The organism is Candidatus Methylobacter favarea (genome assembly GCF_902806695.1).
Lineage (GTDB): Bacteria > Pseudomonadota > Gammaproteobacteria > Methylococcales > Methylomonadaceae > Methylobacter_B > Methylobacter_B favarea.
In genome coordinates this window covers 1-56,957 of the sequence record NZ_CADCXN010000113.1, presented here as the reverse complement: position 1 = coordinate 56,957, position 56,957 = coordinate 1, and the positions used below count along the sequence as shown (strand labels likewise).

Here is a 56,957-nt window from a genome sequence, read left to right as displayed (position 1 = left end):
ACCGGGTTGAGGATAACCAGGATATTTTTGCCGAGAGCGAATATCTTAAAATTCAAGCGCCTCGTTTATGAGAAAAATAAAGCTATCTGAAGAGTTTGACTCGCAGCTTATGAACCGAAGCTAATGATCCGGCTCGCAGAAAGCCTGCCCACCCTGAGCCTATTGAGAATCTGTTCAATATCTTCTCAGCAATAACGCCAAGACAGCCAAATTGACAAATTGTAAGCAGGTGTCAAGCAAGCGTTCGGTATTTTTCCAGCCCGGCAAAGGATCGCTCGACTACCCCCATTGCGCAAGCACCCCCAAGGTATGAAGCTCATGGCGTTTGGGGACTTGTACGGCGGCACCTGGCCAATGCTGGACGGCCTCAGCAAAAGGCTGCCCTGTATAGCCGCCATCGCCTAACAGCGAAGCAACCGCCGATAAGCTTGTCAAGTTTTGGGCAATGGCCTCCAGCGCCCCCCGGTGATCGCTGATATTGGCCGTGGTGACGGCTATCGCAGGCGGCAAAGCTGGGCTATCAACAAAGATATGACGCTTGAGGCCCGCTACCTTTTTGCCGGCTTCATAAGCTTTATCTCTGGCGCCATCCGTGTTTGTGACGCGTTGAGCATCAACGATGCAAAAGCTCGTCTTGGCGCTGCGTCCCGGTTTGAGTCAGGCTGCGCCAGTTCGGAACATCGCTCGGCAGCATGCGCCGTACCGGTCGACAGTCCGGGAACGCGTTTTCTTGCCGGCACTTTCCAGCAATGTCCTGAGCTGTTCAAATTGTTCTCGAGTGATGTCGCTAGGATACATTTTTCTCATACCCCTGTTATCAAACATATTTAGAAGATATTGAACAGGCTCTTACGAGCCCATGCTGGCGCCGCCGCAAAAGCCTCGCGCAACCGTCCGCATCACAGCGGTTCGGCCCGACCGCGACGCCTTGGAAGTTCAATTTCCTCGCGTTCATAGCTGCCGGGCGGAACTGCTGGAGGAACGGCTCACCGCCGAATTCAATAGCGATTCCATTCTGGAGATCACACTCGACCTGATCGGCCCTTCCACACTCAAAATGCCGGCATAATCGGCCAATCTTTCGATCTAAATCTGGAGCATACGGGTGACCTGCGCTCATCAATCCGGTTGTTTTATCATACCCGGCTCTTGCTTTACATCAAGTGGCGTGACCCCGGCGACGAAGCCAAATTGCATCTGTTCGGACAACTCAAACGCTCGCTCAACAGCGACACATCAAGACCATTGACAAGTCGAAGTCGGGGCGCATCGCCGTGAAGGTCATCAACCATCTGGTTGATGAGGTGAAGGAGGCGTTCCGAGTGAAGTGATGGGCAATAGAAATATCAAGATCGACATGATTTTTTCAGCATTGTAAATAACCTTTTAATTCAGGAGATCACTTTGCAAAGTATCAATCATGCAGTTATCCACAAACTCGCTAAAGAAAAATAGGGTAGAGCGACTGTTGTAGAACATGGCGCCGATCTTACAATCACTGATCCTGTACAAGAACGGATCCTTGATATTCAAGACCTTTACTCAAGTCGAGCAGGTAAATGGTTATGGCCGATTTGATTACGCCGGCTACAGGAGATTATGGGCTAAGAACCCACGTTGCTGATCAGGCCACTATTAGTGGGCTTATCGTGGCAATCATCAACAATATAGACAGTAATGCTATAGGCGATGTATTGCTTGAGGTGATTATACAGTTCTCGTTGACTTTAAAAATCTTCGGGTTGTCGGCAGTGTCATTTGATTCGGTCTTTACCAAACTGACCAGGGAAACGCTGTAACAGGACATTACGCTCCGGACTGTTTAAATTGTTCGGTTTATTTAACGCCAGCCTATACCCGCTCCTCGATAAACCACAGTGGGGGACCAGCAAATTGAGTTTGACTTGACCGCGCTTCCAGTTAGTGCCGTTCAGAGATAGATAAAACGGTGAAACCAGTGGGGTCATGACAAAGTAGGCAAGGCCCATGTAGTCCACCACTGTTCGCTAAAAAATCGCTGTCTCCGATGATGACGCTTCGGATCAGTGCTTGCTCTGGGAAACTTGAGGCTGACGGCGCCTGGTTAACCCTTACGTCCGGCAAGGCGATCAACATGCCCCAACACATGCCCTTCTGACCTTGTTCCATTGAAAATGCTGGTTTAAGATAGCTGTCAGTTCATTGGTTTGTTGTTTACTGCTTTTCATGTTCATAAAACAAAATGCAATATTTAATGACCTTTTAACCCACTCTATCAGCTTTCTATGTTTTTTCTCATCTACAACGTTGATGCAATTAAAATTTATCTTTACAGCACTGAACGGAAAGGTTTAAGTATGGCCTGAAAAGGTTCGTTACGCATAAATTGAGCCGTGTCTCGCGTTTTTGAGCTTGGCTTTCGAAATAAGACGGAGGGTTTCAAGGCAGAAATTAATCCTCCTGTCTAGCGGGCTAATTCAATAACTTTGTTGGTAGAGGGTATCATGGCTAAATGGTTGAAAATATTGCCGATTCTGCATTTGCTTAGCGGTTGCGCCGCTGCGCTACCGGCCCTGCCCGGCTTAGCCGGCCTGCTCCCAGCGGCGGGAGGAACGCAGATATTAACTACAACGGTGGTGCATTTATCGCGGCAAAATTACAAAATAGTAAAAGCCAATGCCATCGGCAGCAGTATGGGTTTTAGTTTCCTGGGACTTATTCCTTTCAAGTCCCCTCAGTATGAAGAGGCCCTTAGCAAACTTTACCAACACGCACCTGTTGCCGGCGGCAAGGCCCAGGCTATCATCAACGTAGTGCATGAACATACCTCTACCTATTTCATTTTATTCGCCCTGCCCAAGATCACTGTGCGAGCAGATATTATTGAATTTACTGACGTTGCGGCGCCGCTAAGGAGCCAGGGTAGCGAAAGCGTTCCCTGAAAGCGACCCCTGGCAAGAGCAAAATTTACAGCCAGCCCCTGGTGTGCATGTAGGCAGTATTAGCGACTCAGGACTGGGATATGGCTACACTAAAGCGGACCCACTCTTTAAAATACCCTCCAAAAAGGTGAATCCAAATGAAACCAGAAAAACCTGATATTTATACAGCCGAATTCAGAGCCCCAGCGGTCAAGCTGGCGAATGAAGCGGATAAACCCCTCACTCAGGCGGCCAAAGACCTCGGCATTAACGTCACTCCCCTGCACACCTGGACCGGCAAATACAGCCGCTCTAAGGAGAACGATAAAACGGTACGAACCGATGAGCCTCTTTACGGTGAACTCAAGCGCATCAACAAAGAATCCTCCCGCCTGACCGAGGAGCGCGATTGATTAATAAAGGCGGCAGCGACCTTCGACAGGGAACCCGGTGAAAATCGCCTGGATCAAATCACAGGCAACAGAATAGGGGTGGACTTGATGGGTCGCTTCCTGCAAAGCGAGTTCAATAAAAACGGAACTGGTCGCCTCAAGATGGCCTTATCAGGCCGAGACCGGACGCTCAGCCGCTGGCGACCAGGACGTCTGATGGGAGAAGCCGGGTTAGCCTGTAAAACCCAGCGCCAATTCAAAGCCGCGATGAACTCCAGGCATAATCAGCCGCTTGCGCCTGACTCTCTGGATCGTCCGTTTAACGTCGATCGACCCCATCAGGTCCAGGCCGACGCTATCACCCCTATTCCTGCCCCAGAAGGCTGGCTGTATTCAGCCGTAGTGATTGATCTTTATTCCCGGCCCAGGGTGGGCGAGTCAATGGCCGAGCCTAGGCGGGCTAAACGGGTGAACGACGCCTTATTGATGGCCATTTGCAAGCGAAAGCCGGAAAAGGGACTGAGGCGGCCTACCGAGCGGGGCAGTCAACAGGCGCCGGAAAGTCATCGGGCCCTGTTAACCAACATGGCATCCGGCAGAGCATGAGCCGTAAGAGCAATTGTTGGGATAACCCCGTTTCAGAAAGCTTCTTCCCTAGCTTGAAAACCGAACTGATGCCTCATCAAATCCGAGCGGAGGGTAAACAAGCGGTGTTTGAATATATCGAAGTGTTCTGCAACCGCGAGCGACTGCATTCCTCCAACGGTTATCTATCGCCCGTTGACTATGAATTGCCGCAAGCAGCTCTTAACCAGGTGTCCGGTAATAGGTTGATACATCAAAAAGCTGATCAAGTTTGCAACACGTATCCCCGTGTTTATATATCTGACTGATTATCGGGAAAGAAGCCTTAGAGATGTCATAACCCAATTTGAACCCGGTTTATTCAAAAAAGTAACAGGCTTAACCGTAAAAGATTTTGAATTATTGGTAAGTCTTGGTGTTTTTAATAGTGCATTGATGAACGATGCTGTGTACAAGTTTAAGCGATACGAGGATGCAAGCCTTGAATACATTGGCATCAACAAACATGAGGGAGAGAGAGTTGGTTTGTATGATACGGTTTTAAGTTCGGATGACTACCAAGGCAGTTTTGAAAATATATCAATTTCAAACTGAACCGCTACCGCCGTTACCTTTTTCGCACCAATTTTGATGAACCCGCTATTTCTCATCGCCCGCCGGTTCGCCGCAACCGTCAAGCAAATTATTCCGCTCGGCAATGGCCTGATCAATGATACCTACCTGGTTACTACAGCCTCTTCGCCATTCGTTCTGCAGCGCATAAACCGCAGAGTTTTTCCAGAGCCCGAACACATCATGGCCAACCTGATAAGGCTTAATCAACATATTGAGCAAAAAATCAGCGGCTCGGTCAGGTTAAAAGTCCCTGAAATTTTACTGACTACCGCTAAAAACCCCTATTTTCAGGATGAAAAAGGCGATTACTGGCGAGCGCTGAGTTTTATCGCCGATACCGAAAGCCTTGAGACCCTAGCCCATATCAGCCAGGCAGAACAGGCAGGATTTGCACTGGGGCATTTTCATCGCCTGGTCAGTGATCTCAATCCCAACGCCTTATACGATACCTTACCCGGCTTTCATATTACGCCTGACTACTTAAACCATTATCACGGCGTTTTAAACCAACGCCAAACACAATCAGGATCAACTGAAAACCGCTATTGCGCTGATTTTATCGCCAGCTTCCAGTCTATGGCGGATGATCTGGAACATGCCAAACGTCAAGGTTTACTGCCAGTGCGCATCATTCATGGCGATCCCAAATTGAATAATTTTCTTTTTGATAAACACAGCAAACATATCGTCAGCCTTATTGACCTCGATACCGTCAATCCCGGATTAGTGCATTACGATATCGCGGATTGCCTGCGCTCCTGTTGCCATAAGCCGGAGACTGATGAATTTGATCTGGATATTGGCGCGGCTATATTAAAGAGCTATTTGAGCGAGGCCGGTGCGTTCTTTTCAGATTATGATTACCGGTATTTGTACCCTGCCATACGGCTGATTCCGTTTGAATTAGGCCTCAGGTTTTATACGGATTATCTGCAAGGCAATCGCTATTTTAAAGTGACCGGGCCAGAGCAAAACTTACAGCGAGCCGCCGGGCAATTCCGCTTGTGCGAGAGCATAATGCGCCAGGAGCCGGCAATTAACAGGCTGTTGCAGCGCCTGCACAGCCAGCCGATAAAATGACTACTGCACATATCGCCGAGTTATCCGGTCGCCGCCGGGGCGCAGACTGCAGCAATCGCCCAGAAAGCATGCAGGAGATGCGTTTAATTTACCGGGCTTTATGGAGATCAAGCTTTGCCGCGCGCCAGCTTTTCGAAACGCAGCCAGAGAACTTAGTCCGTCAATGCGTAGCCTGCCGTGATGACAAAAGTGAGCGCGATAAGTATTTCATCAGGCCATTTGGAAAAGCCGGCCAGGGCCGTGCAGATCGCTGCAAGCAGCAAAGTCGATAACTGCAGTATGCGTAAATGCCGGCCGTAAAAAGCCAGAACCTGATCGTTTTCGGCAGGGTTCAGGCGGGCGTTCACTTCGGCGTTGACATATCCCAAGCAGCCGATAACACAGATCGCCGCCAGGCTCCAATACCAGCCGCGGGCTCCGTGCGCTACAAAATAGGCCGAGAAGCACTGACCGGCGCCAAGCGCAAACGGTATCATGCCGTCGATTAATTTGGGCACATAAATGAGAGCCACAAATCCTCTGATAAACCCATTTCACACCAGAATAATAATCACCAGCGTGTTTGCGGCGAGCAGCCACTGGTAAATACCGAAGTGTCTGCCTTCCTCAAAACATACCAGGACAAGGAAGCCGAAGCAGGTTGCCTGAATAACGCTGATGACGGTATAGAAAGTCGTATGATGCGCATCCAGCAATTCAGCGAATATTCTTTTCCGGGCGATTTCATAGGCTTCGCCCGCGTCCAAATCTTGGAAATGATTTTCCATGGCGCCGTTTATCGTCAGTAGTGAAATTGATTAATCGGTGCGGAGCACGCAAAGCTGCGGGAAAATGGCGGGCGGGTAAAACTTAAGCCGTCATGCCGTTCTTGAGAACATTAGCGCAGGGTTGATATTATTTACAACACGGTTTTGATTCTGTCAATTGGCAATTCCGCATGAAGAATGCCTGACGGCTTTGCCGGAGCCGCATCATATATTGAAATGCTCTCAATTTTTAAACAATCACTTCGGTACGGTATCGATAAACCTGAATACTGTCAGACCAGTAATCAGGCGCCAGCCCCGCTTTTTGTTTTAAATGCCGCAAGAATTGTTCGGCTTCCGGCAGGGATTCCCATACTGAAGGCAAAAAAGTTCCGCGCCGGTGGCCATCCTCCAGAATCAGGCCGTCTATGCCAGGCTGTAACTGGTGTAATAAATCCTGTTCGGAAGTAAAAATGACCGGTTCGGCAGGCGTCAGAATGGACAGATGGATTTTCAAGTGGTCGAGCTCATTCTCCTTCAATTGCGGAAAGCGAGGATCCTGGAAAGCCGCAGAATAGGCATTTTCTGCAATATCTTCAATTAGCGGCCGCACCGCGTCCAGCGTGCCAATGCAGCCGCGCAGTTGATCGTGGAGTAACAAGGTAACAAAGGTAGCGCGCTTTATGGTTAATTGCGGAGGAAAATCGGCTAAATCAACCTTTAACGGTTTGCCTTTTTGCAAACCATGCTGAATGGAGCTTTTCGCCAAGTCGAGCAGTTTTTTTTGATGATCTTTACTCAATGACATAAGCGCCGTAACCCACAACTCTGCTTTTATCACCTGCGGTGTCGCCCGAATTGCGCAGGTCGATATTTTTAATGGTAAGTGATTTTTCCCGCGCCAACTTTAATAAGCCGCTGACCGGAACCTTGCCGCAAGCGGAATCAAACGCCAGCTGTTCATATTGCAGTTGTTCTATGGCGGCGCTGGTTGATTTATCAAGTTGTTGAGCGGCTCTGTAATCATGATAATGGCTTAGGTCAGAACTGATCACAATCAGCGTTTCCTCTCCGCCCCACAGCATATCAATAACCTGGCTGACCTGTTCCGGTGATGCATCGCCAGCGACCAGAGGAATAATTTTAAAATCATCCAGCATTTCCTGCAAAAAAGGCAGATGGACTTCGAGGCTGTGTTCTTGCGTATGGGCCTGTTCGATATAGTCTACGAAAGGCAAGTGCTCAAGCCCTTGCAGAGCTTTCTGGTCCACCAGGACGCTGCCCAAAGGAGTAGCAAATGTTTGCGCTCTGCTCAGGGCCAGGCCTTTAAAAGCTACGCGATGGGAGGGGCCGATAATGACTACGCGGTTTATCATATCGTGGGCTTTTTTTAACCGGGCATAGGCAGTTGCGGCGATCGGGCCGGAATAAACATAGCCGGCATGGGGCGCAATGATGGCTTTGGGAACTTTTCCAGTAGTTTCAGCATCATTAAGTAGCTGATCTAACATTTGGTGAAGTTGCTGCGGATTGGCAGGGTAGAATGTTCCTGCTACAGCAGGCTGTCTATTCATGAGATTGCCCTCCTATTTCTATAGTAATAATTCAATCTGTAAAAACCTTGAAAGTCAGGTTATTTCTGATAGAGCGGCTAATAACCGCCTGCTTTTGTTAGGCCCAAATTTTATTAACTACAGACAAAGTGATTTAAGAACGGTTCAAGGAGAATATTAATGAGTGTTTTTGTTTCCCATGACACAGTTAAAACGCAGTATTGGCATGCGCTGGAAGACGGCCGTGTTCAATGTGACATGTGTCCGAGATTTTGCAAACTGCATCCGGAGCAGCGCGGCTTGTGCTTCGTCAGGCAAAATCTGGACAATCAAATTGTCATGACCAGTTATGGTCGATCAAGCGGTTTTGCTATTGATCCTATCGAGAAAAAGCCGCTAAATCATTTTTTGCCAGGCACGCCGGTATTATCCTTCGGAACGGCAGGCTGTAATCTTGCCTGCAAGTTTTGCCAGAATTGGGATATCAGCAAGTCGCGCGAAATGGATACGCTGATGAGCAAGGCCTCACCGGACGTTATAGCTCAGGCAGCGCTGGAATATGGTTGCGACAGTGTGGCTTTTACCTACAATGATCCGGTGGTGTTTCATGAATATGCAATAGATACCGCCCAGGCTTGCAGAAGTCTCGGTATAAAATCGGTAGCGGTTTCTGCCGGCTATGTGTGCGCAGAGCCAAGAGCCGAATTTTATCAATGGATGGATGCCGCGAATATTGATTTAAAAGCCTTTACCGAGCGTTTTTACCATGCGATTACCGGCGCGCATCTGCAAGCCGTATTGGATACCCTTAAATATATCAAGCATGAGACTTCTGTCTGGCTGGAACTGACAACATTAGTTATTCCGGGCGAGAATGATTCGGAAGCAGAGCTGGAGGCCATGACGCAATGGGTAGTTGAAAATCTGGGGCCGGATGTGCCGATGCATTTCACTGCCTTTCATCCTGACTGGAAGATGCGGGATAAACCGCATACGCCTGTTAATTCCCTGCTGCAGGCGCGAGAAATTGCCCTGAAAAATGGCGTGCATTATCCCTATGTGGGCAATGTCCATGATAAGTTCGCAAACAGCACCTATTGCCATGATTGCGGAAATTTACTGATAGGCCGCGACTGGTATCAGTTGGGGGAATGGAATCTGGATAAGTCAGGCTTGTGCAGTTTTTGCGGGGCAGGCTGCGCAGGCGTTTTTAATGCCAGGGCCGGCAGCTGGGGCGCTAGACGAAGAGCTGTTGCTGTGGGTTAGATGCCCTCCGGCAAAAACACAACGAAAAACGAGCCGTAAGTAAAAGCCTTGCCGCCCGTTTGCCTCTATCTGTGTTTATGCCCTTATCTTTGAGGGATAGAAGGAATTGCCAAGGCATTTTTTATAAAATGGCCACGATGTAACATGGAGATACTTCCTGATCGGCGTTTTAATGACAGAGACGCAAAGCGCGATAGAAAACAGACACCAAACCGCCGCATATTCGTTAGGGTCGGTCGTCGTAAGATCAGAAATAAAGGGGCCTATGAGGTAATGGAAAGTTACAAAACGCCATGAGCCGTAAATAAAAGGCATATAAAACGCAACCAGAATATAGGTGAATGCGTGCAAGCCCCAGTCAAACCCAAACAGCCAGCCGACCGGGTCGGACATCAAGCCATTCAAAGGCATTTGCCAGGCAATATGCCAGGAGCCCGACGTAGAACAGACATGAGGCCCGCAAAATCCCTCTATCCCAACGCGGCAGGTTCCAGCCCAGGCGAAAGGATACATTTTCACCAGCATCGCAACCGAACCGATCGCGCAAACCGTATAAACCGTCGTTCGTATTTTCAGTTTGACGCTTTCCGGAATAAAGTACATCGCGACCATATTGACAAAGAATGGCTGAAACGCCACATGCAAATAGCCAAAAAGCGTAAGCACCTGATTAATCGGGTTATCACATAAATCTATATAGACATAGGTCGCTGCCTGTAACAGTTCCATTAAGGCAAAATAGGTTAACGGTATCCAGAGTTCCCTGGACTCTCCTTTAAGTGCCACATACGCTGCGGTACTCAGACCTGCGGCGGCTAAAACCGCGGACGCCTCCCCACTCCAACACATAAAACCGACCCTTCTTTTTATATTTATATAAATACCCTTATTCCACAGCCTCCTCGCCGGTTTTTAGTGCTGAAACAACGGTAAGGGTTTTAGCTAGGTAATACCCAGACTATTATACTTAATTTGGGGCTGGCTTATGGGATTTTGGACAACAAGTCGTGGCTTCGTTTTAAAAACCATCGGCCTGAATCCCGGCTAGCACAACGAACGGTCAATGAAATTCAGATATTTTATTAGACTAAGCATTAAAACGGCTGGCAAAGCACATGCTCCGCCTGTTATGCCCTGGAGTCCGTTCCTCTGGGATGTGCAAATAAGAGCTTAACAAAAGGCCGGTATTCCTGTCGAGGCATGGGAATTTATATTAAATAGTGCTTTTATCCGGGTGTTCCATTAGACTGTGAAATAATTCAGGGATAAACCCCTGCCTGCACTTAATGAGCTCTGGGAAATGCCTGATATCTTTTGTGTTTAATCTTTAATAGGTGAATTTTCTAATGAGACAGCTTACTCCCGAAGGCCAGCAGATAATAAATCAGTTGGCACAGAAATATAATTTTAGCCCGGATGCCGTCTTCAGTCTGCTGCAGTCGGTTATTAACGGCAACGGCTCTATGGCGCAGTTTAACCATCCGGAATTCGGCGGCTCGGGCCAATGGATGCGGGGCGGTATGATTATGTTGGGCGATATGTTCAATAATAATTTAAAAAACAGTGTCGGGGGGCTTTGCCAGGAGCTCTCCAACCTGATCGCCAATCAGCCGGATTTAATTCAAACTGGCAACTTTCAGTCACAGAATCAAGGCTCTCAGCAACAAGGCAACTATAGCGGTAATCAGCAGCAGCAAAATGGCTCAGGAGCAAACGGGCCGGTCAGTTTGTTTGTTCCGCCGCCGGCGGGCAGTTCCGGCAACTGGTGGCCCGCAGGTCTGCAATTTCCTACCAGCACCGGCGCCCAGAACAATGTCCGCTATGCTTATTTCGCCAATATACAGCGCCTCGCAATAGAGGCGAATGGCCATGTAACGCTCTATGATACGCTCGATCATCAGATTGGCGGCTTCTCTCAGCAGCAATCGGGCGGCAGCTCCATTACTTTTACCAGCCAATACGGTGTGGTTGATGTCAATAATCTGCCGGTTATTTCTATCGACAATGTGCCTGTACAATCCTCTTCCCAGCCAGACCAGACTTTCTATAGCGCGAATAATGCTGTTAATACGCAGTCATCAAGTCAGGAAGCCGATATTTTCGCGGCTATCGAGAAACTGGCCGGCCTGAAAGATAAAGGCATATTGACGGAAAATGAATACAATGCAAAAAAATCGGAACTGTTGGGCCGCTTATAATTCAGTGGATTGACACAGCAAAAACCTGATTAAGGCACTAGGCATTATAGGCCGCCCGATCTATATAAATATCGCCTGGATTTTGCGCAGTTACAGCGGCAACCGGTAAGTCCTGTCCCAGACGCCAATTTTTAACGGCTTCCTGTTTGCTTGCGCCGGTAATCAGGAAAATAAGCCGATCAGTGCTGCTTAAGGCTTTTGCGCTGAGGGAAACTCTTTCGGGCGGCGGCTTGGGGGCATTATAAACCGCATGCACCAGTTCTTGTTCCGGATGCTTGTGGCCGGGGAACAAACTGGCCGTATGGCCATCTTCTCCGATGCCTAGCAAAACCAGATGAAACGGCAGCGCACCGGCAATAGTTTGTTGATAGCTTTTAGCCGCTTGTTCAGGGCCCAGTTCAGCAGGCATGGTAAATATCTGTGATGCCGGAATCGCTACTTTTTCCAGAAAAGACTGAGCGGCCATCACGCTGTTTCTGTCTTTATGATCTACAGGTAAACAGCGTTCATCACCGAAATAAATATACCATCGCTGCCAGTCTGCATTGGTTTGCGCCAATAAATGGTAAACTTTTTCCGGGGTGCTGCCGCCAGCCAGGACTAGTTTGAATTTGCCCTGTTCTGCAATAGCATGCCGGGCTATCTCCAGGATATGCTGGCAGGCTGGCTGTGCAACCTGTTCGGCCGTTTCCAGGACATGCCAGCGATGGTTATTCTGCATTTACTTGCCCTCCGGAATTAATGAGCTGCGCCAGGACTGCGCTTCCTTATCGAACAGACGGCGGCTGTCTTCCGGCCCCCAGGAGCCGGCCGGGTAAGTGGCGATATAGTCGCGCTCAATCGCCCAGGTTTGCAGAATGGGTTCGACAACGCGCCACGCGTGCTCGACTTCATCAAAGCGCAGAAATAATGACCGGTCGCCTTTTAACACATCCAGCAATAAATCCTCATAGGCATCAATCGTTTTCTCATCACTGTTTCGGAAACTGGCATCAAGACTGCTGACCCGGGTGTTCATTTCCAGACCCGGTTCTTTTACCGTCATTTCAATGCGAATGCACTCTTCCGGCTGTATGCCCAGCAGCACCCAATTAGGATTCATGCATTGAACCTGGGTGTCACGAAAAAATTGCAGCGGCGGATGGCGAAAACAAATTGAAATCGTTGACTGGGCCTTGGCCATGCGCTTGCCGGTCCGCAGATAAAAAGGCACGCCGCGCCAGCGCCAGTTGTCAATATAGAGTTTCATGGCCGCATAGGTTTCAGTCACGCTGGTAGCGGGTATATGTTCTTCCTGCAGATAACTTTTGACTTTTTCGCCGTTAATAGTGCCTTTGCCATATTGAGCGCGGAAGGCGTGCCCATGCACGGCTTCTTTGGGAATGGGGCGAATTGATTTTAATACCTTGACTTTTTCATCGCGCAAGGATTCTGCTTCCATGGACACCGGCGGCTCCATTGCCATCAGCGTCAATAGCTGCAACAGATGACTTTGCAGCATGTCGCGCAGGGCGCCGGCACTATCGTAATATTCCCCGCGGCTTTCTATACCGATTGTTTCAGAATGAGTAAACTGGATATGATCTATATAGTTGCGGTTCCATAACGGCTCCAGCATTACATTGGCAAAACGGAAGACCAGCACATTCTGCACCATGCCTTTACCCAGATAGTGATCGATTCGGTAAATTTGCTGTTCCGTCAAATATTGGCTGATGCGTTTTTGTAGAGCCTGCGCACTGTCCAGGTCATAGCCAAACGGCTTTTCAATAATTACCCGCCGCCAGCCGTATTCCTCGTCAAACAAGCTGTTTTTGCTTAAAAATTCCATGACTGGGCCAAAATCGGACGGACTGATGGACAGATAAAAAGCAATGTTTTTGGGGAAGTTTTTATTCCGGTTAAGCAAACCGGCCAGATCCGTATAGCACTGTTCCTGCTCTATATCGCCCTGATGATAATACAGCCGCTCGCTGAAACGCTGTAAAACGTTTTCATCAAGATCGCCCTTTGCCTGAATCATATCCCTGGCTTCCTCCACCCATTTCTGCTGATCCCAGGGCCTGCGGCCTATGGCCAAAATGCGCGTTCCCTCCGGTAACTGCCTGGCCACATCGAGATGATACAGTGCCGGCATTAATTTAATTCTGGAAAGATTGCCGGTGGCGCCAAATATAACGTAAGTGCAAGGCTCAGCGTTCATGAAATAGACTCGTAAAAAAATTCATCGCACAGACCCCGAAGTTTATGAATAAATTGATAACCTTCGCGGTGAACAATAATAAGGGATAAAACAATAAGTGGTAAAAATACGGCGGTAAAGCTATGGCTTATACAGTATAGGTAGATGATGCCGTCTTGCCGCCATGACCTGTCCAGTCGGTATGGAAAAACCGGCCTCTGGGCTGATCGGTCCGCTCATAGGTATGGGCGCCAAAATAGTCTCTTTGCGCCTGCAAAAGGTTGGCAGGCAGTCTTTCTGTCCGATAGCCGTCGTAGTAAGCCAATGCCGAAGCAAATGCCGGCGTCGGGATAGCCAGTTCTATGGCTAGAATGACGGCTTTGCGCCAGCCTTTGTCAGACCGGGCCACGGCATTCATAAAAAATTCCGCCAGCAGAAGATTTTCCAAATCAGGGCTGGCGTCATAAGCCTGCTTGATATCATTTAAAAATCCGCTGCGAATAATGCAGCCGCCGCGCCACAACAGTGCAATTTCACCATAGTTGAGCGCCAGGCCGTATTCTTTGGAAGCTTCGCGCATTAATCTGAACCCCTGAGCATAAGAAATTATCTTGGATGCATACACGGCATTACGAATGGCTTCGATTATGATTTGCTTGTCGCCGTTAAAAATCTGGCTGTGTTTAGGCAACAATTGCGCGGCCTTGACCCGTTCTTCTTTTTGTGCGGACAAGCAGCGGGCAAATACGGCTTCGCCGATTAAGGTTAAAGGAATGCCCAATTCCAGCGCATTAATCCCGGTCCATTTGCCGGTGCCTTTTTGGCCCGCCGTATCGAGGACTTTTTCCACTAGGGGTTGACCGTCTTCATCCTTGAAAGCCAAAATATCGGCAGTGATTTCAATCAGGTAGGAAATTAATTCGCCTTTATTCCAGTCGGCAAATACAGCATGCATTTCATCGGCCGTCAACCCCAAGCCTTGAGACAACAATTGATAAGCTTCGCCGATAATCTGCATATCGCCGTATTCAATGCCGTTATGCACCATCTTGACATAGTGGCCGGCGCCGTTTTCGCCTACCCATTCGCAGCACGGTTTGCCGTCAACTTTCGCGCTGATGGCCTGTAAAATAGTTTTAACGGCAGGCCAGGCGGCTTTATTGCCGCCCGGCATAATAGAAGGCCCATGTCTTGCGCCTTCTTCACCTCCGGATACGCCGGCGCCTATAAAGAGAAGGTTTTGGTCTTTCAGGGCCAGCGTGCGGCGGGCCGTATCTGTAAAAAGCGAGTTGCCGCCGTCAATAATAATATCGCCCGCTGATAACAGCGGCAGCAACTTGTCGATATATTGATCGACCACTACCCCTGCTTTAACCATCAGCATGATTATGCGGGGCGACTCCAGGCTGTTAACCAGCTCTTCAAGCGAATGCGTACCGATAATTTGAGTGTTTTTGGCCGGGCCGTTCAAAAATTCATCTACTGTGCGGGTGGTGCGGTTGAAAACCGCGACTTTAAAACCGTGGTCATTCATGTTTAAAACCAGATTTTGTCCCATTACTGCCAAACCGATTAAGCCTATGTTCGCTTTCATTTTGCCCTCTACTCTGTAACTATTATATTGATTGATAATATCATGGCGGTGATGGCGCCGCTAAAAAATCCGCTCGCGCATTTGTCAAAGCATAACTCGACACCGTACTGATAACGGGGTTATTGAATAATTATAGTGAATTAATAAACTGTAACATAAAGAATATAAGCACATGGACATGCTGATGCGATAATCGATTTAGCTTTCGATTTGAAGTATTGGTTGATTGACTAATTTATTATTTTTATAGCTAGCTGTCAGGCAATTGTATGTTATGTTATGTATTGCTTGCACTGTCAACGGCAACAACGGGTTTAAAATCTGTAAAGAAAATCTGATACATCATTAGTTCGGCTCACGCGCGGAAACAACTTACTGATAGACTTCTCAGGTCTTGCAAGAGCGGTTCATAGTGCAAGAGCCATCGGTTGAAAACGTTGAGAATGTTATCGCCTCACAGTAAATCTTAATAATTTCAGGGATTCAAATGGATACTTCACCTCACACGATGCAAACATTGTTTTGTCAATTAGGTTTAGCAGACAGCGATGAACAGATTCAGGCTTTTATCGAGAAACACAGACCGTTGCCGCCTGCTATTGCCTTGCCTGAGGCAGATTTCTGGAATCAGGCACAGGCTGGGTTTCTGGCTGAAGCAATAAAAGTGAATTCGGACTGGTGCGAACTCGTGGATGAACTGAATTGTTTATTGAGGAAAAATTAAGCGATGAGTATCATAGTTAAGGTTAAGTGCTGTCGATGCTGATCAGGTTTAGCAGTTTACTTGAAGCTATTTAACCGTTTGAGTCTCACCTGCCCGGGTCAAGAACATTTATGTCAGATACCAGCTCAACTACTGCCATTCTCTATGCCTTTGCGGCTAATTTAGGCATCGCCGCGGCCAAGACAGGCGCAGCTTTCTGGACCGGTTCAGGCTCTTTATTAGCCGAAGCGATTCACTCGTTTGCCGATTGCGGAAACCAGGTATTACTGTTTATCGGTATGAAGAGGTCCGCAAAAAAGGCGACGCGCAAACACCCCATGGGTTTTGGACGGGAATCGTATATCTGGTCGATGATGGTGGCATTCACCTTGTTTTCCGTAGGCGGCGTCTTTTCAGTGTATGAAGGATGGCTGCGCTACACCCATCCGCATACTGTCGAAAATGAGGGTGTCGCCTTGATCATCTTGCTGATTGCTGCGGGTTTGGAATATTTTTCCTTAAAAGGTGCGCTGGCGGCTTTGCAAGAGGAAAAAGCCGCCCGTTCCATGTGGCAATGGTTTAAAGAAACTCAATCCAGCGAACTGATAGTGGTAACCGGTGAAGACATGGCAGCTCTGGCAGGGCTCGGGATCGCCCTAATAATGCTGGGTCTGACCATGATCACCGGCAATACCGCCTATGATGCGGCAGGGTCGATATTAATCGGATTTTTACTGATTACCGTTGCTGTCCTGGTAGGCACAGAAGTCCATTCCTTGCTGCTGGGTGAATCTGCCGACGCTATCAGTGATGACATCCAGCGCTACCTGGAGACTCAACCCTGCGTGCTGCAGGTACTGAATATGTGGGCAATCAATCACGGCAATAATGTCATGGTTACTATTAAAGCCGAGCTTCAACCGGATATGACCGTTCTCAGGGCCGTGAATGAAATCAATGCCATGGAACGGCAAATCAGGCAAAGGCATGCCCGGGTTAAATGGATATTCTTTGAAATTGATAATGCTGATTAAGTGTAAATACACTTTTTAAAAACCACTCTATTCTTTTTAAATTGGCAATTAAAAGCTTCGCTTTTTAAGGTTTACTGGCCTGGCTATTTTTCCCCACTATTTCCCAGCAGGTAATAAATAAAGCGGCTATGACGGGGCCTAATACAAATCCTGTTAATGAAAACCAGGCCAATCCGCCCAAGGTTGATACCAGCACCAGATAATCCGACATTTTAATATCTTTGCCTATCAGTCGCGGCCGCAGAAAATTATCTATCAGGCCGATGGCCAGAATGCCAACTGCCAAAATAATAACGGCTTTTAAAGTTTGACCTTGAAAAAATAAAATTACCGCAGCTGGAGCCCAGACCAGAGCGCTGCCTATCGGCAGTAAGGATAAAATTATCATCAGCATGCCCCATAAAAAAGCGGCGGGAATACCGACGGACCAAAATAGCAAGCCGCCAATACTGCCCTGAATTACCGCTACGATTAAACCGCCTTTAACAGTGGCTCTGGCAACGCTGGTGAAACGATCGAATAATTCTATTTCTATACTGTCTCCTATCGGAATCAGGTGGATAAATTTTCTTATCAATTGCCGGCCGTCGCGCAATAAAAAAAACAGCATGTAAAAAGTCAGGGCAACCTGAACGATTAGATTTAATATATTTTGAGTAAAGCCGGGGACTTGCTGCGCTGTATATTTTACCGCCTGGGCAAAGGCATTTCCCGCAGAGCTGCTGATCTGCTCAACGTTTATTCCGCCGATAGGGGTCAACTTATTGAATTTTGGCAAAAAAGAGAGGATATTTTGAAAATAAAGTTGAGGATTTATTTCTCCGCTTTCAATTTTTTTATAATACTCTGCACTTTCCTCTGTTATCCTCAAAGTTATGGTTAAAAAAGGGATTACAAAAACCAGAATAATCACAAGCATGGTTAGAAACAACGGCAGTTTTTCCGAATTTTTAAAATATTGCTTAAACCGCTGATAAGCAGGATCAAAAATTACAGCCAGAATTATTGCCCAGAAACAGGCTAATAAATAATCCTTAATTAACCAGAAAAAAGCCATCGTCACCAGCACAACAAATGCCGGAAAAAGAAAATGAGAAGTATTTTTTTGCATGGAAACAAATTGACCAAATAAAGTAAAGAGAAGACTTTCAGCATCCCCTTAAAGCCATGAGCGGCCCTGGAACTATCGGAGGCGAAAGTTGATATATTAATTTTTATGAGGGCCATTGCAGAAAACCCCTGTCGCTGGCAATCTCTAGCGAGCTGTCGGCAACAACCGCTGTCTTAGAATAGTTCTAATCATATAGCTTGTATATGCTTGAAAGCTGGAATTTTTAGCATGAAGATCAGTCTTATTCACAGGTACTGGCTCAGTAACACTTAATAAGGACATGAGCTTAAGGCAAAAAGGCACTTTCTATATTATTAACCATCTGCGCGTAGATAACAGGAGAATCAGTATGGCACGGTATTTATTATTAATCTGTCTGTTATTGACTGCGTGTTCGAATTTGCCTCCTGCCATTAAAGAGCCGCCTTTATATGATGTTACCTATAGCCAGGCAATACAAAATATTAATAACTACAAGCATGCGCCTGTGCGCTGGGGCGGAACTATAATTGAGGTGGAAAATGAACAGAATTTCAGCCTTGTGCAGGTATTGTATTATCCCCTGGGCAGTTCCGGTCGACCCCAATTGGACAAAGCCAATGAAGGACGGTTTATTTTTAAAAGCGCCAAATTTCTCGACCCCGTGGTGTATGCCAAAGACAAGGAAATTACTGTGGCAGGCACGCTTGAGGGTGAGCTAGAACGTACTATTGGAAAAAAAATTCTCCGGCTGCCGCTGGTTTCAGCGAGGGTTATTTACCTGTGGCCGGAGTATTATCGTAATTACTATGGCGGTTACGGCGGATTTGGCTATGGTTACGGCTACTATCCTTATTTTGGCTACTATGGCTATCCTTATTACTGGGGAGGATACTACCGGCCTTATGGCTGGTGGTGGTAAGCCTCAAACGGGCGGCGGCCGTCAAAAGCCAGGATCGGTTGAATACAGAGCAATAATTGCCGCCATTTACCGCGCTTCAAACAAGGTACTACTCACCTTCCGGTTTTTCAATCGCCTTTAGCGTTTCTGCCCCCTCAGTCTGGGCGGCGCCCTGAATGTATATTTTCTTTAAACGCTCAAATGCCGACCATAAGGTTCTATCCATTACTACCTCATTGCCGATAGAGACAATGACCCTGGTCAATTCGGGTATTTTGGTCTTGATCGAAACCAGATAGATAGGCTGTACATAAAGAATGGTATTGCCCATCGGCAGAATAATCATTCGGCCCATTTTTACCGTCGAGCCATAACGTCCCCATAAGGTAAACTGCGCGGATATTTCCGGATTTTGGTTAATCAACGCTTCAACCTGAGCCGGCCCATTGACCTGCACCTCCTTACCGAACCTGTAAACAGTAATGCCCGGTTTGTAATCCAGTCCGCAATTTGCTCCATCCACTATGCCGGCCACCCCGATCATGCTCAGGTTATCCCTGTTAACCGGCGTCATCGGATTGATCATGACAAATTCTTCCCGGTTATTACAGTTGCCGAAATCCATTGTCTGGTAATAAGGCCGTACCGGTTGTCTCCGGACATTGGCAAATTGCCAGGTTTCGGCTTGTTCGTAGAATAATTCGGGGGTGCGCTGGTGGTATCTTGCATAAACTTTCATCTGCAGATAATACAGATCCCGCGGATAGCGCAAATGCTTACGCAACTCAGCCGGCATTTCTTCAAGATTTTTAAACAGTCCCGGATAAATTCTTCTGTATGCCTGAATAATGGCGTCTGAAGGATCAGAAATATAAAAGTCCACGTCGCCATCCAGCGCATCTACAATGATCTTGACCGAGTTGCGAATATAGTTAAATTTCTGATTGCCCTCAAGAAAATCATCGGCGGCAGATTTGGAAACCGGATACCAGGGGGACAAGGTATAAGCGTCCTGAATCCAGTAAAATCTGTCGTTGCTCAGCACCAGGTAAGGGTCCTTGTCAAGATGCAGGAACGGGGCGATCCTGGTAATACGCTCAGTTATATTTCTGCGCATCAATAGCTGACTCCGGGTGGAAATATTGACTGAAAAAAATATTTTCGGATCCTGGAAATAAAAACTCAACAGCGCTTTTCTGAAATAGGAAGAAATGGGTATGCCGCCTTCGCCTTTGTACTCCTCCCCTTCCATTGACGCCGTACCGGCAATTCCCACTATATTGAGTTTATTCGGTACTATGGCGTAGTCATACTGTTCCTGGCCAAAATAAATATCCGGATGTTTAACATTTAGCCCCACATCGGAGTACATATTTAAATCGCGCAGATACCAAACCAGCGGTTTATCTGCATCCTGGGCGGCAGGCGTAACAACGGCGCCATAGCCATGGGTATAGCGCAAATGGGTATTTTCCCAGTTTTGCGCTGCCTCGGGCAGTTTCGATATGTTGACCTCCCGGGCGGCCAGATTAACCTGTCGGGTATGGTCGAGAATAAAATAGCGATCTTCATCGACAGCCAGGAAGCGGTAATACGGCCTTATTTCCTGTAGCTGCTTATAACTGTCAATGAGATATTCCCTGTCCCATACCGGAATATTCTCAAAGCGCTTCTGGTTGCCCCAGGTCTCAATATCCTGAGTTGCGTTTAACTTGATAGTCAGATCAATAGTCTTGATGTTTTTTAAATCATACGCATCCAGGGTCGCTTTAATATTGTTATCCATAAACGGCTTTTCGGCCTTGACAGGATTTGGAGCAACAATATATTTCTGGATTAAGTCGGGGATAAACTGGCTTTTTGGCAGCAGTAAAACACCGATAAAGGCAAGCAGGGAAATTATAAACGGCGCTTTAATGCGATGCTGGTCTGAAAAAACAAATATGCTTGCAGTGATAGCGGTTGCCAGAAAAGTAATAATTCCCAGCCAGATAAGCGGCAATTGGTAACGGATTTCTACAAATCCGGGACCATAAAATACAGGCTCATGAGTATCGGTATAAAGCAGTGAAAAACGTTGCAGCAGAAATCCCCACACCACATATATCAGCACAAAAACGATTAAAACAATCAAATGGATTTTAGCGCCGAGAGGATATTGTTTGCGCTGATTCGGCACAAAATTGTGTTCCAGCCAATACAAAATGCCGACCAGTAGGAAAATCAGAATAGCGGTGCTCAGCAGCTCCTGCTGGATAAGCATATAAATGGGATAGGACAATAAATAAAAGCTGATATCATTGCCATAAACCGGTTCGGTTAAGCCCGAATCCCTGCCATAAAAGTACAGTAAAGCCGTCTCCCACTGTTTATAAAAAGGTATGGCGACCACCATCGCCAGAATCAGCGATATGGGTGTGTAGATTTTTACCGACCCGCTCATGAATTGATCAGCCAAGTGTTGAAACCGCCTGTTTTTCTCTAAATTGCCCAGCACGTCATCAGGCGGGTTTAAACCCAGATAACGCGAAGCGATCCAGAAATGCAAAAAGAAAATGGTGAAGAAAGCCAGCGTTACTCCGCCAAAAAGAAAAAACTTGTAAAGCAGTCTCAGCCAGAAATAAAACTCGAGCTTTAAGGACTCAAACCACCATAAGTCAACGAAAAAATGCAGGAAAATGAAGTAAAAGGCGACATATAAAACAATACCAACTACCAGTACCGACCCAATCAAGGCGGGTAAAAATTTCCAGTTCCCCATAGTGTCCTCTCGGCGATGAGCTTTTAACGATTATATGCATGGCATTGGCGATAATTTTATATTTTATCAGCCAATGCAACGTTCCGGATGATTTAACGAGCAATTAGGGGCAAAAACATATCCCCGGCGCTGATGTTTCAGAGAAGACTTTTACTCGCCACTTCGTAAACATCGCCGGAAATCGCTTCAGTAGAAATAATTCTTTTTAGTTGTGCCGTCATCAACTCCTGTCTTGCCTTATCATACCGGCGCCATGAAGTTAACGCATTCACCATGCGGGAAGCGACCTGCGGATTGAGGGAGTTCAGGGCAATAATCTGATCGGCGAGAAATTGATAACCCTGACCATTGGCGGCATGAAAATGCAGCGGATTGGCCTGGCTGAAGGCTCCGATTAAAGCTCTGACGCGATTCGGGTTTTTTAAGTCAAAGGCCGGATGCTTCATGAGTGACAGAACCTTGGCAAATGTATCCGGCATGGGACTGGAAGCTTGCAAGGCAAACCATTTATCAATGACCAGCGCTTCGGCCTGCCATTGCCGGTAAAAATTATCCAGACAGGATTGTCTGGCAGGATGCGGATTATTGACGATAACCGCCAACGCTGCAATTTGGTCAGTCATATTTTTAGCGGTGTTCTGGGCTGTAGTCGCCCACTCCTGAATCTCTTTATTTTCCAGTTTGCCTAAATAACCCAGGCAAGTGTTTTTAATCCGTCTGCGTCCGATAGCGCCGGCATCAAACTGCCCTGACTCTTCACGATTATTGGCCAGGTACAAGGTTTTAAACTGCGCTTGTAGCTGTTCAGCTAGCGTTAGTGCAACACATTCTCTGGCTTTATGAATGGCTTCTACATCAATAAACTGCATTTGCTCTGCCAGATAGGTTTCCGAGGGCAGGCTGAGCAATAAGGAAAAATAGGATAAGTCATCCCAGGCTTGCTCCAGTACCTGTTTGAATGCCTTGATAAAAACTGGATTTACCTGGAGTTCCCGGCCTTGTTGCACATCGGCGATTAGTCCTGAGATTATCTGGCCGGCCAGCTGTTGTCCCGCTTCCCAACGATTAAAGGTATCGCGGTCGTAGCTTAATAAAAAGGCCAGTTCTTCAAGACTGCGCTCCAGCACCAGTTTAACAGGTGCTGAAAATCCTCTTAGAATGGAAAGAATGGGCTTTGACGCCGGTAAATTCTCGAAAGTAAAGGATTGTTCTGATTGGGTTAGCGGCAGAATCACTTCTTCAGTGGCCTGATTCGTGCCTTGCATCAGGCAGGAAGCTATAGAGCCGTCGCTATTAAGCAGGCCTATTCTAACGGGAATATGCAGCGGTTCTTTAACCGCTTGCCCGGGAGTCGGCGGGCAGCTTTGCCTGAGGGTTAAGGCAAGCGTTTTTGTAGCTTGATCATAATGCTGCTGCACACTTACTACCGGCGTGCCGGCCTGGGAATACCAGCGCCGGAATTGTTTCAAATCCGCCGCGTTGGCGTCTTCCATGGCCTTGATGAAATCATCGCAGGTAACGGCCTGCCCGTCATGGCGCTCAAAATATAAATCACTGCCTTTGCGAAAGCCTTCAGCTCCCAGCAAGGTATGTATCATTCTTACCACTTCCGCGCCTTTTTCATACACGGTCAAGGTGTAAAAATTGTTGATTTCAATGTAGGACTCAGGGCGTACCGGATGCGCCAGAGGGCCTGCGTCTTCGGCAAACTGGCGGGTGCGCAGCATATTGACGTCTTCAATGCGTTTTACGGCTTTCGAGGTCCGGTCGCCGGTAAATTCCTGATCGCGAAATACCGTAAAACCTTCTTTCAGGCTGAGCTGGAACCAGTCCCGGCAGGTGATGCGGTTGCCGGTCCAGTTATGGAAATATTCATGGCCGATAACGCCTTCAATATGCTCATAATCAGAGTCAGTGGCCGTATCGGGCCGGGCCAGCACAAATTTGGTATTGAATACATTAAGTCCCTTGTTTTCCATCGCACCCATATTGAAATGGCTTACTGCGACGATCATATATAAATCCAGATCATATTCGCGTCCATAGACCTTCTCATCCCAGCGCATGGCGTTTTTCAGCGATTGCATGGCATGGCCGCATTTATCGATATCCTGTTTTTCGACGAAGATTTGCAAGCTGATGCGGCGGCCGGACAGCGTCGTAAAGCTGTCTTCCAGACATTCCAGCCGCCCGGCAACCAGCGCAAATAAATAACAGGGCTTGTTGAACGGATCTTCCCAGGTCACCCAGTGAAGATTACCGGGCAATTCGCCTCGATCGACTTTGTTGCCATTCGACAATAAAACCGGATAGCGATTCTTATCGGCAACCAAAGTCGTGGTAAATTTCGCCATCACATCGGGACGGTCCAGAAAATAAGTGATTTTTCTAAAGCCTTCCGCTTCGCATTGCGTGCACAACATGCTGTTGGACAGATATAGCCCTTCCAGGGCGGTATTGGCTTTCGGATTAATCAGGTTTTCGATGATAAGGATAAAATTTTGCTGCTGCGGCACTTCATTAATAATTAATGAGTCATGAGTCAGTTGGTACTGCTCTTCGGTCAGGTCATTCCCGTCATTCAGATTTATACGGATTAATATCAGGTTTTCGCCGGCTAAAGTCAGTGACTGGTCGCGCGACTGACTGGCGGGGTTGCGGCTCATGGTGAGCCTTGAGGTAACCCGGGTTTTTTCCTCATCAAGGACAAAATTCAGGGCCACGTTGTGAATAAGATACTCGGGAGCTGTATAGTCTTTCAGGTAAATGGTGTGGAGATTAGCGTCGCGCATTATTTTTTTCCTGGTAATGTCAAGTTGTTCCTGGCGGCGAAAAGGCTAAGCAATAGCCAGGCTGTTAAAAAAGCAAGGCCGCCGAAAGGGGTAATTATACCCAGACCTCTTATATTTAATATTGCCAGTAAATATAAACTGCCGGAAAAAAGAATTATGCCGATGAACATCAGCCACCCCGCCCAACGCAACAGGCTGGAATCAGGCGCTTGCTGCCGGATAAGCCCAATGCTGATCAGGCCCAGCGCATGCCACATATGATAGGTGACACCGGTTTGATAAACGCTTAACATTTCCGGACTTAACAGGACTTTTAGGCGATGCGCGCCGAAGGCGCCCATGCCGACGCCGATAAATGCATTTATAGCGCCGAGAAATAAAAACACAGAATGCACTGTTATTCCTCCCTCAGCCTGGGCATGAGCTGCACCAGATTGCAGGGCCGGGTGCGGTAATCAAGTTGCTCCCTGATTAATACATCCCAGGCGGTGCGGCATGCTCCTGATGAACCGGGCAGACAAAATATATAGGTCGCATTGGCGACGCCGGCAATGGCCCGAGACTGAATGGTCGAGGTTTTAATTTCCTGATAGGAAATCATTCTGAAAATTTCGCCAAAACCGGCCAGCGTCTTATCCAGCAAAGGCTCAACCGCCTCCGGAGTGCCGTCTCTGCCGGTTACGCCCGTGCCGCCTGTGGTTAATACTACATTAATCGCATCCGCGGCAATCCAGCTGGAAACCGCGGCCCTGATCCGGTAAATATTATCAGGCACAATTTTCTTTTCAATAACGCAGTGTCCTGCATCAATTGCGCGCTCAACCAGCAGGTTGCCGGATACATCATCGGCCTCAGTACGGCTGTCGGATACCACCAGCACGGCAATGTTTAACGGTATAAATTGTTTTTCAGCAGTCACGGTTTTATATCAATATGAAAAAATGCCCTGTCGACTCTTTGCTGATTCGGCAAAAATACAGATTTCTGTTATTGATATGAGCAATAACATTTTTAATCTTTGACATTACTTTAACACAACAAAGAAGCCTTCCTGTCCCCGCTGAATATTAAGCAGCAAAGCCTCGTTAGGATCAACCACCTGTCTTAATTCGACAAGATTGCGAATACGATAGCGATTAGCGGAAACGATAACGTCTCCGGCGCGGAGACCAGCACGCCAGGCAGGCGATGAACTGTCGATTTTGGCAATTAAAACCCCTTCAACCTGATCCTTTTGCGTTGCAGTCAATAAGGCGCCCCGCAGTCTCGGGTGGAGATTCTCTCCGGCCAATTGTGCGCGCGTCGCTTTGCCGATAGTGGCGGTAACTTCTTTTTTTTCACTGCCGTGAAAATATTCCAGGCTCACCTGATCGCCAATTTGCATAAGGCCAATGATATTGCGAAGATCATAGCTGTTTCTAATCGGTCGGCCATTAGCGGCGACAATAATATCGCCGGGCTCCAAACCGGCTTTTGCGGCCGGGGAGTTACTTTCAATCCGGCTGATAACCGCGCCTTGCCTGCTTTTCAGATTAAACGCATTGACCAGTTCAGGCGTCAAATCCTGGGTGATTACCCCTAACAAACCGCGGCGGACTTCCCCGTGTTTAACCAGCGCGTCCTTAATCGTCATAGCCATATTGGAGGGAATGGCAAAGCCTATGCCGACATTTCCGCCTGTGGGTGCGAGAATCGCCGTGTTCATGCCGATGAATTCGCCCCGCAGATTAACGAGCGCGCCTCCGGAATTGCCCGGATTAATTGAAGCATCGGTCTGGATAAAATCTTCATACCCTTCTATGCCAAGACCGGAACGTCCCAGGGCGCTGATAATGCCGGATGTTACTGTCTGGCCCAGGCCAAACGGATTACCGATGGCGACGACAAAATCACCGACTTTCAACTGGCTTGAGTCGGCTATTGGCAGCTGTGTTAAATTATCGGCAGGAATATGAATTACCGCCACATCGGCTTCGGGATCGGCGCCGATTAATTCGGCGTTGAGCTGGCGCCCGTCATTTAAGGTCACCATAATTTTACTGGCCTTATCGATTACGTGATTATTAGTCAGGACATAGCCGTGCTGGCTGTCGATAATCACGCCTGAACCCAGACTGTTACGCTGCAGTTGACGGGGCTGATCAGGCACATTAAAAAAGTAACGAAAAAACGGATCCTGCATGAGCGGATTGTCCCTAATCTCGATATTGGTCGATGTCGAGATATTCACTACCGCCGGCATGCTGCGCTCAAGCATCGGAGCAAGCGAGGGCAACTGGCCGCCTTCGACAAAAGCCGGCAGGGCAGCCTGAGATATCGGAGGAATAAAAATGGATAAAAAAGATATACATACCAGCTGTTTCAATAACTTATTCTTCATTATGGCTCCCTGAGCGTTAAACGGCTTAATAGACACTATATATTTAAAAGTATTTAATACAAGACCCAAGGTTAAAGTCTATAGTTTCCTGACCATCGGGACATAATAATCTACTATCCAATTAAATGATCTCGCTTAAGTTATTTTGATGGCTGGGGAGTTGAACACTGAAGACGGCGGGCTTATTCGCAAGTGAATCCCGCATAACAAATGGCCGGGCGCCCGGTTTAGCGAATTATGCGTCGAAATGACTGTACAGGAATCCCGAGGCGAAGTTTTATTTAAAAAAGGAAATACGGACACCGACCTTGTCTATTTGTTAAAGGGCGAAGTTATTCTTAAGGCAGAAGGCCTTATCGGTGAAGTTATTAGCGCTGGAAGTGAACCTGCACGATTTGCATTAGCTCACAAGATTTCGAGAAAAATTGATGCAATAGCAAAGAGAATAGTGCGTTTTTTGCGCCTCGATGCTGATATTGTTAATAGTCCGCCCCCCTTTGTTATAAAGAGGACAACTCGTATATGGTCACTGAAGAGCCTGAAGCCGATCAGGATGACTGGATGACAGCCTTACTGAAATTGCCAGTTTTTCAATGCCTTCCGCCCATAAATTTACAAAAAATTTTAATGAGCATGGAAATGATCAGTTTTAATAAAGGCGAGATCATTGTTGAGCAAGACAGCGCCGGTGATTACTTTTATTTGATAAAAAGCGGGGAATGCCAGCTAGCCCGAAAGCCGTCGCCAACCGCGAAAGATATTAAATTAGCCCGACTGCGAAACGGTGACACCTTTGGCGAAGATGCTCTGATATCCGATGCGCCCCGGAATGTAACCATTACGGCATTGACGGATATGAGTTTATTGCGTCTGGAGAAAAAACATTTTTTATCCTGGGTAAAGAAGCCGTCTTTAAAGTTTGTAAATTATGCAGTGATGCTGGAGGCATTAAAACAGGAGCCGCTTTAATCGATGTTCGTTCCCAGGAGGAATATAATGTCCGGCATTTGAATTACAGTATTAATGCGCCGTTTTTCTCACTACGAATGCAGCTTAAGACCCTGAATCGTGAAAAACCCGTGATCGTTGTTTGCGCTGACGGAAAGATCAGTGAGGCGGCGGCATTTTTATTGCTTAAGCATAAATTTAACGCCAGGATTTTAAAAGGCGGAATGGAAGGCATTGCGCCCGATCCGGGCAATGAAACCGCTCATTTTAAAATAGACGACGGCATTGAGACGCTGATTGAATCCGGAGAAAGCGTTGCTCTGAAAAATCGGCCGGAGTCTGATGATCATTCACTAGTTGCTGCCGGTAGCGATTGGGAAAACCAGATAAAATTTCTTAAATCAGAAAATGAAAACCTGAGAAAAACGAACCGTCAACTCACGGATAAATACCGGGAGCTGACGCTTGAAAAGGAGCATATTGAAAAGCGGTATCGAATTTTATCCAGACAGATGGAAAAATTGACTCAGGTTCTGGAGAGACTTAAGGCCGCTAAATGAAGGATTCAATCGGAACAGTCAGCAAAACCACAGAACAATCAGCTGTGGTTTGGCCACATAAGCGAGATCAGCAAGCCGTAATTATTTGATTTTGGCTTCCTTGTACAGCACATGTTTGCGAACAACCGGGTCAAATTTTTTAATCTCCATTTTTTCAGGCATGGTTCGCTTGTTTTTTGTCGTGGTGTAAAAGTGCCCGGTGCCTTCCGTAGAAACCAGTTTAATTTTATCGCGCATTTTCTCTCTCCTCTTTAGATTTTATCGCCATTACTGCGCATATCAGCCAGAACAGCATCAATGCCCTTTTTATCAATGATACGCATGCCCTTGGCGGAAATCCGAAGACGAAGCCAGCGGTTCTCGGTTTCTACCCAAAATCGGTGGAATTGCAGATTGGGAAGAAAGCGTCTTTTGGTTTTGTTGTTGGCGTGTGATACGTTATTACCGGTAATCGGATGTTTTCCTGTTACCTGACATACTCTGGACATGATGAACCTCTAGTCTGTGCCTAAATCTGAAAGTTAGCTGGTCTTTATACCAAAAAATCTTTTCAAGGTAAATAACAATCTATAAAATGAACCTTACTAGCGCTGACCAGGTATGTTTTAAAGTAATCAAATCGACTTGTCGGCTTCAGATCTCGGCCCCATCATTGGCTTCGTCCTCAAAGGGACGTTTCCTTATTGCTTTAACAGGATAATAATGCTTATCAAGTTCGGTATGGTCATGGACTCCATAGCCCATATAAATATTAAAAAAGATACCAGTTTTGCCATGTTGCTTGAAGCCCAGGCTAGGGGCTGGGAATTGCATTATATGGAGCTTAATGACTTGTATCTTAGAAACGGCAGAGCTTATGCCCGGACCAGGACCTTACAGGTTGAGCGCCATGAACAACAGTGGCACCGGTTTATTTCAGAACAGGATATTCCACTGGATCAGCTGAATGTAATTATGATGCGCAAGGATCCGCCTTTCGATCAGGAATATATTTATGCCACGTATTTATTGGAACGCGCGGAAAATTTGGGTGTCTATGTGGTAAATAAACCGCAGTCGTTGCGGGATGCCAATGAAAAGCTTTTTACCGCCTGGTTTCCGCAGTGCTGCGCTGAAACCCTGGTGGCCAGAGAAGCCGCCAGAATCAGGAGCTTTCTTCAGGAACAGGGAGAAATTATACTAAAGCCCCTGGATGGCATGGGCGGCACATCAATTTTTCATTTGCGTCCGGGCGATCCCAATCTCAGCGTGATACTGGAAACTATGACTCAATATAACAAGCGGTATGTTATGGCGCAAAAGTATCTGCCCGCAATTAAGGACGGCGATAAGCGCATTATAGTGGTTAACGGTGAAGCAGTGCCCTATGCCCTGGCGCGTATACCGGCTCAAGGTGAAACCCGCGGCAATCTTGCGGCCGGCGGCTCTGCGGAAGGCCGTCCATTGACAAAAAGAGATCACTGGATTGCCAGTGAAGTCGGGCCTGCACTCCGGCAAAGGGGGCTGGTTTTTGCAGGACTTGATGTAATAGGCGATAAGCTGACTGAAATTAATGTAACCAGCCCTACCTGCGTGCAGGAACTGGATCGTCAGTTTGGGCTTAATATTGCCGGGCTGCTGATGGATCATATTGAAAAGACGATTCACTAATATGACAAATCCGGCAACGTTCTATCCGTCTGCTTCTTCATCCAATAATGATTCGTTATTGGTAGCCCTGTTTATGGCGGCTGTCGCACATGTTGTTATTATATTGGGTATTGGTTTCACACCGCCTCAAGCGGAAAAAACCAGCAGATCCATAGACATTACGCTAGTCAATACACCGGTCAAAAAAACCCCTGAAAAAGCAAAATTTCTGGCTCAGGAAAATCAGCTGGGCGCAGGCAAAGAAAGCAGAAAACCCGAACCGCCAGCACAAAAGCTTTCCAGCCGGAACAATAGCCAGAAACAACAGCTCAATAAGAGCGCGCAGCAGCAAAGCAGGCCCAAAGCAAAGCAAAAAATTATTACCCGGCAAAAAGCTGAAAACAAGCTCGTTGCGGCAACGGCTAAAGCCGCTGTTGCCAATACCAAGGAAAAACATCCGCACTTATCGCGCGAGACTTTACAGCAACAAATTACCCAAATGGGCACCGAGATCAGGCACAGCCAGCAGAATGCTGATCAGGCCAAGGTAAAGTTCGTTAATTCAGTGAGTGCGCATAAATATGTGGCCGCTCAATATATAAAGGATTGGGAAGGTAAAGTGGAACGAACGGGCAATCTTAATTACCCGGAAGTGGCGGCCAAGAAAAATTTCTCGGCTACACTGATTATGGATGTAGGTATTAAGGCAGACGGGGATATTTACAGTATACGCATCAATCAGTCTTCCGGAAATCAGGCTCTGGACGAAGCAGCTGAACGAATTGTCAGAATCAGCGCGCCGTTTGCGCCTTTACCAACTGAACTACTTAAAGAACTGGATGTTCTGATAATCACCAGAGTATGGAAGTTCTCTGATGAATCAGGCATGACCACACGATAGGAATATTTGCAAAGCTAACCACTAACACGATACATAAGCCTATGATGAGCCGCGCTACTTACTTTAACAACCAGTTTATTATCGCCATGCCGGGTTTGGCGGATCCTAATTTTTCCCATACCGTAACCTATTTATGCCAGCACAATCAAGAGGGGGCATTAGGCATAGTCATTAACAGGTCGGCACAAATGAAGCTGGGCGAAATTTTTAAGCAAATGGATATACGGGCAACTTCTTCCGTTGCAGCACAAGCCCCTGTATTTGCTGGCGGCCCTGTACAGCAGGAGCGCGGTTTCGTGATCCACCCTGCCGGAGGCAATTGGGATGCTACCTTGCCGGTCTCAGAAGCCATTTCCCTGACCACCTCCCGGGATGTAATCGAGGCCATTGCTGTAGGAAAAGGGCCTGAAAAATACCTGGTCGCTTTAGGTTATGCAGGCTGGGGCGAAGGGCAACTGGAAAAAGAAATGCTGGATAATGCCTGGCTGAATACGCCTTTTGCTACCGGAGTTTTATTTGATACACCGGTTGACCTGCGCTGGAGCGCGGCAGCGGGGCAAATTGGTATTGATATTAATCAATTAACCATGCCGGCCGGACATGGCTAAATCCAGTCCGTTGTTCTGCACTTAATCACTGCCGTAGAGCCAGTCTTGCTTATTGACTCTCATCTTGCCCCTTGTCCACCTGGCCTTTTGATCAGTTAGAGGCCAGACTATGCGAGATCCCTTGTTATCCAAAGCCCATGCCGATACTTATCTGGGCTTTGATTTCGGTACTAAAAAAATAGGCGTAGCGGTAGGTCAAACGACCACCTCTACAGCCAGTTCACTGCAAACCATCCGTTCTATTAATCAACGTCCTGATTGGGAAACAATCAGGACGTTGATAAACGAGTGGCAACCTGCAGGCTTAGTGGTGGGTATTTCAAGACAGGCGGACGGTTCGGACAACGCTGTGACCTTGCGCATGTTAAAATTCTGCCGGCAACTGGAAGGCCGCTATCAACTGCCTGTTTATCAGCAGGATGAAACCTTGTCGACATTTGAAGCCAAGCAAATGCTATTTGATGAAGTCAGCCTCACGGCAACCAGACTCTGGAAAGTACAGGATCAACTGGCTGCCCAGCTTATCTTGCAGACCTGGCTCAATAACCACACTACCCAAAATGACCCTGAACTACCTACAAATTCCTGACCTGCTTAATAACCTGGAAGCCGCGCTGAGACGCAGCATTGTTGAAAGAAAACTGACTAGCCCGCTGATGATAGGCATTCGTACCGGCGGCGTATGGATTGCCGAACACATGCATCAGCGGCTCAATATCGAGGAAGCGCTGGGGCTTCTGGATATTTCCTTTTACCGGGACGATTTTTCCCGGATCGGCGTCAATCCCAATGTAAAGCCCAGCCAATTGCCGCCAAATATTGAAGGTCGTGACATTATCCTGATCGATGATGTTTTTTATACCGGAAGAACTATCCGTGCAGCCTTGAATGAAATTTTCGATTATGGGCGGCCCAAGCAGGTGGTTTTGGCAGTGCTGATAAAACGTGACGGCAAACAAATTCCAATCAATCCCGATTGCGCCGGCGCAAGCATTATCCTGAATGCAGACCAGCGCCTTAAACTGACCGGTCCTGAGCCATTGACTATTGAGTTGCAAACCATCGAAGTAGCTGCCTAAATCCATGCCTGATGACTTGCAGTTAAATCAGGAGGGTAAGCTCAGGCATTTTCTGACTATCGAGGGCCTGGACAAAAGCCTGTTAACAGAAATTCTGGATATGGCTGAATCATTTGTAGGCATGTCCGGACAAAAGGTTAAAAAAGTCCCTTTGCTGCGCGGCAAAACTATCGTCAACCTGTTTTTTGAAAACAGCACGCGCACACGCACGACCTTTGAACTGGCTGCAAAACGCTTATCCGCCGATGTGTTAAGCATGAGCATTGCGACCTCTTCAACTTCAAAAGGCGAAAGCCTGCTCGACACCATTCGCAACCTGCAAGCCATGCATGTGGACATGTTTGTGGTGCGCCATGCTGTCAGCGGCGCCGCCCATTTTATAGCCCAACATACTGCCCCGCATATTAGCGTCATCAATGCCGGCGACGGGCAACATGCTCATCCAACCCAGGCCATGCTGGATATGTTTACCATTCGCCAGATAAAAAAAGACTTTTCAAATCTGCGCGTGGCTATTATCGGCGATATTCTGCATTCCCGTGTTGCCCGCTCACAGATTCAGGCACTAAATACCCTGGGCGTTGCCGAAATCAGGGTTATCGCTCCCAAGACCCTGCTCCCTGCGCATGTTGAAACATTGGGCGTCAGGGTTTTTCATAATCTGACGGAAGGACTCAAGGATATGGATGTTATTGCCATGCTGCGCCTGCAAAAAGAACGCATGAGCTCGGCGTTGCTGCCCAGTGAAAGCGAATATTTCAAATGTTTTGGGCTTACTGAAGATAAGCTGAAAATCGCCAAGCCCGATGCCATCGTTATGCATCCAGGGCCGATTAACCGCGGTGTCGAAATTGATTCAAAAGTGGCTGACGGCCCGCAGTCGGTCATCCTGAAGCAAGTCAGCAACGGCATCGCCATCCGTATGGCGATTATGGCTATGGCGATGCAAAAACAGGGACTTGCCTGATGAATCAGCTGCACATTAAAGACGGAAGACTCATCGACCCGGCCAGTAAAATCGACCGCATCGGCTCTATTTATATCGCTGCCGGAAAAATTATCTCCGTCACTGATGAGCCGGCCGGTTTCCAGCCCACCCATGTCATTGACGCCAAAAACCAGATAGTTTGCCCGGGCTTTATTGACTTGAGTACGCGCCTGCGGGATATGGGACACAGCCGCAAGGCAAATTTTAAAAGTGAAACCCGTGCTGCGGCCTGCGCCGGCATAACCACCATGTGCCTGCAGCCGGATACCACTCCGCCTATCGATACGCCGGCAGTTGCGGAACTGGTCAGGGATCTGGCGAAAAAAGCCGGCTATGAGCAAATTTACCCGATCGCCGCCCTTACCCAGAAACTGGAAGGCGCGGAATTAAGCTCCATGCTGTCGCTGAAACAGGCCGGCTGTATTGCCGTCAGCAATGCTAATGAACCGGTAAAAAACCTGCTGATATTAAGGCGGGCATTGGAATATGCCGCGAGCCATGACTTATTGTTAATGTTTCGGCCTAATGACTTTTGGCTGAGCAATAACGGCTGCGCCCATGAAGGCGCGTTTTCAACCCGATACGGACTGCCGAGCATCCCTGATGCCGCTGAAACCATAGCACTGGCCCAATGCCTGGAACTGGTCGAACTTACCGGCTGCCGCGTGCATTTTGGCCAGTTAAGCTGCAAGCGTTCGGTAATCAAGATACATCAGGCAAAAAAATACGGCCTGGATGTCAGCGCGGACGCCGCCATTCATCAGCTGCATCTAACCGAAAATGATATGGCGCCTTTTGACAGCATCTACCATGTATTGCCGCCTTTACGCAGCGAGACCGACAAGCAGTATCTAAGACATGGCCTGGCTAGCGGCATGCTCGACAGTCTGTGCTCTGATCATCAACCCCATGATCTGGATGCCAAATTGGGTGCATTTCCGGAAACAGAGCCGGGGATGTCATCACTGGAAACCGTCTTGCCATTAATGCTCAAACTGGTCGCAGAAAAAGCCATCACACTGGAACAGGGCATAGCAGCGCTGAGCAAAAATCCTGCCCGTATTCTCCGCATAAAAAGCGGCGCCTTGACACCTGGCTTTTCCGCGGATGTATGCATTTTTGATCCTGACCTGGACTGGCAAGTCAACTCTGACAACTGGAAAAGCCAGGGCATCAATACGCCTTTCTGGGGCCGGACATTGAAAGGCCGGGTAACCTGCACCGTGCAAGCGGGCAGAATTATTCATCGTCTGGAAGACTTTTAAGGCAAGGGCCATCCCCACGGCCGCGGGCGAATACATTCAAACGGGTCGAGGCAGCAGGATTGCGGCCTTTGACGAGCAATATCAAGGCTTGTTGGTATGGAATAAAGCAGTGAAATTACTAAAGTTAACCCGCAAACTATTCTACAACGAACGCATTCCGGAGAAATTCCCCGGCGCTTAAGCCTGACAAATGTTGGGTATTTGAGGTCTGGCGTATAGCAAAACCTCAAGAAAAGCCTTGCTGTACATAGCAGCAAGTTGTAGCTGAATGTTTGCGCCAGCCGGTGCGAGCTGACCCTTTATCGATTCGTGCTGGGCTATTGTAAAGTCCAGAGTTTAAATAAGAGTTAGCTGAAATAAGTCAACTGCGGTTTTCTCACTTTATTATTGCTAAGCATGGCTCTGAAAAATATTTGAGCTAATACAAGTCACTTTTTTTAAGTATATTCCGAGAAAACTTACCAAACCCAGAAAGGGCACAAAAACGTTTAGCTCGAGTAATTCTACATACAATAAAGATCTTTCGGGCTGATCGTGTTCTCTAGTAATCGTCGGGTCATCTGATTCTAAAGCAGCTAATGGTCAACACCTTCATTGACTCGGGCGACTTACATATAATCAAACTCAAACCCCTTGACTCAATGCATAGTTGCTAACCTGACTCCGGGTTGCGCGGTGTTATCGAGCGTATTCTGATCAATTTGATAAAAGGCAATACCCGATTCTCCCAAGGCCGCCAGATAACGTTCCATATCGGTATGCCTTCTGACAGAAATACAGGCCTTAGCTAAGTCCTGTTCTATTAACTTTTTCAGAGAATTAACAATAAATCCGGCTTCCAATTTGGCACTAGCAAACACTGGATAATAGGTTCTACCCCAGTCGTTAGAGAACGATAACCTCTTTGTTCGTCTACGCCATTATCAAAGTCGTTCAAAAAGAATACCATTCAACAACGAGACCGCACCTCGTCTGATTTGCTCAGTTGTTCGGTAGTTAACCCGTAACTTACGGCTACGGCCAATGATTTTAATGCCACATTGACTCAAAACCACTTTGCTACCATAAATTCGTTGGCGAGCCTCTCCGAGAATGAATAAATCGTTTTTATCCTCAGGGACCATTTGCCGAATTAACCGGAAGGCATTCAAACCAAAATCTTCGCCCTTATCGATAATGAGGCCGGTTAGGGTAATTGAATAGATTTACTTTGGATTAGCGTAAGCGCATCTGGGTAGACGTCTTCCGATACTTTGAGCCCTGCGTCATTTAGCCCCAATCGGTAGTTTTCAAATACTGGTCAAACTTCTTTTCTAAGAATCTGTTCAATATCTTCTCAGCAATAACGCCAAGACAGCCAAATTGACAAATTGTAAGCGGGTGTCAAGCAAGCGTTCGGTATTTTTCCAGCCCGGCAAAGAATCGCTCGATTACCCCACGTTACGCAAGCACCGCCAAGGTATGAAGCTCATGGCGTTTGGGGACTTGTAGGGCGGCACCTGGCGAACGCTGGACGGCCTCAGCAAAAGGCTGCCCTGTAAAGCCGCCATCGCCTAACAGCGAAGCAACCGCCGATAAGCCTGTCAAGTTCCGGGCAATGGCCTCCAGCGCCCCCAGGTGATCGGTGATATTGGCCGTGGTGACGGCTATCGCAGGCGGCAAAGCTGGGCTATCAACAAAGATATGACGCTTGAGGCCCGCTACCTTTTTGCCGGCTTCATAAGCTTTATCTCTGGCGCCATCGGTGTTTTTGACGCTTTGAGCATCAACGATGCACAAGCTCGTCTTGGCGCTGCGTCCCGGTTTGAGCCGGGGCGCGCAGTTCGGAACATCGTTGAGCAGCTTGACAGCAGTTGCGGAAAAGCCAGAATATTAACATGCCCGCCGGACACGGGTATTCAGCGCCACGGACGGCAAGTTGCCAGTTATGCGATCGCTTGATTTAAGCACAATACTCAATCATGCATTCACATCCTTGTGCCTGGATTCCCACGCCCTGCCGGAATGACGAAACTTTTTGATGATCACAATCCGCAAAAATGACCACGCAAAGTAAATAAGAAAATTGTGCACATTCCTTTAAATGATTAGGCTTTTAAGATTTGCCTTACCCCTGCAAAATCTTAAATCGCTTTCTTAATTCGCTCCATAGCATTCTGCAGATTCGCCATGCTGGTCGCTATCGAAATCCTGATATGGCCGGGGCAGCCGAAAGCAGAGCCTGGCACTAAGGCAACGCCGGCTTTTTCGATTAAATATTCGGAAAATTCCAGGTCGTCGTTGATACCCTCCAGTCTGGCTATAAGCTTTTTTACGCTGGGGAAAACATAAAACGTACCGTCTGTTTCAAGGCATTCTACGCCGTCAATTTTATTGAGCTCGGAAACTACATAATCATGGCGTTGTCTGAATTCGGTGCACATGCGGTCAATAAAGCCTTGGTCGCCGGTCAGGGCGGCTTCTGCCGCAACCTGCGAAATGGAGGTCGGGTTAGAGGTGCTTTGCGACTGAATAGTGCCCATGGCTTTAATCAGGTTGGCAGGGCCTGCCGCATAACCGATGCGCCAGCCGGTCATGGAATAGGCTTTGGAAACGCCGTTTAAGACGACTGTGCGGTCATAAAATTCAGGGTGGGCATTTAAAATATTAACAAACGTGCCTTGCTCCCAGAGTATATGTTCATACATATCATCGGTTGCGATAATAATCTCGGGAAAATCCTTGAGCACATCGCCCAAAGCCTTGAGCTCTTCCAGGGAATAGGCAATACCTGATGGATTGGAGGGGCTGTTGATAAAGATCAGCCGGGTTTTAGCGGTAATGGCCGCGCGCAATTGCTCGGGCGAAATTTTAAAATGCTGATTCTGTGTGCTTTCAATAATAACCGGCACGCCGTCAGCCAAAAGCACCATGTCAGGATAAGAAACCCAGAAGGGTGCCGGAATAATAACCTCATCGCCCGAGTTAAGCAGGGCCTGGGTTAAATTGTAGGAACTTTGTTTGCCGCCGCAGGACACCAGAATTTGATTAAGCTGATAATCAAACCCGTTATCCTTTTTAAATTTAGCGATAATGGCTTTTTTCAGGCTGGGAATGCCGTCAACGGCCGTATACTTGGTAAAGCCATTGTCCAGGGCCTTGACTGCTGCCGCTTTAATATGATCCGGGGTGTCAAAGTCCGGCTCGCCGGCGCCGAGGCCGATGATGTCTTTGCCTGCCGCGCGCATTTGCGCGGCTCTGGCTGTTACGGCCAATGTGGGTGAAGGTTTGACTGCTTTGACTCTGTCAGAAAGTTTGATGCTCATGGTCCGCCGTGTAAAATTCAGGTCTAAAATAAAGAATTATACGCTATGTATAATGGCTTTCTAAAAGCCTAGTGTTAAAAATAATGTCTATGAGAATGTGTAAGTGAAAAAGCAATTTAAAATTCACAGCCGGTTTCACCCGGCCGGCGACCAGCCCACAGCGATAGGGCAGCTGGTTGAAGGCTTAAGCAACGGCGAAGTTCACCAGACGTTGCTGGGCGTAACGGGTTCGGGTAAAACTTTCACCATAGCCAATGTTATTGATAAAGTTCAGCGTCCGGCCATGATTATGGCGCCCAATAAAACGCTGGCTGCCCAGTTATATGGCGAGATGAAAGAGTTTTTTCCCGAGAACAGCGTTGAATATTTCGTCTCTTATTATGACTATTACCAGCCGGAAGCCTATGTGCCGGCGTCGGATACCTTTATCGACAAGGACGCCTCGCTTAATGAGCATATAGAGCAGATGCGTTTATCGGCAACCAAGGCGTTAATAGAAAGGGGAGATACGATTGTTGTCGCAACGGTTTCAGCCATTTATGGATTGGGCGAGCCCGAATCGTATTTCAAAATGGTGTTGCATCTGGTAAAAGGCGACATGATTGATCAGCGAAGTATTTTGCGGCGTCTTGCAGACATGCAGTACACCCGCAATGATACGGAACTGCGCCGGGCAACTTACCGCGTCCGCGGCGATGTCATTGATATTTTCCCCGCCGAATCCGACCAGGAAGCGTTAAGAATAGAGTTATTTGATGATGAAGTTGAAAGATTATCATTGTTCGATCCGTTAACGGGCGAAATCGTCAAAAGAATCGCGCGTTATACGGTTTATCCGAAAAATCATTATGTTACGCCGCGGGAGCAGTTATTGTCGGCAGTGGATGCGATCAAGATAGAGCTTAAAGAGCGTCTGAAGCAGTTGCATTCAATGAATAAACTCGTTGAAGCGCAGCGGCTTGAGCAAAGGACGCTGTTTGATCTTGAGATGATTCTGGAAGTGGGCTATTGCTCCGGCATTGAAAATTACTCCCGCTATCTGTCGGGCCGGGGGCCGGGAGAAGCGCCGCCGACCATGTTTGATTATTTACCCGATGATGCGCTGGTTATTATTGATGAAAGCCATGTCACGGTGCCGCAGATCGGCGCCATGTATAAAGGCGACCGTTCGCGCAAGGAAACACTGGTGGAATACGGCTTCAGATTGCCGTCCGCTCTGGATAACCGGCCGTTGACATTTGAAGAATTCGAAATCAAATCGCCGCAGAGAATTTATGTGTCGGCAACTCCGGGCCCGTATGAAAAGGAGCATTCAGGCGTTTTTGCCGAACAGGTTGTCAGGCCGACTGGCCTGATTGATCCTGAAGTGGAAGTGCGCCCGGCAACGACGCAGGTTGATGACTTATTATCGGAAATCAACAAGCGCGTCGTTCTAAAAGAACGCGTGTTGGTGACCACGCTCACAAAAAGAATGGCCGAAGATTTGACGGAATATCTGTCCGAGCATGAGGTGCGGGTGCGGTATTTGCATTCGGATATTGATACCGTGGAAAGGGTTGAGATTATTCGGGATCTAAGGCTGGGACAGTTTGATGTGCTGGTAGGCATTAACCTGTTGCGCGAAGGCCTTGATATACCGGAAGTGTCGTTGGTCGCCATACTCGATGCCGACAAGGAAGGTTTTCTGCGTTCAGTCGTGTCCCTGGTTCAGACGATAGGCCGGGCAGCGCGCAATATTAATGGTAAAGCTATTTTGTATGGGGACCGGATTACCAAATCCATGCAGCAGGCGATAGAAGAAACCGAGCGCCGCCGTGAAAAGCAGCGCAAGTTTAATGCTGACCATCATATACAGCCTGCAACTGTTTTAAAATCAATAACCGATATATTGCAGCTGGCCATTCCCGGTTCAGGATTTATAACTTCCGCCCAGTCATTCAGCAAAGTGGCGGAACTTTCAGCCGATTATAAGGCAATGACACCTAAACAGGCCGGTAAAAAGCTGAAGCAATTGGAAGATGCCATGTACCGGCATGCGAAAAATCTGGAATTTGAGCAGGCGGCAAAAATCAGGGATGAAATTAAATTGGTGCAGGAGCAAATATTGGCATAAGGCTGATTTTTAAAACTCGTGGTTTAATCTGCAGTGACAGCACTCACCCCAAGCCAGACGATGAGTTTTACTGAAGACGCTGGAGGTAACGACTCGCGCGGGGCATCAATAATAAAGTCAAGCTAATCTTGAATAAAGTCAAGCTAATCGTGCGTCCGGTAGAACGCTATATTGGATGTTTATTGCTGCGCCAGCGCGACAAATCTTTAGCCATTGAGAACTCTGCTATGAAAGCTTTGGGCGCAGCCGAAATTCACTTTGCGGCTGATTTCATCCAATATTAAATCCAGCTTCGATATCTCCTGCGTCAAAATAGTTGTCGCCTCAAATTTTCAGACATTTTGAAATTTGAGATTAAAAAATGCCCACCCTAAAACAGCAGTATTCCAGCGAGTTCAAAGAGCAAGCCCTGGCTGAAGCCGCAGCCTTGCTGATCCTGAAAAAAAGCTCGGGGCGCTGGTGGCTGGCTAGGCCGGCCAAGACCCAGCCTGTGCCGTGCGGGGTTTGAGTCCGCCCACTTTGCAAGCTTGGCAAGCCGGTAAAGCCCTGGGCGAAGACGCGGCGATACACGCCGCCTGCGTTGAGGGAGGCCGTACGTGCGTCTTCTGTCTGTGGCCAGGTGAGGTGTAATAGTTCAGACTTAACCTGACAGCGCTCTTGAAAAGAGGAAGGGTTACGAGTTAGATAGACCTGTCGAATTTTTATCCCACCCCAAGAGGTCGCCCTCATGCTTGAGAATAAGGTAAGCCTCATCACCCCTAAAGCCGGCTTGTTGAGCGTGGCGGAAGAGCGGGGTAATGCAGCCAGGGCCCGTAAGACGCGGGGCTTGTCCCGCTGCCTTGTATCGCTATAAAGCAGCGGTTGAGCAAGGCGGAGTTGAAGCCCTGTTCGATAAAAGGCGAAGCCAGGAACTTGAAAAACCGGGTCGCTGACCTGACGGAACAGTCGGTGCTGACTCATGCCATCCCTTATCCGGCTCACGGCCAGTGGCAGCTGAGTAATGAGTGCCCTAAGGCCGGTGTGTGCGTAGCGCCGAGCGGCGTGCCAGCCTCTGACCCCCTTTAAAGATCGCCTCAAAGCGCCAGAGGTCAAAGGCGCAGAGCAAGGGCTAATCCTCACTGAAGCGCAAGTTGCCGCCCTGGAAAAGAACCGTCAGGATGACGAGGTCTGTGCGGAAATCGATAGCGCGCAGCTTAGGTTTTATCCCGGTTCCCGGGACACTTTTTAGGTCGGCATTTTTAAAGGCATCGGCGGGGTTTATCAGCAAACCTTTGTCGACATCTACTTTAAAGTCGCCTTTGCCAGACTCTATACCACCAAAACCCGGATCACTACCGCTGATGTATTAAACAATTAAGGTCTGGCCGTTTTTCACTCAAGAACAATTGCCGATGCTACGGGTTTTGACGGATTCAATAATAGGCAGTGCGTTTGCTTCATTCTGCGCCGTGGCATAGTGGTTTTTTATAGGTTCACGCTTGACTCTTTCCCTTCAGTTCCCTCAAGTCGGTTTTGTAATCTTTTCATCGGTTCCCCAATGACGTTATCTAGGGTTATTAGTAACGTCTACTATAATCTTTTAGCTTGACCGAAGAAAACCAGAGGTTTTATTAGGGGGTATTCACGGATTGTTGTACTAGCCTTTAATTGTACTGGCAATTTCGTTAAACGCCTCAACCCTTATTTTACCGGCTTTTACAAGGTCTACCCCTGTATCAACTATCATCCTCGAAAGCCCGGGGGTTTTGTAAACAAGCAAACTTAAATAACCGACAATCGGAATAGCAATAACAGCAGCAATAAAACCATTAAAGCCGATGGCGGACATGAGTTTTATCAGCAATGAAATGGCATCAAGCGGCAGTAAAACCATAGCGCCAAAATAGGTTATCACCATAAAGGTAAACAAGGTAAAAACCATAAATTGAAGAAGTCTTACCAATGCAACATTAATTTTTTTCATATGATTTTGAATTTCCGATAGGACTTGAATAGCCTTTGGCCAGAAAACAACCCCTGACCTGCTTCATCGCCAGAAGCAAGACTCTTTGATATTTTGAATTATACCTTAAAAAAGGCTAAATTAATTCATTTTTCTTAAGCGGATCTTTTCGAAGAAATAACCGGTACAAAACAGAACCGGCAATAAAGCCGCCCAAATGAGCCCACCAGGCGACATCAACAGTAACGCCTTCAAAAAGCAGCGAGGTTGTTGCATTATGTAATTGAATAATGATCCACAAACCCAGAAAAGCAATGGCAGGAACGTGAATCAAGACAGGTAAAAACAATATGGGCACCCAGACTACCACCCGCTCAAGCGGATATAGAAAAAAATAGGCGGCCAGAACTCCGGCAATAGCACCGGATGCGCCCACAACCGGTATGGCGAGAGTGGGATCAAAATACCACTGGAGAATAGTAGCCAGCAAGCCGCACATCAAATAAAAGATCAAAAATCGTAAATGTCCCATTCTATCTTCCACACTGTCGGCGAAAATCCACAAAAACCACATATTAATAATCAGATGCAGCCAGTTTCCATGCAGAAACAAACTGGTCAAAAATGATAAATAATAATCGAAGGGCAGGCCTGAGCTAATAGCCCATTGCGGGTTGGAGTATCGTACCGGAACCATTCCATAAAGATTCACTATCCGGTAACTTGATTGAAGGGGCATTAACTGCATGGCAACAAAAACAATGATGCAAATTGCGATCAAACTCCAGGTTACCAAAGGTATTGAATTACACGGCGCGGTATCTCTAATCGGTATCATTGTTCCTCTCTTTGCGTTGTAATAAACTGTTTAACACTTCTATTATGCAGTAATTTAGTTATGCAAATTCGAAATAGCCTCGTCAGTTGATTTAATTTGGCAACAGACTGTAGTACCTTAAACCCTAAATTAATTCCCCGTACTAATCGGATAAATGCCCCTAACCTTAGCATGGTCAGATCCTTTAAGGCTGGCTCAGGGTTTTATGGAAATAGCCAATAAACGCCAAGCTGTTATCTTTACATCTGCCGGGAGATTTACAGTTGCCCTATGGAATGACTTTGCGCTTGTCAAAGCCCAATCCCTCTCCAATCTAATTCATCTCCGCTGGCCCTGTTAAAGCCGCAAATCAGGTGTGCTAAAGCTTGAATTCCGCTCATAGCACTTTTGCCTTATTCTGCGCTGTGGCATGCTGGTTTTTTATAGGTTCACGCTTGACTCTTTCCCTTCAGTTCCCTCAAATGGGTTTTATGATCTTTTCATCGGTTCCCCGATAACGTTATCTCGAATGATTAGTAACGTCTACTATAATCTTTTAGCTTGACCGAAGAAAACCAGAGGTTTTATCAGAAGGTATTCAGGGATTGTTGTGGTAGTCTCCCGGTGAGGTAAATGAGGAGGTTGAACTGGTGTCACACTAGCGCACTTGTTTATTAGTTGAAACCCCCATACCCTCAGTGCTTCAAGAAATTCAGGCCTTGCTCAGGCTGAAACTGATCGAGTAATTGACCCCGTTATCCAGAGCTTGTCATAGGTCCGCTCAGCGGCCTTACGTCACCTAGCCTTGAGCTTTGCTATCCTGGACTTGCGCTCCCTTGGTTGCGGTTAGCTCGGCCTTATAAAGCAAGGCTCGCCTGTAACGGCCGATCTGTCGGCTGTGAACAGGGCCGGTGTGCCGGCAACACGTGGCACGGTGGAGACAAAAGACAAGCTGACGTGATACAAGGCTGACTTGGCGTGTCGTGTTGCCGCTGTCGAGGGCATTGGTGACCTTCAGCCGCAGAGCTTCTGAATAAGGACAAGGCAGGGCTGGGCACATCGGTGACAACTAAAGCTTTACAATTTAACAATTCTCTTGATCATAGGCGACGGATCATTGCTCTAGGTTTCGCTTGGCTGAACTGGAACAGACAGAGTTTCAGCGATTTTTTCTGCGGCAATATCGGCCGGGATTGCGCAGATACGCTAGAGCTTTTAATCGGATCTCACAATAAGGTTTGTTCGCAGCGGCCTCGACGCGCATTTGTGCGGCTGTACTGTCCTTACTTCGCCATGAAGCTATCAATCATCCTTATCCACATGGCTCAATAATGCCCCGATTTTCGCATTGTTAGAATATCGTGCTAATGTATCTTGATAATGGAGTCTCTTTCACTCAAGAGTAATGTATGGTTTTCAAGGCAACGAGAGTTGTTGCAGGCACTTGCCTTATTCTCGCAAGCCGGTTAAATTATTGGGCTCGATGGCAAGACCTATCTCCAGTTGTTCCAAGGCAAAATTAATGCGTTCTGTCTTGAACAGTGCATTCCCGACCTTAATGTGCATCTCGGCGAGTCCGATCAGGTCGGCAATTAACAGTTAACGAAACATGGCCCTTTTAATATTGCCCGCCTGCTGCTTCTCGTCAGAGCGAAATACGTTCAGTCCGCCAGCAGGTCAAGCGGATTTGACCGGATCGTTACAGATCACGTTCAAATCGTTTTGCGTACCATCCGGACCAGGTTTTATGCCGAACGCTATCGCAACAAAGACAGGTGGCTTCATTGAGTCCCTCAACTATTCATTCGATGGCGAACCGTATCACAATTGCAGCACCCGGAATACCCAAGTTATCCGCTGTTATCCTTGACGCTTTATACCCGGAAAGCGACTAAATAATGCCGGGTCAACTTCTCAGACTACTAGCTTTTAAAACTGTGGGTGAGCGGTTGGTACTCTGATTGAAATTAAACACCGATGATTCGATGCGGAAACTGGAGCAGGAGCAGACCATATCTTATATATGGCTTCAGTAAAAAATACGGCCTTAAAGATAATTAAACAATGATAAATTTTGTACGCGGCTGAAAGCCTGCTGCGCAGCCTGTAATGATACCGTCTGCAGATTAAATTTGCTGATAGCCTCGGTAAAATCCAGATCCTCTGTTTGCGATAAAACTGTTTTAAGCTCCAGCACGGAAGCAGAATTCAGATCTTCCTGTCTATCCAGTGCATTCAGCCTGACTCCAACTGATGATTGTGTAGTCAACATTCTATCCAGACTTGAAGAAATATCATCCAGAGATGCAGAGTCCGGCGCATTACTCCTCAAATCGGCAGCCAGTTTACCAATGGCTTCAAAAATATTGGTTATAGATCCGGGGGCCGGCACTGTTGCGGGTAGCGGACCGGTAGGAGCCCCGAAAACATTAATACCGTAATCGCCGTCGGAAATTTGCCTGTCTGTGCCTATTTGAATATTGCGCTGATTTGAATCTCCTGAATAAATATAGGCGCCAACATGGAGCGGGGGCGTGTCCGTGTCTTTACTGAATGGCTGAGTATCACTTTTAAACCCCGAAAACAGATATTCACCATTTGCATTTCTGGTATTGGCAAGACCGGCTAAATGGTCGCTGAGACCTTCGAGCTCCACGGCGATGGCAGTCCGGTCGCTTGGCGAATTGGTATCATTTAATCCTTGAATACCTAGCTCTTTCACTCTCTGCAGAACATTAACCGCATCCTGCAATATGCCGTCTTCCAGGGAAAGCCGCTGCCGTGCGGCATTGATATTGCTTTGGTACTGCTCCGTCTGTTTTATGCCCTGGTCAAGATCAATAATTCGAGCCGCAGCCGCCGGATCATCGGAAGGTTTCAGAATCTTTTCTTGAGCAGACAGCTGCATCTGCAATTCGCTGACCTTTGATTGCTGATCAAGAAGCGAATTAACACCCAATTGCTGAGCCCATGAAGTTGAAATCCGCATAATAGTCCTTACCCCCGGATAGCCCCGATTAACGTATCAAATAAAGAACTGGCGACGGCAATCGCTTTAGCCGAAGCCTGATAGGAATTTTGAAATTTAATCAGATTGGCAGCTTCTTCATCCAGATTGACGCCTGCCAGATTTTCCCTGGATTGTTTTGCCTGATTGAATAATGCTTCCTGGGCTGACCGGCTGATATCTGCTGCATGCGTTACTGTACCGACTTTTGCTGCGAGTTGGCCATAGGCATCGCTGAAAGTGGCTTTTCCACCCAGCAAAACAGGGGCATTTTCAAGGCCGGCCAGGCTTAATGCTACAGCATTATCTCCAGGTACAGGAGCTCCTGGCGCACCGGTTCCGGCTGCCGCAATTTCATCCGGATCAGTAATCAGGGAAGTTATTTTTTGGGCCGCATCAAATGTCGGTCTGATTAAAAAACTGTCGTTAGCAGAAACTCCCGAGGTTGACAAAATGAATCCAGGCCCGTTTATAGTTGCGGCCGGACCTGCAAAAGTGCTTGTCGTATTATCGCTCAGCCTTTTTAAGGAATAATTGCTGCCGTCATAACTCAGCATATAATCGCTTGGATAAAGTTGGCTTGCAGTGCCGGGGTCATAAACGGCTGTAACTGAACTGCCCGTTGAATTAGTCGGATCCGGTGTTATTGGCACAGTCAGCGCCGGCGTTCCGAAACCAAATAATTTTTTTCCGGCAGCTCCGTTTAAATCGAATCCCGTCTCATGCAGCTTATTAAATTCAACAGCAAATCCCGCTGACAGCAAACCGAGCTGCTGCTGAGCCGGGTCCAGTACTTCATCGCGAAATTTAAGAGCGCCGGCCAGTTCACCGCCGGTAATATTCCGGCTTATATCCTGCCCGGCTACCAGAATGTTTTTATGAGAAGGGTCAGTACTTGATTCTGTCAAAGACACAGTAGCTGTTGTCGCGCCCAATACCAGCGATTGCCCGCTGCCGATAAACACAGTCAACGATCCATCCTGTTGCGCAACGGTGGAAACACTTACTTTTTCTGCAAGTTTTGCTACCAGGGCATCGCGTTGGTCTAACAGATCATTAGGTAACTGTTCATGCGATGCGCGGTTTGAATCCAGAACAATTTTCGCATTCAGCGAAGCAATGCTTTGTGCAAATGAGTTTATATCATTAACTGTTCCCTGCAACTGATTGTTAGTCTGATGACGCAAATCCCTAAATTGGGATGACAGGGTAGTAAATTGCTGCGTCACGGATTCAGCTTCAGAAACCAGTACTTGCCGGGCAGGTATGGACGAGGGATCATTGGCGACTTCATTCACAGAATTAAAAAACGACTTTAAAGCCGGAGACAAACCGGTCGCTTCATTGGATACAATGTTATCGACGCGGGACGCCAGCGCATGAAATGCATCTGATTCAGAAAATGCGGAAGTGCTGGAAGTCAGCTGATTAGTAATAAACCGGTCATAGCTGCGGGCAACCGTATTTACATTGACGCCCTGGCCGATATAGCCGGCACCGGTAAATTCCGCCGGCCTGGTGCCAAGCTCAACCCGCTGCCGGCTGTAGCCTTCGGTGTTGACATTGGCAATATTATGGCTGGTCGTCTCCAAGGCATGCTGAGCTGCCGTAAGTCCGGATAATGATGTAGCTAAAATGCCTACCATGTTAGCGTCCTAATTCTGATGATTGTACCGGCTTATTGATAATCATGGATTCATGGCAATGACAGTATCAGGCTTAAAACCTGCGAGCGCATTGCCTTGATAAATACCCATGACCTTGTCGGCGTAGTGCGGATCTGTCGCATAGCCTGCCTGTTGTAATGCCTGCATATAGTGATTTGCGTTACCCGCCTGTTTTAATGCCTCGCCATAACGGGGATTGCTTTTTATAAAATCCACATAATCCTGAAAACTTTCCTGAAATGAATCATAGGATCTGAATCCCGAGTTAACCTGTTTGGCAATGCCTTGATCCAATTCCAGCGCAGTTACCTGAACCTGTTTGCCGTGCCAGTCTTTATCGGCTTTAATATTAAACAAATTGAAACTGCTGCCGCCATTGCTGTTTTTTATTAATGCACGGCCCCAACCCGTTTCCAGCGCCGCTTGCGCCAATATCACCCTGGGCTCCACTCCCAATTGCTTGGCCGCCTGTTCGGCATACGGCTGCAACTGATTAATAAACTGTCCTGCTGATTCTATCGGCAGGGCAGATTCATTCTTTAGAGGAGTATTAAAAATTTCCTCAACCGGGCTCTTGCTCTGATTATCAGCCGCATTGTCTACTTGCTTGTCGATCCCACTGCGCTGCGCTGAAATAACTTTTGGCGTGCCGGCCGATCTGTTCAAATAATCTTCAAGCTCCAGCTTCTGGTTTTTCTCATTGGCAGACTTCTCATTCTCAGGCTGGTCACGGCCAAGCTGCTTGACGATCAAGTCGGCAAGACCCAGGCCCGGCGATCCTGAGAGATGCATGGCCAACTGCTGATCATACATCTCGCTGTAAAACTTGCTTTGGTCGTTATCCATAAGACCGTCAGCCAGTTTAGCCTCGCGCATGCCTTTAAGCACATTACTCAGAAAGATGGCTTCAAATTGCCTGGCTACTTCCTTCACTGCCTCTGGCGACTGTTTCCTGGCCTCGCTTTTTAACTTGGACAAGCCATTAAAATCGGTATAAACATCGGCATTTTGCACGCCTAGCATGACCATCTCCCAGGTAACATAATAATCTCCGACTAGATCACAATTAATTCGGCGCGCAGTGCGCCCGCCGCTTTAAGGGCTTCAAGAATAGCGACGAGATCGCTGGGCGCGGCGCCCACATTATTTACGGCGCGGACAATTTCATCCAGTGAAACGCCGGGATTAAACAAAAACATGCGGTTTTTTTCTTCTTCGATCTTTACTTGCGACTGCGGCGTCACCACGGTTTGGCCATTGGAAAATGCATTCGGCTGGCTGACCTGCGGATTTTCACTGATAGTAACGGTCAAACTCCCGTGAGAAACCGCGGCAGGCTGCACCCGGACTTTGCTGTTGATAACAACCGTTCCGGTGCGGGAATTAATAATAATACGCGCCGGCGCATCATCGGGAGCAACCATCATATTTTCAATCATTGAAGCGAAGGTTACTTTTTGTCCTGAATCCAGCGGCGCATTAACCCTTACCGAAGTGGCGTCGATCGGCTTTGCAGTATTGGGACCCAATACCCGGTTAATGGCTTCCGCCATGCGGCTCGCGGTAGTAAAATCCGAATTGTGCAGATTAAAAATCAAGGCATTGCCATCGGCAAAGGGCATATTGACGACGCGCTCAATCGTAGCCCCGTTGGCAATGCGGCCGACATTGGGATTGTTAATGGTAATATTCGACCCATCCTGCCCTGATGCGCTCAAGCCGCCGACCACCAGATTACCCTGAGCGATAGCGTATACCTGCCCATCGGCGCCTTTCAGCGGGCTCATTAATAACACGCCGCCGCGCAAACTTTTTGCATCGCCAAGCGAAGAGACCGTAACATCAATTTGCTGCCCCGGCTTGGCAAAGGGCGGTAATTCTGCATAAATAGCCGCTGCCGCTATATTCTTTGCTTTCGGATCAAAACCGGGCGGCAATCTAAGCCCAAGGCGCGCCAGCATGCTGCGCAAACTTTGTCCGGCAAATGTCGTGGTTTTATCGCCGGATTTATTAGCCAGCCCGACCACCAGCCCGTATCCCACCAGCTGATTAGTGCGCACACCTTCAATGGTGGCAATATCCTTGATGCGTTCGGCATAAACCGGATTATCGCAGGCAATAACCAGTAGCAGACAAATAAAAGGCTTGTAGGCATTGTTCATAGTTATGACTCAGAAGGGAAACCAGGGACTAAAAAGAATCCTTGAAAGCCAGCCCATCTTGCTGGCGTCAGCCATTGCGCCATTGCCTGTATACATAATCGTCGCATCGGCGACATTATCTGAAGAAATAGTGTTGGACACATCGATATCGACAGGGCGGACTATTCCCGATAACCTGATGTACTCATCGCCCTGATTCAGGGTAACGCGCTTCTCGCCGCGCACTTTTAAATTGCCATTTGGCAAAAGCTCAACTACCGTGACAGAAATATCCCCGATCAGGCTATTGCTCTGATCTGCCCCCCCGGTTCCTTTAAATTGTTTTGCTGACTTCATACTGGTTTCAATGTCATTACCTAATAAAGCCGATGCAGTCATGCCTAATATAGTAGGCGCTGTTATGGACAAACTGTTATCTTTATTAGCATTAAGATCGTCTTTCTTTTTCGCCTGAGTTAGCTCTTGCAGCTTGATGGTCAAAACATCGCCGACTCTTCTTGCCGTATGATCCTCAAACAGGCGCATATCGTATCCGGCTTGATAGATGGCCCCGGAATTTTGCGCAGGCGCCCTTAAATCCGCCGGCGCAACCGGGGCAAAGGCTGGATCTCTTTGCGGCAATGGCGTACACGCTTCGAGTAATAGTCCGACTATAAGCAGAAAAGCCGGTTTATAAGCAATCATGCCCTCACCTCGATTTATAATTGCTGCGTCACAAAGGACAACATCTGGTCAGTCGTTGAAATCGCTTTCGAGTTCATCTCATAAGCCCGCTGCGTTTCAATCATGTTGACCAATTCTTCCACCACATTTACATTTGAGGTTTCAAGAGATCCCTGCAGCAAAGGCCCGTATTCCTGTTCACCCGGCGTGCCCAAAATCGGCGGCCCGCTGGAAACGGATTCCCGAAACAGGTTCTCGCCAATCGGCTCAAGGCCGGTCGGATTAATAAAATCAGCGGTCTGAATTTGCCCGACTTCAACGGGCGCAGCATTGCCAGGCTGCAAGACAGAGACTGTCCCGTCACGGCCAATCGTGACGCTGATGGCATCCTCAGGCACCGTAAGCGAAGGCTCCAGAGTCAAGCCGCCTGAAGTGACAAGCTGGCCCGTGGAATCCAGTTTTAGTGAACCATCGCGGGTATAGTTTATATCGCCGTTAGGCATAAGAATTTGCAGGAAGCCGCGTCCGTTGATAGCGATATCCAGGGAATTTTCCGTTTGCTGAATATTTCCCTGGGTATGCAGCTTCTCTGTCGCAACCGTTCTAACACCCGTTCCTAGCTGCAGCCCCGTCGGTAATTGGGTATTTTGCGTGGACTGCGCCCCCACCTGCCGTATATTCTGGTAAACCAGGTCTTCGAATATGGCTCTGGATTTCTTGAAGCCGGTGGTATTTACGTTAGCCAGATTATTGGCAATAACGGCCATGCGGGTTTGCTGGGCATCCAGACCGGTTTTAGCTACCCATAATGCTCGTTCTGTCATGATAAACTCCTGATTTTGACAAGATATTGACTTACACTAGATATTGAGCCCAGGGTTTATGCCATCTGCATTAACCTGGAACTAACGCCGGAATTTTCATCTGTAGTCTTCATTACCCTGGTTTGCAACTCAAAATTTCTTGCCAGTTCTATCATTTCCACCAGGGACTGGATGGCATTGACATTACTGGCTTCCAAGGCCCCTGATACCAAACTGACCCCGGCACTGGCTGCCAGCGGTTTTCCATCCTTGAGATGCAGCAAGCCGTCCTCATGCTTTTCCAGATTATCCATCGCAGGCTTAACCATTTTAATCCGGTCAACCACTGCCAGGGTCGTTGCATTGGAGCCCAGGGGAATAATGCTGATTGTGCCGTCTTCGCCTATTGTCAGCTTTTGAGCCGGCGGAATGGACGCAGGCCCATTCTGGCCCAGCATCGGCAATCCTGCGCTGGTCTGCAATAGCCCTTCCGGAGTAACGCGCAGATCACCGGCTCGGGTATAGGCTTCACTGCCATCCGCACCCTGAACCGCAAACCAGCCCTCGCCATTAATGGCGACATCCAGTTCACGTCCTGTTGTCTGTATGGCACCGGGAGAAAAATCAGTTCCCGGCCGTTCGGTCATGGCATAGACCCGGCTAGGAAAACCCGAACCGAATACGGGCATACTGCGAAATTGCTCCAAATCCGACTTGAAGCCGGTAGTCTGTGAATTCGCCAGATTATTGGCGTTTGCCGTTTGCGCCAACAGGGTTTGTTTGGCCCCGCTCATTGCTATATATAAACTTCGATCCATGACTGCTTCCTACTTAAAGGTTTAACGAATATTCAAAATTGTCTGGACGATGCTGTTTTCAGTCGAGATTGTTTGCGAGTTGGCCTGATAAGCCTGCTGGGCAACAATAAGATTGACCAGCTGCGCCGACAGATCGACATTGGACTGCTCCAGCGCCCCGGACTGAATCAGTCCGAAATTGCCGGTGCCGGCTTCACCGGGAATAGGTTCCCCTGAATTGGCGCTTTGCGCCCAGTTGGTATCGCCCAGTTTTGACAGACCCTGAGGATTGGGAAACCGGGTCATAGCCACCTTGCCTAACGGGGTTGCGCCGCCATTGCTGAAACGGGCAAAAATAACTCCTTCATCATCAATAGAGATGCCTGTTAATTTACCGGCCGCTAATCCGTCCTGCGTTAACGCATCCACGCTAAAGGGCGCGGATAATTGCGTGGAACCCGAATAGTTCATCCTGGCGGTAATATCTGCTGCCGACGTTCCGGTCGAATAAGGGGCTAAAGGAACCTGCCCATTGGCAGGAGCTGTTAATTTTCCGGTTGAATCGAAAGTCAAGGTTGCCGGTATGCCGCCGGTATCTATCGATACGGGAATTGCCGGGTCATCGGTAATGTAATGATATGCTTTCCAATCTCTTGTGGCACCGCCTGTCACGGGCCCCGCTACAAAATAAGTCGTTAAGGTATGCGATTCACCCAGGGAATCATAAATCGATACCGATGACTGCTGGTTATAGGAAGTTGAATCCAGTGGATCAAAGGTAGCAGTAACCGGGACAGTATTGTTACTATCCAGGTTAACCTGTAATTCAACATTCTTCGTCGAAACCGGCAGGCCTGCGCCTGTATTTAGCGACACTGTTTTCAAAACTCCCTGACTAAAGCCATCACTAACCGCTGTACCGTTTGGGGAATAGGCCAGCAAAGCCTGCCCCTGGGTATTGGTCACAAGACCATCCTTGTTAACCCTGAAGGCGCCGGAACGGCTATAAACAAGCGATTTAAGATCAGCTGGATCATTGGCCAGAGTGAAAAAGCCTTCGCCGCTGATCGCCATATCCAGACTGTTTTCAGTAAAGTCCAGATTGCCCTGATTAAACTGCTGCGCGACTTCAGTGACTCTGACGCCGGCGCCCGGCTGAGTTTTATTCACACCGCCAAGACTGCTCGCATAAACATCAGCAAATTCGGAGCGCGACTTTTTAAAACCCGTTGTGTTGGCATTGGCAATATTATTGCCGGTTACGGATAAATTATTTGACGCGGCATTCAATCCGCTTAATGCTGTGGTAAAACTCATTGCCTGTCTCCTGACTTACAGAATCTGTTTTATTTGATTGAAACTGACCGCGCCCAGGCCCTTTAAATTAACCTGTACGCCATTCGTGCCATTGCCCATGGAGACGCTCTCTACCTGAGACTCAATCTCCGGCTTTAACGCCGTATTGACGCCATCCACGCCGGCTTCCGCCTGGACCTTGTAAACACCGGGAGAAGCAGGAACTCCATTTGCATTCACGCCATCCCAGGTAAAAGGCACTGATCCTGCTGAATGGCCGCCCAGCGGGATAATTTTTACAATATCGCCAGTCGCATCGAGAATTTTTACGCTGACATTCGGAGAACTGGAAGGCAGTTCAATTTTGCCTTTAATTTCTCCACCGGCCGCCAGCAGACCTTCATCGGAGGGAGCTGAAACATACCGGCCCACCAGACTGGCCGCTTGCAGCGCCTGGTCCGAGCTGATCGAGGCAGAAAAATCCTTGAATAATTGCTGTAAATCCTGAATGCCGGACACTGTTCCAAACTGCGCCATTTGCGATAGGAACTCGCCATTTTGCATAGGTTTGGTCGGATCCTGATGCGTCATCTGGGTGGTCATTAACTTCAAAAATTCATCCTGGCCCAGGGCCTTTTTTTTAGTTTCGGCTGCAGTCGCAGTATCAAGAATTGCCACGCCCAAACCGCTGTAGGGATTTATGCTGCTCATTTTTTCATCTCCTTACTGGCCCATTTTCAACGTTTGCAGAAGCATTTGTTTTGCCGTATTCAACACTTCGACATTATCCTGGTAAGAACGGGATGCCGACATCATATTGGCCATTTCTTCAACCGTATTGACATTGGGTTTGAAGATATAACCGTCCTTATCGGCCATCGGATGGTTAGGGGCATATTCCCTGACCGCGGGCGCCTGACTCTCCACCACACCTAATACCTTCACCTTGCCCGCGGCATCCTGTTTATCCATGACATTTCTTAATGCTGCTGCGAATACCGGCTGTCTGGATTTATAAACCTGACCCAGGCTGCTGCTGACGCTGTTGGCATTGGAAATATTGCTGGCAACCAGATTAAGCCTTACCGACTGGGCATTCATGCCGCTGCCGGCAATATCAAATATGTTAAAAGCGGACATGGCTATTGCCCTCTTAAGGCCATCATCAGCCCGGAGAATTTGTTACTGATGAACTGCAAACTGGCCTGATACTGCACCGCATTCTCGGCATACTTAGCCTGTTCAACATGAGACTCAACCGTGTTTCCGTCCAGGGAAACCTGGTTGGGATTACGGTACATAAGTTGTGCGCCCAATAATTGCTGCGGGGGAGCAAAATGTCCGGCTTGCCTACGCTCCATAGTTTTTTCAGCCGACGTGGTTTGTTTTAGCACAGACTTAAAATCCAGATCACGGGCTTTGTAGTTCGGCGTATCTGCATTGGCTAAATTAGCCGCAAGCACCTCACTGCGCCGTTCCCGCAAAGCGAGCGCCTGAGGGTGAACGCCAAGTGCATTGTCAAAATTAATTGCCATAATAGTTACCTCAAAGTAGTCTGTTAAAAATAAAGCACAGCACATACCAGTTGATTGTAAGATTTTAAATATCAATAAGATAATATATAAAAAATGGCATTAATCCGAAAACAAGCAGGCACGGTTTTCAGGTAAAAGGAATAATTCGGCAAAAAATGGCCGTTAATTCGTTTATCAATGATTAAAACGTCAAAACAAAGCGAACGATGCGTCAATTAATTGCCACAACCAACCGCCAGGATCCAACTTTTGCCTGTCGCTTAAGGTAATTAGCGTAAGTTTGCCTGGCATTAATAATGCTTATTAGTTTTGGAAGAGTCATTAACCGGGCATTTCCGATGATTAAAAATATATTTATCATGCTGATACTATTCTGGACTTTTTTTGCTCCAGGCTATGCCGACCAACGCAGTCAATCACCCGCATCTATCAGTGAGGCTGTTAAAAATTTTATCGCGCAAAAGATAAACACTTCTGCTGAATATGAAATCAGCCTGATACCCGTTGACAGCCAATTAAAGCTGCCGGAATGTACTGAACCGCTGGAAGCATTTACTACAACCGGCTTGATAAAAGCAGGCCGGAATTCGATCGGTATACGCTGCCCGGCACAAACGAAATGGTCAATTTTCACTTCTTCCGTCATTAAATTCTATCAACAGGTTCTGGTCTTATCGAAGCCTGTACAACGGGGAGAAATTATTACTTCACAACATCTTGCGCTGGAAAAACGGGATGTTTCCAATCTCAGAGATGATTTTTTCACTGAAGCGCAACAAGTGGAAAACAAACAGGCTATTCGCCAAATGCCGGCCGGGACGATTCTTAGCCTGAGAAATTTTGTCGATCCCAAGCTCATTAAAAGAGGAGATAAAGTCATTATCAGCGCCATACAACCGGCTTTTGCCATCCGCATGAACGGCATAGCGGTAATGGATGGCGCCAAAGGCCAAACTATCAGGATCAAGAATCAGAACTCGGGACGCATTATTAATGCGACAGTCGTAGAATCCGGGCTGGTTGCTGTTAATTATTAAGCTCGGTTAAATTAGCAATGTTAAATAACAGTTAAAGTTTTTTGCCAGCCTGCCGATACGCATGTACAAATAAAAGATACTGAGGAATTTCAAATGGCTATCGAATCAATAACAGGCAGAACCCAGAGTCAGCTCATCATTAAAACCGAGCCAAAAACTGAAGCCGGCGATACCAAAAATGGGCCCATTAAAAGCCCTGAAAAAAATGACAGTGTTGCGATTACTGCCATTGCCCATGAAATAAAAAAGGCTTTTGCCTCATCATCGGCGTTGCCGGCAGTGGATATTGACCGGGTTAATGCCGTAAAAAAGGCGCTTGCTGATGGAAATTATCCCATCAACGCTGAACGAATTGCGCAAAAAATAATTCAGTTTGAAAAATTATTGGCTCAGGATGACAGTACATGACAATAATAGAAAATACCTGCCCGATAACAGCGCGGCTCATTCTTAATGGGCTTTATTTAACGCAACAGCTTCATGACCAGCTTAACCTCGAAGCCGAGGCTTTAAAGTCAATGCAGCATGCTGAATCAATTATTAATATCGTCGCCAGCAAAAAGCATCTGGTTGGGCAACTGGAGCAGTTCAATACCCAGTTGAGCCAACTACTGGCCACAGAAAAGCTGGCTAATAATCAGCAAGATATTGAAGAATATTTTCAAAGAGCCGAAACAGCGGGTTTGGCTGTCAGTGAAATGGCCGACAATTGGGCGCAAATGAGATTACTCTGGACCAAGTGTAGAAGCCTGAATGAACAAAATGGCGCAAGCATAGAACTTTTAAAACGCCACGTTGATCGCTCACTGCACATTTTAAAAGGCAAGCCGCAATCGGCAAATACTTACGGCCCCGACGGTTCAAGTAAAAGTGAGCCGTTTACCCGCTCCTTGATTTCAGTATAGTTTTTGCTGAAAAAGCTGGCGACCCAAACATATTATACGAATCTTATGAAATCTCCGGAGTCTAAGTTGAATAGGGTTGAGTTTCCGGAGAAATGCTATGTCTCACGTCGCCTTAAAGGTATCGGATCGACTCACTGTGGAAGAACTGGATAGTGCCG

At 47.6% G+C, this 56,957-nt stretch carries 59 protein-coding genes and 3 pseudogenes (1 of these 62 running past the window's edge); 29 read left to right on the top strand and 33 right to left on the bottom strand.

The features are described 5' to 3' along the window. Positions 1–71 carry the final stretch of a peptide deformylase gene (gene def / locus HUX64_RS17455; protein WP_174627483.1) on the top strand. 463 nt of this gene lie to the left of the window's left edge, so only the last 71 of its 534 coding nucleotides appear in the window; the start codon falls outside the window, past its left edge; the stop codon is at positions 69–71. A gap of 103 nt (positions 72–174) precedes the next feature. Here the strand turns inward: def and HUX64_RS17450 are convergent. Continuing rightward, positions 175–807, bottom strand: a pseudogene (locus tag HUX64_RS17450) (transposase). A 52-nt stretch (positions 808–859) separates the two neighbouring features. Here HUX64_RS17450 and HUX64_RS17445 point away from each other — a divergent pair. The 6 genes and pseudogenes from HUX64_RS17445 to HUX64_RS17410 all read left to right on the top strand — a co-directional run bounded on the left by HUX64_RS17445 (position 860) and on the right by HUX64_RS17410 (position 5,572). After that, positions 860–1,069, top strand: coding sequence for a hypothetical protein (locus HUX64_RS17445; protein WP_174627482.1), 210 nt, complete (start codon positions 860–862; stop codon positions 1,067–1,069). Positions 1,070–1,565: 496 nt separating this feature from the next. Then, complete coding sequence (locus tag HUX64_RS17440; RefSeq protein WP_174627481.1) at positions 1,566–1,799, top strand: hypothetical protein; 234 nt, start codon at positions 1,566–1,568, stop codon at positions 1,797–1,799. Positions 1,800–2,483: 684 nt separating this feature from the next. Then, on the top strand, positions 2,484–2,921 hold the full coding sequence (locus HUX64_RS17435) for a DUF6567 family protein (RefSeq protein WP_174627480.1): 438 nt from the start codon (positions 2,484–2,486) through the stop codon (positions 2,919–2,921). Between the two features lie 137 nt (positions 2,922–3,058). After that, positions 3,059–4,098 (top strand): annotated as a pseudogene (locus tag HUX64_RS20555) (IS3 family transposase); the annotation flags it as partial. 67 nt (positions 4,099–4,165) lie between these two features. Continuing rightward, entirely contained in the window at positions 4,166–4,471 is a 306-nt protein-coding gene (locus HUX64_RS17415) for a hypothetical protein (protein WP_217426597.1), read from the top strand. A 36-nt stretch (positions 4,472–4,507) separates the two neighbouring features. Then, positions 4,508–5,572: a phosphotransferase enzyme family protein gene (locus tag HUX64_RS17410; RefSeq protein WP_174627476.1), complete on the top strand. Its 1,065-nt coding sequence runs from the start codon at positions 4,508–4,510 to the stop codon at positions 5,570–5,572. Between the two features lie 152 nt (positions 5,573–5,724). Here the strand turns inward: HUX64_RS17410 and HUX64_RS17405 are convergent, their stop codons facing one another. The 4 genes from HUX64_RS17405 to amrB form a co-directional block, all read right to left on the bottom strand. Beyond that, complete coding sequence (locus HUX64_RS17405) at positions 5,725–6,084, bottom strand: hypothetical protein (RefSeq protein ID WP_174627475.1); 360 nt, start codon at positions 6,082–6,084, stop codon at positions 5,725–5,727. 21 nt (positions 6,085–6,105) lie between these two features. After that, complete coding sequence (locus HUX64_RS17400; RefSeq protein WP_174627474.1) at positions 6,106–6,339, bottom strand: hypothetical protein; 234 nt, start codon at positions 6,337–6,339, stop codon at positions 6,106–6,108. A gap of 229 nt (positions 6,340–6,568) precedes the next feature. Next, positions 6,569–7,126 carry an AmmeMemoRadiSam system protein A gene (gene amrA / locus HUX64_RS17395; protein WP_174627473.1) on the bottom strand — a complete coding sequence of 186 codons (558 nt, stop codon included), beginning with the start codon at positions 7,124–7,126 and terminating at the stop codon, positions 6,569–6,571. Continuing rightward, entirely contained in the window at positions 7,113–7,892 is a 780-nt protein-coding gene (amrB, locus tag HUX64_RS17390; RefSeq protein ID WP_174627472.1) for an AmmeMemoRadiSam system protein B, read from the bottom strand. The genes amrA and amrB overlap by 14 nt, the downstream gene beginning before the upstream one ends. Before the next feature lie 159 nt (positions 7,893–8,051). On the opposite strand from amrB, the gene amrS reads away from it, so the two are divergent. After that, on the top strand, positions 8,052–9,137 hold the full coding sequence (gene amrS, locus HUX64_RS17385) for an AmmeMemoRadiSam system radical SAM enzyme (RefSeq protein WP_174627471.1): 1,086 nt from the start codon (positions 8,052–8,054) through the stop codon (positions 9,135–9,137). Positions 9,138–9,212: 75 nt separating this feature from the next. Here amrS and HUX64_RS17380 read toward each other — a convergent pair whose 3' ends face one another. After that, positions 9,213–9,986 carry a DUF5765 domain-containing protein gene (locus HUX64_RS17380; RefSeq protein WP_174627470.1) on the bottom strand — a complete coding sequence of 258 codons (774 nt, stop codon included), beginning with the start codon at positions 9,984–9,986 and terminating at the stop codon, positions 9,213–9,215. A 497-nt stretch (positions 9,987–10,483) separates the two neighbouring features. On the opposite strand from HUX64_RS17380, the gene HUX64_RS17375 reads away from it, so the two are divergent. Then, the gene (locus HUX64_RS17375) at positions 10,484–11,335 is read left to right on the top strand and encodes an SHOCT domain-containing protein (RefSeq protein ID WP_174627469.1); all 852 of its coding nucleotides are present in this window, start codon (positions 10,484–10,486) and stop codon (positions 11,333–11,335) included. Positions 11,336–11,372: 37 nt separating this feature from the next. Here HUX64_RS17375 and pgl read toward each other — a convergent pair whose 3' ends face one another. From pgl to gnd, 3 genes are all read right to left on the bottom strand, one after another. Next, positions 11,373–12,056, bottom strand: coding sequence for a 6-phosphogluconolactonase (gene pgl / locus HUX64_RS17370; protein WP_174627468.1), 684 nt, complete (start codon positions 12,054–12,056; stop codon positions 11,373–11,375). Next, the gene (gene zwf, locus HUX64_RS17365) at positions 12,057–13,538 is read right to left on the bottom strand and encodes a glucose-6-phosphate dehydrogenase (RefSeq protein WP_174627467.1); all 1,482 of its coding nucleotides are present in this window, start codon (positions 13,536–13,538) and stop codon (positions 12,057–12,059) included. Between the two features lie 127 nt (positions 13,539–13,665). Continuing rightward, positions 13,666–15,111, bottom strand: coding sequence for a decarboxylating NADP(+)-dependent phosphogluconate dehydrogenase (gene gnd, locus HUX64_RS17360; RefSeq protein ID WP_174627466.1), 1,446 nt, complete (start codon positions 15,109–15,111; stop codon positions 13,666–13,668). A gap of 487 nt (positions 15,112–15,598) precedes the next feature. Between gnd and HUX64_RS17355 the strand changes: the two genes are divergently transcribed. After that, entirely contained in the window at positions 15,599–15,835 is a 237-nt protein-coding gene (locus tag HUX64_RS17355; RefSeq protein WP_174627465.1) for a DUF2789 domain-containing protein, read from the top strand. Between the two features lie 110 nt (positions 15,836–15,945). Continuing rightward, complete coding sequence (locus tag HUX64_RS17350; RefSeq protein ID WP_174627464.1) at positions 15,946–16,848, top strand: cation diffusion facilitator family transporter; 903 nt, start codon at positions 15,946–15,948, stop codon at positions 16,846–16,848. Between the two features lie 64 nt (positions 16,849–16,912). Here HUX64_RS17350 and HUX64_RS17345 read toward each other — a convergent pair whose 3' ends face one another. Beyond that, a complete protein-coding gene (locus tag HUX64_RS17345; protein ID WP_174627463.1) occupies positions 16,913–17,959 on the bottom strand; it encodes an AI-2E family transporter in 1,047 nt (348 codons plus the stop codon). Between the two features lie 349 nt (positions 17,960–18,308). Between HUX64_RS17345 and HUX64_RS17340 the strand changes: the two genes are divergently transcribed. Further along, entirely contained in the window at positions 18,309–18,860 is a 552-nt protein-coding gene (locus HUX64_RS17340; RefSeq protein ID WP_174627462.1) for a Slp family lipoprotein, read from the top strand. 88 nt (positions 18,861–18,948) lie between these two features. On the opposite strand, the gene HUX64_RS17335 is transcribed toward HUX64_RS17340, so the two are convergent. The 5 genes from HUX64_RS17335 to HUX64_RS17315 all read right to left on the bottom strand — a co-directional run bounded on the left by HUX64_RS17335 (position 18,949) and on the right by HUX64_RS17315 (position 26,772). Continuing rightward, on the bottom strand, positions 18,949–21,600 hold the full coding sequence (locus HUX64_RS17335; RefSeq protein ID WP_174627461.1) for a UPF0182 family protein: 2,652 nt from the start codon (positions 21,598–21,600) through the stop codon (positions 18,949–18,951). A gap of 137 nt (positions 21,601–21,737) precedes the next feature. Then, the gene (pepN, locus tag HUX64_RS17330; RefSeq protein WP_174627460.1) at positions 21,738–24,392 is read right to left on the bottom strand and encodes an aminopeptidase N; all 2,655 of its coding nucleotides are present in this window, start codon (positions 24,390–24,392) and stop codon (positions 21,738–21,740) included. After that, positions 24,392–24,787 carry a DUF423 domain-containing protein gene (locus HUX64_RS17325; protein ID WP_174627459.1) on the bottom strand — a complete coding sequence of 132 codons (396 nt, stop codon included), beginning with the start codon at positions 24,785–24,787 and terminating at the stop codon, positions 24,392–24,394. The genes pepN and HUX64_RS17325 overlap by 1 nt, the downstream gene beginning before the upstream one ends. 2 nt (positions 24,788–24,789) lie before the next feature. Then, positions 24,790–25,311, bottom strand: a complete 522-nt coding sequence (gene moaB / locus HUX64_RS17320) for a molybdenum cofactor biosynthesis protein B (protein ID WP_174627458.1) — start codon at positions 25,309–25,311, stop codon at positions 24,790–24,792. 105 nt (positions 25,312–25,416) lie between these two features. Next, on the bottom strand, positions 25,417–26,772 hold the full coding sequence (locus HUX64_RS17315) for a DegQ family serine endoprotease (protein ID WP_174627457.1): 1,356 nt from the start codon (positions 26,770–26,772) through the stop codon (positions 25,417–25,419). Between the two features lie 247 nt (positions 26,773–27,019). Between HUX64_RS17315 and HUX64_RS19925 the strand changes: the two genes are divergently transcribed. Genes HUX64_RS19925 through HUX64_RS19915 form a run of 3 tightly spaced genes read left to right on the top strand, consistent with a single transcriptional unit; the run spans position 27,020 to position 28,280 of the window. After that, positions 27,020–27,337, top strand: coding sequence for a hypothetical protein (locus tag HUX64_RS19925; RefSeq protein ID WP_246247106.1), 318 nt, complete (start codon positions 27,020–27,022; stop codon positions 27,335–27,337). Then, positions 27,295–27,741 carry a cyclic nucleotide-binding domain-containing protein gene (locus HUX64_RS19920; RefSeq protein ID WP_246247105.1) on the top strand — a complete coding sequence of 149 codons (447 nt, stop codon included), beginning with the start codon at positions 27,295–27,297 and terminating at the stop codon, positions 27,739–27,741. Before HUX64_RS19925 ends, HUX64_RS19920 begins: the two co-directional genes overlap by 43 nt. Before the next feature lie 38 nt (positions 27,742–27,779). Then, positions 27,780–28,280 carry a rhodanese-like domain-containing protein gene (locus HUX64_RS19915; RefSeq protein WP_246247104.1) on the top strand — a complete coding sequence of 167 codons (501 nt, stop codon included), beginning with the start codon at positions 27,780–27,782 and terminating at the stop codon, positions 28,278–28,280. Positions 28,281–28,361: 81 nt separating this feature from the next. On the opposite strand, the gene rpmG is transcribed toward HUX64_RS19915, so the two are convergent. Together rpmG and rpmB are read right to left on the bottom strand one after the other, a co-directional pair. Then, the gene (gene rpmG / locus HUX64_RS17305; protein WP_174627456.1) at positions 28,362–28,517 is read right to left on the bottom strand and encodes a 50S ribosomal protein L33; all 156 of its coding nucleotides are present in this window, start codon (positions 28,515–28,517) and stop codon (positions 28,362–28,364) included. Between the two features lie 14 nt (positions 28,518–28,531). After that, entirely contained in the window at positions 28,532–28,768 is a 237-nt protein-coding gene (gene rpmB / locus HUX64_RS17300; RefSeq protein ID WP_174627455.1) for a 50S ribosomal protein L28, read from the bottom strand. A 214-nt stretch (positions 28,769–28,982) separates the two neighbouring features. Between rpmB and gshB the strand changes: the two genes are divergently transcribed. From gshB to HUX64_RS17265, 7 genes are all read left to right on the top strand, one after another. Then, positions 28,983–29,930 carry a glutathione synthase gene (gshB, locus tag HUX64_RS17295; protein WP_174627454.1) on the top strand — a complete coding sequence of 316 codons (948 nt, stop codon included), beginning with the start codon at positions 28,983–28,985 and terminating at the stop codon, positions 29,928–29,930. Position 29,931: 1 nt separating this feature from the next. After that, positions 29,932–30,810, top strand: coding sequence for a TonB family protein (locus HUX64_RS17290; RefSeq protein ID WP_174627453.1), 879 nt, complete (start codon positions 29,932–29,934; stop codon positions 30,808–30,810). 41 nt (positions 30,811–30,851) lie between these two features. Continuing rightward, positions 30,852–31,418, top strand: a complete 567-nt coding sequence (locus HUX64_RS17285; protein WP_425484275.1) for a YqgE/AlgH family protein — start codon at positions 30,852–30,854, stop codon at positions 31,416–31,418. Between the two features lie 109 nt (positions 31,419–31,527). After that, on the top strand, positions 31,528–32,007 hold the full coding sequence (gene ruvX / locus HUX64_RS17280; protein ID WP_174627452.1) for a Holliday junction resolvase RuvX: 480 nt from the start codon (positions 31,528–31,530) through the stop codon (positions 32,005–32,007). Further along, positions 31,979–32,497 (top strand): bifunctional pyr operon transcriptional regulator/uracil phosphoribosyltransferase PyrR, encoded by a 519-nt coding sequence (gene pyrR, locus HUX64_RS17275; RefSeq protein ID WP_174627451.1) that lies wholly within the window; start codon positions 31,979–31,981, stop codon positions 32,495–32,497. The genes ruvX and pyrR overlap by 29 nt, the downstream gene beginning before the upstream one ends. Positions 32,498–32,501: 4 nt before the next feature. Continuing rightward, a complete protein-coding gene (locus HUX64_RS17270; RefSeq protein ID WP_174627450.1) occupies positions 32,502–33,464 on the top strand; it encodes an aspartate carbamoyltransferase catalytic subunit in 963 nt (320 codons plus the stop codon). Next, a complete protein-coding gene (locus HUX64_RS17265) occupies positions 33,464–34,750 on the top strand; it encodes a dihydroorotase (RefSeq protein ID WP_174627449.1) in 1,287 nt (428 codons plus the stop codon). The genes HUX64_RS17270 and HUX64_RS17265 overlap by 1 nt, the downstream gene beginning before the upstream one ends. A gap of 638 nt (positions 34,751–35,388) precedes the next feature. On the opposite strand, the gene HUX64_RS17260 is transcribed toward HUX64_RS17265, so the two are convergent. The 3 genes and pseudogenes from HUX64_RS17260 to HUX64_RS17250 all read right to left on the bottom strand — a co-directional run bounded on the left by HUX64_RS17260 (position 35,389) and on the right by HUX64_RS17250 (position 38,055). Further along, on the bottom strand, positions 35,389–35,610 hold the full coding sequence (locus HUX64_RS17260) for a hypothetical protein (RefSeq protein WP_174627448.1): 222 nt from the start codon (positions 35,608–35,610) through the stop codon (positions 35,389–35,391). A 465-nt stretch (positions 35,611–36,075) separates the two neighbouring features. After that, positions 36,076–36,562: pseudogene (locus HUX64_RS17255) on the bottom strand (transposase); the annotation flags it as partial. 311 nt (positions 36,563–36,873) lie between these two features. After that, the gene (locus tag HUX64_RS17250; protein WP_174627446.1) at positions 36,874–38,055 is read right to left on the bottom strand and encodes a pyridoxal phosphate-dependent aminotransferase; all 1,182 of its coding nucleotides are present in this window, start codon (positions 38,053–38,055) and stop codon (positions 36,874–36,876) included. A 103-nt stretch (positions 38,056–38,158) separates the two neighbouring features. Here HUX64_RS17250 and uvrB point away from each other — a divergent pair, with 103 nt between their 5' ends. The 4 genes from uvrB to HUX64_RS20180 all read left to right on the top strand — a co-directional run bounded on the left by uvrB (position 38,159) and on the right by HUX64_RS20180 (position 41,100). Continuing rightward, positions 38,159–40,168 carry an excinuclease ABC subunit UvrB gene (gene uvrB, locus HUX64_RS17245; protein WP_174627445.1) on the top strand — a complete coding sequence of 670 codons (2,010 nt, stop codon included), beginning with the start codon at positions 38,159–38,161 and terminating at the stop codon, positions 40,166–40,168. A gap of 128 nt (positions 40,169–40,296) precedes the next feature. Beyond that, on the top strand, positions 40,297–40,452 hold the full coding sequence (locus HUX64_RS17240; protein WP_174627444.1) for a hypothetical protein: 156 nt from the start codon (positions 40,297–40,299) through the stop codon (positions 40,450–40,452). A gap of 77 nt (positions 40,453–40,529) precedes the next feature. Beyond that, positions 40,530–40,676 carry a hypothetical protein gene (locus HUX64_RS17235; protein WP_174627443.1) on the top strand — a complete coding sequence of 49 codons (147 nt, stop codon included), beginning with the start codon at positions 40,530–40,532 and terminating at the stop codon, positions 40,674–40,676. A 289-nt stretch (positions 40,677–40,965) separates the two neighbouring features. After that, complete coding sequence (locus tag HUX64_RS20180) at positions 40,966–41,100, top strand: hypothetical protein (RefSeq protein WP_281355351.1); 135 nt, start codon at positions 40,966–40,968, stop codon at positions 41,098–41,100. A gap of 704 nt (positions 41,101–41,804) precedes the next feature. Here the strand turns inward: HUX64_RS20180 and HUX64_RS17230 are convergent. The 13 genes from HUX64_RS17230 to flgB all read right to left on the bottom strand — a co-directional run bounded on the left by HUX64_RS17230 (position 41,805) and on the right by flgB (position 54,857). Continuing rightward, positions 41,805–42,131, bottom strand: a complete 327-nt coding sequence (locus HUX64_RS17230; protein WP_174627442.1) for a hypothetical protein — start codon at positions 42,129–42,131, stop codon at positions 41,805–41,807. Between the two features lie 115 nt (positions 42,132–42,246). Next, on the bottom strand, positions 42,247–42,948 hold the full coding sequence (locus tag HUX64_RS17225; RefSeq protein ID WP_174627441.1) for a rhomboid family intramembrane serine protease: 702 nt from the start codon (positions 42,946–42,948) through the stop codon (positions 42,247–42,249). 2,026 nt (positions 42,949–44,974) lie between these two features. Further along, entirely contained in the window at positions 44,975–45,916 is a 942-nt protein-coding gene (flgL, locus tag HUX64_RS17220) for a flagellar hook-associated protein FlgL (protein ID WP_174627440.1), read from the bottom strand. Between the two features lie 8 nt (positions 45,917–45,924). Then, positions 45,925–47,580, bottom strand: a complete 1,656-nt coding sequence (flgK, locus tag HUX64_RS17215; RefSeq protein ID WP_174627439.1) for a flagellar hook-associated protein FlgK — start codon at positions 47,578–47,580, stop codon at positions 45,925–45,927. 42 nt (positions 47,581–47,622) lie between these two features. Then, positions 47,623–48,624, bottom strand: a complete 1,002-nt coding sequence (gene flgJ / locus HUX64_RS17210) for a flagellar assembly peptidoglycan hydrolase FlgJ (protein WP_174627438.1) — start codon at positions 48,622–48,624, stop codon at positions 47,623–47,625. A 32-nt stretch (positions 48,625–48,656) separates the two neighbouring features. After that, positions 48,657–49,763, bottom strand: a complete 1,107-nt coding sequence (locus HUX64_RS17205) for a flagellar basal body P-ring protein FlgI (protein WP_174627437.1) — start codon at positions 49,761–49,763, stop codon at positions 48,657–48,659. Positions 49,764–49,772: 9 nt separating this feature from the next. Beyond that, positions 49,773–50,447, bottom strand: a complete 675-nt coding sequence (gene flgH / locus HUX64_RS17200; protein WP_174627436.1) for a flagellar basal body L-ring protein FlgH — start codon at positions 50,445–50,447, stop codon at positions 49,773–49,775. A gap of 14 nt (positions 50,448–50,461) precedes the next feature. After that, positions 50,462–51,250: a flagellar basal-body rod protein FlgG gene (gene flgG / locus HUX64_RS17195; RefSeq protein WP_174627435.1), complete on the bottom strand. Its 789-nt coding sequence runs from the start codon at positions 51,248–51,250 to the stop codon at positions 50,462–50,464. A 56-nt stretch (positions 51,251–51,306) separates the two neighbouring features. Further along, entirely contained in the window at positions 51,307–52,047 is a 741-nt protein-coding gene (gene flgF / locus HUX64_RS17190) for a flagellar basal-body rod protein FlgF (protein ID WP_174627434.1), read from the bottom strand. 21 nt (positions 52,048–52,068) lie between these two features. Continuing rightward, the gene (gene flgE / locus HUX64_RS17185) at positions 52,069–53,343 is read right to left on the bottom strand and encodes a flagellar hook protein FlgE (RefSeq protein ID WP_174627433.1); all 1,275 of its coding nucleotides are present in this window, start codon (positions 53,341–53,343) and stop codon (positions 52,069–52,071) included. Positions 53,344–53,358: 15 nt separating this feature from the next. Next, positions 53,359–54,033, bottom strand: coding sequence for a flagellar hook assembly protein FlgD (locus HUX64_RS17180; RefSeq protein WP_174627432.1), 675 nt, complete (start codon positions 54,031–54,033; stop codon positions 53,359–53,361). Positions 54,034–54,045: 12 nt separating this feature from the next. Then, positions 54,046–54,462 (bottom strand): flagellar basal body rod protein FlgC, encoded by a 417-nt coding sequence (gene flgC / locus HUX64_RS17175; RefSeq protein ID WP_174627431.1) that lies wholly within the window; start codon positions 54,460–54,462, stop codon positions 54,046–54,048. A gap of 2 nt (positions 54,463–54,464) precedes the next feature. Next, entirely contained in the window at positions 54,465–54,857 is a 393-nt protein-coding gene (gene flgB / locus HUX64_RS17170; protein WP_174627430.1) for a flagellar basal body rod protein FlgB, read from the bottom strand. A gap of 296 nt (positions 54,858–55,153) precedes the next feature. On the opposite strand from flgB, the gene flgA reads away from it, so the two are divergent. The 3 genes from flgA to HUX64_RS17155 all read left to right on the top strand — a co-directional run bounded on the left by flgA (position 55,154) and on the right by HUX64_RS17155 (position 56,799). Continuing rightward, positions 55,154–55,894 (top strand): flagellar basal body P-ring formation chaperone FlgA, encoded by a 741-nt coding sequence (gene flgA, locus HUX64_RS17165; RefSeq protein WP_246247103.1) that lies wholly within the window; start codon positions 55,154–55,156, stop codon positions 55,892–55,894. A 93-nt stretch (positions 55,895–55,987) separates the two neighbouring features. After that, positions 55,988–56,302: a flagellar biosynthesis anti-sigma factor FlgM gene (flgM, locus tag HUX64_RS17160; protein ID WP_174627429.1), complete on the top strand. Its 315-nt coding sequence runs from the start codon at positions 55,988–55,990 to the stop codon at positions 56,300–56,302. Next, complete coding sequence (locus tag HUX64_RS17155; RefSeq protein WP_174627428.1) at positions 56,299–56,799, top strand: flagella synthesis protein FlgN; 501 nt, start codon at positions 56,299–56,301, stop codon at positions 56,797–56,799. Before flgM ends, HUX64_RS17155 begins: the two co-directional genes overlap by 4 nt. Positions 56,800–56,957 lie beyond the last annotated feature (158 nt).

Excerpts from the sequence above, each read along its gene's own strand:
- amrS (WP_174627471.1), top strand. The coding sequence starts at position 8,052 with ATGAGTGTTTTTGTTTCCCATGACACAGTTAAAACGCAGTATTGGCAT.
- flgB (WP_174627430.1), bottom strand. The coding sequence starts at position 54,857 with ATGGCAATTAATTTTGACAATGCACTTGGCGTTCACCCTCAGGCGCTC.
- HUX64_RS17440 (WP_174627481.1), top strand. The coding sequence starts at position 1,566 with ATGGCCGATTTGATTACGCCGGCTACAGGAGATTATGGGCTAAGAACC.
- flgM (WP_174627429.1), top strand. The coding sequence starts at position 55,988 with ATGGCTATCGAATCAATAACAGGCAGAACCCAGAGTCAGCTCATCATT.
- flgL (WP_174627440.1), bottom strand. The coding sequence starts at position 45,916 with ATGCGGATTTCAACTTCATGGGCTCAGCAATTGGGTGTTAATTCGCTT.
- HUX64_RS19925 (WP_246247106.1), top strand. The coding sequence starts at position 27,020 with ATGACTGTACAGGAATCCCGAGGCGAAGTTTTATTTAAAAAAGGAAAT.
- flgA (WP_246247103.1), top strand. The coding sequence starts at position 55,154 with ATGCTTATTAGTTTTGGAAGAGTCATTAACCGGGCATTTCCGATGATT.
- rpmB (WP_174627455.1), bottom strand. The coding sequence starts at position 28,768 with ATGTCCAGAGTATGTCAGGTAACAGGAAAACATCCGATTACCGGTAAT.
- HUX64_RS19920 (WP_246247105.1), top strand. The coding sequence starts at position 27,295 with ATGGTCACTGAAGAGCCTGAAGCCGATCAGGATGACTGGATGACAGCC.
- HUX64_RS20180 (WP_281355351.1), top strand. The coding sequence starts at position 40,966 with ATGCAGCCAGGGCCCGTAAGACGCGGGGCTTGTCCCGCTGCCTTGTAT.
- HUX64_RS17250 (WP_174627446.1), bottom strand. The coding sequence starts at position 38,055 with ATGAGCATCAAACTTTCTGACAGAGTCAAAGCAGTCAAACCTTCACCC.
- HUX64_RS17400 (WP_174627474.1), bottom strand. The coding sequence starts at position 6,339 with ATGGAAAATCATTTCCAAGATTTGGACGCGGGCGAAGCCTATGAAATC.
- flgF (WP_174627434.1), bottom strand. The coding sequence starts at position 52,047 with ATGGATCGAAGTTTATATATAGCAATGAGCGGGGCCAAACAAACCCTG.
- flgC (WP_174627431.1), bottom strand. The coding sequence starts at position 54,462 with ATGTCCGCTTTTAACATATTTGATATTGCCGGCAGCGGCATGAATGCC.
- HUX64_RS17335 (WP_174627461.1), bottom strand. The coding sequence starts at position 21,600 with ATGGGGAACTGGAAATTTTTACCCGCCTTGATTGGGTCGGTACTGGTA.
- HUX64_RS17205 (WP_174627437.1), bottom strand. The coding sequence starts at position 49,763 with ATGAACAATGCCTACAAGCCTTTTATTTGTCTGCTACTGGTTATTGCC.
- HUX64_RS17410 (WP_174627476.1), top strand. The coding sequence starts at position 4,508 with ATGAACCCGCTATTTCTCATCGCCCGCCGGTTCGCCGCAACCGTCAAG.
- amrA (WP_174627473.1), bottom strand. The coding sequence starts at position 7,126 with ATGTCATTGAGTAAAGATCATCAAAAAAAACTGCTCGACTTGGCGAAA.
- HUX64_RS17375 (WP_174627469.1), top strand. The coding sequence starts at position 10,484 with ATGAGACAGCTTACTCCCGAAGGCCAGCAGATAATAAATCAGTTGGCA.
- flgH (WP_174627436.1), bottom strand. The coding sequence starts at position 50,447 with ATGATTGCTTATAAACCGGCTTTTCTGCTTATAGTCGGACTATTACTC.
- flgG (WP_174627435.1), bottom strand. The coding sequence starts at position 51,250 with ATGACAGAACGAGCATTATGGGTAGCTAAAACCGGTCTGGATGCCCAG.
- rpmG (WP_174627456.1), bottom strand. The coding sequence starts at position 28,517 with ATGCGCGATAAAATTAAACTGGTTTCTACGGAAGGCACCGGGCACTTT.
- HUX64_RS17225 (WP_174627441.1), bottom strand. The coding sequence starts at position 42,948 with ATGATACCGATTAGAGATACCGCGCCGTGTAATTCAATACCTTTGGTA.
- pyrR (WP_174627451.1), top strand. The coding sequence starts at position 31,979 with ATGACCCTGAACTACCTACAAATTCCTGACCTGCTTAATAACCTGGAA.
- HUX64_RS17445 (WP_174627482.1), top strand. The coding sequence starts at position 860 with ATGCTGGCGCCGCCGCAAAAGCCTCGCGCAACCGTCCGCATCACAGCG.
- ruvX (WP_174627452.1), top strand. The coding sequence starts at position 31,528 with ATGCGAGATCCCTTGTTATCCAAAGCCCATGCCGATACTTATCTGGGC.
- flgK (WP_174627439.1), bottom strand. The coding sequence starts at position 47,580 with ATGGTAGGCATTTTAGCTACATCATTATCCGGACTTACGGCAGCTCAG.
- HUX64_RS17340 (WP_174627462.1), top strand. The coding sequence starts at position 18,309 with ATGGCACGGTATTTATTATTAATCTGTCTGTTATTGACTGCGTGTTCG.
- HUX64_RS17435 (WP_174627480.1), top strand. The coding sequence starts at position 2,484 with ATGGCTAAATGGTTGAAAATATTGCCGATTCTGCATTTGCTTAGCGGT.
- amrB (WP_174627472.1), bottom strand. The coding sequence starts at position 7,892 with ATGAATAGACAGCCTGCTGTAGCAGGAACATTCTACCCTGCCAATCCG.
- HUX64_RS17345 (WP_174627463.1), bottom strand. The coding sequence starts at position 17,959 with ATGCAAAAAAATACTTCTCATTTTCTTTTTCCGGCATTTGTTGTGCTG.
- flgE (WP_174627433.1), bottom strand. The coding sequence starts at position 53,343 with ATGAGTTTTACCACAGCATTAAGCGGATTGAATGCCGCGTCAAATAAT.
- HUX64_RS17315 (WP_174627457.1), bottom strand. The coding sequence starts at position 26,772 with ATGAAGAATAAGTTATTGAAACAGCTGGTATGTATATCTTTTTTATCC.
- zwf (WP_174627467.1), bottom strand. The coding sequence starts at position 13,538 with ATGAACGCTGAGCCTTGCACTTACGTTATATTTGGCGCCACCGGCAAT.
- HUX64_RS17290 (WP_174627453.1), top strand. The coding sequence starts at position 29,932 with ATGACAAATCCGGCAACGTTCTATCCGTCTGCTTCTTCATCCAATAAT.
- gnd (WP_174627466.1), bottom strand. The coding sequence starts at position 15,111 with ATGAAAGCGAACATAGGCTTAATCGGTTTGGCAGTAATGGGACAAAAT.
- pgl (WP_174627468.1), bottom strand. The coding sequence starts at position 12,056 with ATGCAGAATAACCATCGCTGGCATGTCCTGGAAACGGCCGAACAGGTT.
- HUX64_RS17155 (WP_174627428.1), top strand. The coding sequence starts at position 56,299 with ATGACAATAATAGAAAATACCTGCCCGATAACAGCGCGGCTCATTCTT.
- flgJ (WP_174627438.1), bottom strand. The coding sequence starts at position 48,624 with ATGCTAGGCGTGCAAAATGCCGATGTTTATACCGATTTTAATGGCTTG.
- HUX64_RS17230 (WP_174627442.1), bottom strand. The coding sequence starts at position 42,131 with ATGAAAAAAATTAATGTTGCATTGGTAAGACTTCTTCAATTTATGGTT.
- gshB (WP_174627454.1), top strand. The coding sequence starts at position 28,983 with ATGCTTATCAAGTTCGGTATGGTCATGGACTCCATAGCCCATATAAAT.
- HUX64_RS17380 (WP_174627470.1), bottom strand. The coding sequence starts at position 9,986 with ATGTGTTGGAGTGGGGAGGCGTCCGCGGTTTTAGCCGCCGCAGGTCTG.
- HUX64_RS17235 (WP_174627443.1), top strand. The coding sequence starts at position 40,530 with ATGCCCACCCTAAAACAGCAGTATTCCAGCGAGTTCAAAGAGCAAGCC.
- HUX64_RS17180 (WP_174627432.1), bottom strand. The coding sequence starts at position 54,033 with ATGAGCAGCATAAATCCCTACAGCGGTTTGGGCGTGGCAATTCTTGAT.
- HUX64_RS17270 (WP_174627450.1), top strand. The coding sequence starts at position 32,502 with ATGCCTGATGACTTGCAGTTAAATCAGGAGGGTAAGCTCAGGCATTTT.
- HUX64_RS17350 (WP_174627464.1), top strand. The coding sequence starts at position 15,946 with ATGTCAGATACCAGCTCAACTACTGCCATTCTCTATGCCTTTGCGGCT.
- HUX64_RS17265 (WP_174627449.1), top strand. The coding sequence starts at position 33,464 with ATGAATCAGCTGCACATTAAAGACGGAAGACTCATCGACCCGGCCAGT.
- HUX64_RS17285 (WP_425484275.1), top strand. The coding sequence starts at position 30,852 with ATGATGAGCCGCGCTACTTACTTTAACAACCAGTTTATTATCGCCATG.
- pepN (WP_174627460.1), bottom strand. The coding sequence starts at position 24,392 with ATGCGCGACGCTAATCTCCACACCATTTACCTGAAAGACTATACAGCT.
- HUX64_RS17355 (WP_174627465.1), top strand. The coding sequence starts at position 15,599 with ATGGATACTTCACCTCACACGATGCAAACATTGTTTTGTCAATTAGGT.